Raw genomic sequence first — 55,637 nt, 5'->3', positions numbered from 1 at the left:
TCGCAGCCGTCCAGCCACGCGGCCGCCTGCTGTGCCAGCGTGCGCGACGCATCCATCGTCGTCCATGGCAGCGCGCGTGGCGCCAGTTCGGGCCGGCATTTCATGCAGGGGCGAAAGCGTTCGGCCTCGGCCTGGGCGGCCGTGTCGAAGAAGCGGCAGTTCTCGCGCCGCGGCAGGCGCACGCGGCAGATGGGCCGGCAGTAGATGCCGGTGGACGTGACGCCGACGTAGAGCCGCCCGTCGAAGCGCGCGTCGTGTGACTGCAGCACGGCGTAGGCGGCATCGGGCGGGAGCTGGGTGGACAACATGGCGCCAGTCTAGGCGTCGGACCCCTCGGCGCCTGGCCGTTTCCGGACACGCAGGCGCGGTCTGCTGCCAAGCCTTGTCAGTGCTTGTCGGGGGGGAAGTAGCGGCGCCGCAGCCGTTCGACGCTGCCGTCGTCCTCCAGTTGCTGGTAGGCCTTGCGCCAGAGCTGCGCCTCCTCGGGTGCCAGCCCGAGCGACGCCGCCACGTAGAGCTTGGCCTCGCCCAGCACGTGGTGCGTCGTGAACTGCTGGCGCGTGTAGCCGTACTCGACCATGGCGGCCTCCAGCATCGGCGCACCGGCGTAGACGGCGTCCAGGCTGCCGCCCAGCAGCATGCGCAGCAAGTCCTTGTAGTCCTTGCCTTCGATGATGGTCGTGAAGTTCTCGGCCCGCAGGTTGCGCGCGATGGGCGAGCCGCGCAGCACGCCCACGCGCACGGTCCGCAAATCGTCCATGCTCAGCCGGCGGTCGGTGGCGGCCGTGATCAGCACGTAGCGCGCCGTCGTCAGCGGCACCAGCCACTGGAAGCGTTTCTCGCGGTCCGGCGTGCGGGCCAGCGGAAAGATGCCGACGCGATCGCTGCGATCGGTCAATTGCACGGCCCGCGCCCACGGGTAGTAGCTGATCTGCGTGGAGCGGCCCATGCGCTGGGCCAGCATCAATACCAGCTCGTGTGCGTACCCGCGCCCGCCCTCAGACGAGCGCCACGCGAAGGGTGGCAGGTCGCCGGCCACCCACTCGAGCTGCGGCACGCGACCGACCGCGTCTTCCGGCAGTTGCGCCCATGCCGCGAGCGGTCCTGTTCCCAGGGCGGACAACAGCAGCAGGTCACGGCGCAGCATCGCGGGCTTTCGTTTGCCCCCCGACTCTAGCCCCGCGACAACAACTTACATCGCCTTGAACAGGTGGACGTAGGCTCGGCTGACCGGCAATTCGCGCGCCTGGCCGCGGATGCGCACGAACAAGCGGCTCTGCTCGTCGCGGCGCGTGCCGGCGAGGTGATCGAGGTTGATGATGGTGGAACGGTGCACCTGCCAGAAGTGGTCCGGGTCCAGCTGCTGCGAGAGCTCGAAGATGGGCGTGCGGATCAGGTGCTCGGCCGTGGCCGTCTGCACGACGGTGTACTTGTCGTCGGCCTGGAAGAACAGCACCTCGTCGACCGGGATCTGGTGCATCAGCTCGCCCTGCGCGGCGCGGATGTAGCGCAGCCGTGCGGGCGAGGCGCCCCCCGGGGGCAGCAGGCGCTTCAGCGTCTCGGCCAGCGCGCCGTCGCCACCGCTGCCGGCGCTGGCGGTGCTGCGCAGGCGCTCGACGCAGCCGGCCAGGCGGTCGGCCTTGATGGGCTTGAGCAGGTAGTCGACGGCGCGCGCCTCGAAGGCGTCCACGGCGTACTGGTCGTAGGCCGTGACGAAGACGACGCGCGTGTCGCCTTCTATGCCCTGGGCCACCTCCAGGCCGGTCAGCCCGGGCATCTGGATGTCCAGGAAGGCCACATCGGGCTCCAGCTCGGCAATGGCCGCGGCGGCCTCGACGCCGTTGGCGGCGGTCTTCACGATCAGCAGTTCGGGCCAGGCCTGGGCGAGCTGGGCCTTCAGGTACTGGACCAGGTGGGGTTCGTCGTCGGCGATCAGGGCAGTGGTCATGGTGGGTCAGGCAGGAAGAGGAATGCGGATGCGCGCCAGCGTGCCGCCGCCTTCACGCGGCTGCAGCGCCAGCGTGGCGCTCGGCCCCCAGCGGGCGGTCAGCCGGGCGCGGATGTTGTCCAGGGCGACGCCGTTGCCGCCGCGGCGCCTGGGCGCGGCCAGGCCCTCGCCATCGTCGGCGACGTCCAGGCACAGCATGTCGGCCTCGCGGCGGGCGCTGACGGTGATCTCGCCGCCGGCGATCTTGGGCTCAAGGCCGTGGTGGATGGCGTTCTCCACCAGCGGCTGCAACAGCAGCGGCGGCAGCTCGAGGCTGCCCAGCTCGGCGGGCAGGTCCAGGCGCACGCGCAGCCGCTCGCCCATGCGCAACTGCATCAGCGCGAGGTAGGCGTCCAGCATCGCGAACTCCTGGGCCAGCGTCGTCACGTCGCCGCGCAACTGGCCCAGGCTGGCGCGCAGGTAGTCGGTGAAGCGCTCCAGCATCTGCTTGGCCCGCTCGGGGTCGAAGTCGATGAGGCTCTGCACGTTGGCCAGCGTGTTGAACAGGAAATGCGGCTCGATCTGGCCTTGCAACAGCTTGAGCTGGGCCTCGGTGACGCGGGCCTGCAGCGCCTCCTGCCGCCAGCGGGCGCGGTAGCGAAAGCTCAGCACGACGGAGATGAACACCGACACCAGCAGGAACTGGCGCCAGAACCCGAGGCTGCCGAGCAGCGCCTGCAGGCTGCGGTTGCCCGTCCAGATCTGGTCGACGAACCACAGGCCGATGACGACCCCCAGCAGCGCACAGCCGATGGAGGTGACCGAGAAGAACAGCCCCGCCCGCCAGTCATGCCAGCCCATGATGGTGTCCAGCCAGCGCTGCGGCGCCAGCCGCTCGAACGAGCGAAAGACGCTGAAGAAAGCCACCGACACCCAGGCGCTGACGAGCAGGTTGCCCGGCACCTGGCCGCGCCACCAGGCGTCGGAACCCAGATCGCCGCGCTGCAGGCCGGCCAGGATGGCGAATGCCGTGCCGAAGCCCAGCGTCCAGAGCACGTAGATCAGCAACCGCAAGCGCAGCCGGTCGGGCCGGTGCTTCATCAGCCGCCGCTGGTGGCGCAGCGCCTGGGTGAATTCCTCGATGAATGTCATGGGGCGCGAGTGTAGGAAGACCCCGCGCCATGCCCCCTGGATGGGCGACGGATCGACAGCCGGCGCGACGGATGGCGGACATGGGGCGTGCCTACAATCCGCCGCGATTCAATCCCCCCAGCTTCAGAGGCAGTCCATGCAGGTTCACGCATCCATCTTCAAGGCCTACGACATCCGTGGCGTCGTCGGCCAGACCTTGAACGAGGAACTCGCCGAGCACCTGGGCCGGGCCTTCGGCACGGAAGCCAAGGCGCTGGGCGAGAAGGCCGTGGCCGTGGGCCGTGACGGCCGCCTGTCCGGCCCCGGCCTGGTCGCCGCACTGGTGCGCGGCCTGCAGTCGACGGGCCTTGACGTCGTCGACATCGGCGCGGTGACGACGCCCATGCTCTATTACGTCGCCGCCACGCGCAGCAAGCACGGCTGCAACTCCGGCATCATGGTCACGGGCAGTCACAACCCCAAGGACTACAACGGCTTCAAGATGGTGCTCAAGGGCGCCGCTGTTTACGGTGAGCAGATCCAGGGCCTGCGCCAGCGCATCGAAGCCGAGGACTACGCCAGCGGCATGGGTCGTGTCGGCCAGATGGACATCGTCCCCGAGTACACACACCGCGTCGTCAAGGACTGCAAGCTGGCCCGGCCGATGAAGATCGTCGTCGACAGCGGCAACGGCATCCCGGGCGCGTCCGCCCCGGCCATCCTGCGCGCGCTGGGCTGCGAGGTCATCGACATCTTCTCCAAGGTCGACGGCGACTTCCCCAACCACCACCCCGATCCGTCGCGCCCCGAGAACCTGGAAGACCTGAAACGCATCGTCCACGCGACCGGCGCCGAGCTGGGCCTGGCCTTCGACGGCGACGGCGACCGCCTGGGCATCGTCACCAAGGACGGCGAGATGATCATGCCGGACCGCCAGATCATGCTGATCGCGGCCGACATCCTCAAGCGCAAGCCCGGCGCCGAGATCATCTTCGACGTGAAGTGCACGCAGCGCCTGGCGCCGTGGATCCGCGAGCACGGCGGCAAGCCGCTGATGTGGATGACCGGCCACTCGCTGGCCAAGGCCAAGCTGAAGGAAACCGGCGCGCCGCTGGCCGGCGAACTGTCGGGCCACATCTTCTTCGCCGAGCGCTGGTACGGCTTCGACGACGCGATGTACACGGCCGGCCGCATGCTGGAGATCCTGTCCCGCAGCGCCGACCCCAGCGCCGTGCTGCAGGCCCTGCCCAACAGCTTCAACACGCCCGAGATCAACGTGCCCTGCGCCGAAGGCGAGCACCACGAGGTCGTCAAGAAGCTCAGGGAATTGACGTCGCTGAAGGACTTCCCGGGCGCCACCGAGCTGATCACCATCGACGGCCTGCGCATCGAGTACGCCGACGGCTTCGGCCTGATCCGCCCGTCCAACACGACGCCGGTGCTGGTGCTGCGCTTCGAAGGCCACACGCCCGAGGCGCTGGAGCGCATCCAGCACGATGTGCTGGAACAGCTCAAGCGCGTGAAGCCGGACGCGAAGTTTGCCGCTGGCCATTGAACCTGCCCGGTGGCTCTATGCCACCGCGCTGCGGCTGTTGACGCCGCTGTACCTGCTGCGCCTGTGGCGCCGCGGTGCCAAGGAGCCGCTCTACCGACATGCGCTCGGTGAGCGGCTCGGTTTCTTCTCAGGCTCAACCGAACCAGGCCGGCTCTGGATCCATGCCGTGTCGCTGGGCGAGACGCGGGCGGCCAGCGCGCTCATCGACGCACTGCGCGCCCGTGATCCCGGGCTGAAATTCCTGCTGACCCACTCGACGGCCACGGGCCGCGAAACGGGCCATGCGTTGCTGCGTGACGGTGACGCCCAGGCCTGGCTGCCCTACGACACACCCGGCGCCGTGCGCCGCTTCCTGCGCCATTGGCAACCGCGTCTGGGCGTGCTGATGGAGACCGAGGTCTGGCCCACGCTGCAGCACGAGGCCGAGCAGGCTGGCGTGCCCATGGTGCTGGCGAACGCGCGCCTGTCCGAGAAGAGCCTGCGCCAGGGGCAGCGGTTTGCTGCGCTGATGCGGCCGGCTGCGCAACGCATGTCGCTGGCCCTGGGGCAGACGGAAGCAGACGCTGCCCGCATTCGAGCCATGGGCATGGCCCGCGTCGAGGTGGCCGGCAACCTGAAATACGACATCGCCGTGGACGCTGCGTTGATCACGCGCGGCCGGGCCTGGGCCGACAAGCTCGGCCGGCCGGTGCTGATGCTGGCCGTCAGCCGCGAAGGCGAAGAGGCTGCGCTGCTGGCCGAGTGGGTGAAGCGGCCGGCCCCTCGCCCGCTGCTCGTCATCGTGCCGCGGCATCCGCAGCGCTTCGACGAGATCGCTGCCCTCATCGAAGGCGCCGGCCTGAAGCTCGCGCGCCGCAGTGCCTGGACAGATGCGCCGTCTACGGAAGCACTCGCGGCCGACGTCTGGCTGGGCGACTCGATGCGCGAGATGCCGCTGTACTACGGCCTGGCCAGCGTGGCCCTGCTGGGGGGCAGCTTCGAGCCGCTGGGCGGCCAGAACCTCATCGAGGCGGCGGCCTGCGGCTGCCCGATGCTGGTGGGGCCGCACACCTTCAACTTCGCTGAGGCGACGGAGCTGGCGCTGGCGGCCGGCGCGGCCGAGCGGTGCACGTCGCTCGCCGATGCTGTCACGCGCGGCTTGGCGCTGTGCGCCGACGCGGCGAGCCGCCGCGCGATGGGCGCGAGCGCCCTCGCCTTCTCCGCCGCCCACCGCGGTGCGGCGGCCCGGATGGCCGCCGCCTTGCTCTCAAAGAGACGATGAATCGAATCGCCACGACCCGCTGGACACTGCAACTGCTGTTCGTCCTGTCGGGCTGCGCGGCGCTGATCTATCAGTCCATCTGGGCGCACTACCTGGGCCTGACGCTGGGCCATGCGGCCTATGCGCAGACGCTGGTGCTGATGATGTTCATGGGCGGCATGGCGCTCGGCGCCTGGAGCATCAGCCGTGTCACGCAGTCGCTGCACAGGCCCGTGGCCATCTACGCCGGTGCCGAAGCGCTGATCGGCCTCACGGGACCGGCATTCCACGCCATCAGCAGTTGCCCACCATCTGCACCGCGGGGACGAGCGAGGTCGCCGGGGTCGGCGGTGCAGCAGCGGGCTGCGTGCTCTTCTTTGACGGGGCCAGCAAGGCCAGCGGCTGGTTGCCGCACCAAACGCCCTGGCGGCTGCCTCTCGCGGCGTAGAGACCGCGGAAGTAGTCGACCTGGTAGTTGTCGTTGACGGGCAGCTCCTGGAACTGGAAGTTGGGCGCGCCATAGAGCTGGACCGACATCGTTGCCGCGCTGTAGCGGCCGACGAAGAACTGCGGCTCGGCCAACCCGCGGCCGACGTCCGACATGCCGTCGGTCAGCAGCACCAGCCCGCCATCGCGCACGGCCACGGCCTGGGGCACGACGTCCATGCCGCAGGAAGTGACCAGTTGGACGTCGGGCGGCTGGGCATCCGGCCCGACGGACTGCTGCAGGATGTTCATCGCATTCACCAGGACCTGCCGCCAATGATCCAGGCACACCTCCAGCCCCACCGTCATGCCATCCCAGTGGATGAGGTTGTCGAGCACCTGGTCGGGGTTGAGGGTGAAGCTGAACACCGTGGTCGGGTCCAGGTTGGCGTGGTTGTCGCGCGGCGGGCCGTCGATGGGTGAGATGTAGTGCTTCTCCATCAGCACATAGGGCATGGAGGCGTCGGCCGCCGCGCGCTGCCCGCGCAGCATGAGCGCGGTATTGAGCAGGTTCATGCGGCCGTCAACCGGCGGCAGCACCGAGCACACCGTGCCCGCCACGATCAGCCAGTCCTTGAACAGGGGCGAGCTCTGGATGGCACCGTAGAGCGCCTCGGCAAGCTGGAAGCGCGCGCGCTCGGGGTAGGAGCCGAAGCTGGTGTTGCGCTTGAACTCGTGCGCATGCACCTCATCGGGCCCGGCACACCGGAAGTAGAACTCCGGCGCAATGAACACCTTCAGCGTGCCCGGGTCGTTCATGCCCGGCACGTTGGCGAAGGTCTGCGCGGCCCAGTACAGCACGTTGACCAGGCGCTGGGCGCGCGACTGCAGGTCGGCGTCTGCAAGCTGGATGGCCGGGGCGCCCGCCTGCGGCTGGGAGGCACCGGGCGGCGAAGGGTAGAAGGTGGGCACCATGTAGCTCAGCGGCAGCAGCTGGGTGTAGCGGTTGCGCTGACCAAAGATGTGCGGGTTCAAGTCCATGGTCGATCTCCGAGGGTCAAGGTCAAGGGACCGCGCGCCGAGGCTGCCGCGGGGGCGAGGTTGCCGGGCCGGTCACTGGACCTGCCGCAGCAGCCAATAGATCGCCTTCACCGTCTGCAGCGCGATCGTCTGGTCTTCGGCGGCGAAGGCCTTGAGCGGCAGCACGCCGCTCAGGCCGACGCCTGGGATGACCACGACCGGCTGGCCCAGCGTGTCGGTGGACAGCGGGTGCGGCTCGGGCACGTTGATGAAGAGGTGACGCAGCAGCGCGGTGATCAAGCCCAGCGCGATCAACGCCAGCACGGCCAGCACCGTCACCAGCAGCTGGATCGGCGGCACCTCGATGTCGTTGATGAGGCTGGCCACCCAGGTCACCAGCACCAGCATGTCGACGGTGAGCGGCGTGTTCAGCACGCGGATCTGCTCGGTCTGCACCAGCAGGCCCGGCTGCTGGGTGAACTCGACGACCCAGGGGTGGCCCTGCACCGTGAAGCTCAGGCGCGCTTGCCGCGTGGTTTGTGGGTTGTCGCCAGCAGTGCAGTCGACGCGGCACAGGCCGGGCGCGATCGCTTGCGGCGCGGCGAGCTGAAGCCAGTCCGGTAGGCTGGCTGGCAAGGTCACTGCGGCCGCATCGGCCCTGATGACGAGCGGCACCGGGGCGGGCGAGCCCGAGCCGGCAGCCGACGGGAAGGCCACGAGCACGAGGCGCTGGGGCAGCGGGCGGCGTGGTGGCGCGTTCACGTCAGGCCTCCAGCCCAAGCAACTGGCCCGCCGCCAGGCTGGCCTCGTAGGCCACCAGGCCCTCGCCGATGGCAGCGGCGCTCAGTGGCAGCGAGGCCAGGATCAGCGGCGCCTGGTTCTCGCCGAGGATCTGGCTCATCAGCTCGTAGCCCATGCGCGCGCTGGGCAGTGCCACCGCGTTGACGAGCGCGGCGGCGGCCAGCGGCCCCTCGACGATCAAACCAGTGGCCGCCATGTCAACGCCCCGGCGCCGGCGGCAGGTTGTAGATCTGGCGGATGCGGTCGAGCACCCTGTCGTTCTCGCGCTTGATGGTCGCCATCTGCTCGTCCGCGTTGCCCTCCACGCCCAGCAGTGCGATCTGCTCGGCGACGATGACCATGGACTGCGCCATCTGCTGCGCGATGTCGGTCAACTCGGCGATGGGGATCGAGGGCTGGTTCATTTCCGCTCCTTGGGTGGCGATGGCGCTGGCTTGGGATGAGGCGGCTTTGGATGCTTTGGATGCGGTGGCTTCACCAGCAGCGGCTCGCCGGCGGCCTCGCGGCCCACCATCTGTGCATTGACGTGGGCGATGCAATCGGCAAACGAACGCGGAGGGCCGATGGGTTCGTGCTCATCGCCGAGGCTGCTCACCGCGATCACCGACAGCACGCCGGTGGACTTGCTGCGGATCACGTAGTACAGCTGCGGCGGCCCTGCCGCCATGACGGCGTGCTGGATGCGTGCGTCGATCTGCGACATCAGCTGGTTGCTCAGCTGCCGCACCCAGTCCGGCGCCTGGTCGTCATTGGGGTCTGCGGGGCTGGGCATGGCGAACTCCGCGGGGTCAGCGTGCGGCGGCCAGCGCCGCGCGCAGGTCCGCCGTCGTCTGGGCGGCCTCGTCACCGCTGAGCACCTCGACAGCGGCGCGGGCGTCCAACGCTGGAGATGCCTGCACCTGACCGGCCGCTTTGGCCAGGATGGCCAGCCGCAGCTGGCTCATGCCCTGCTGCCGCGCCACCTGGGACTGACCGGCCAGCTCGGTGTTGCGGACCTGGTTGGCGAAGGCGAGGTTGGACACCATGGCGCCCTGCTGCGCGATGGCCAGCAAGCCTTCCACTGCGCCTGTGACCAGCGGTGATGGCGACGGCTGCGGGCTGCGGCGGTCGTCAATCTCGATGTGGATTTCACTCATCTCGCCTCCTTGGGATGTGAGGCCGGAGCGCCTGCGGCGCCCCGGAAATGGTGGTCAGGCGTCAATTGCTGACGTTGACCTTCAGCGTGATGCCGCTCTTATCCAACTGGATCGACAGGTCCTCCTGCTGGAAGCTGCCCGGGATGCGCACCGTCAGAAACGGTGGCACGACCAGCGTGTCGCCCTCCAGGCGCAGGCCGCGCCGGAACAGCTCGCCCAGCAACTGCCGGAGGCGGCCCGGGATGCCGTTGGGACCAGGCCCCGGCGCCGGCGGGTTGGCAAACGCCGCGAGCGTCGACTTCAGGTCGGCAATGGTCTGCGCCAGCTCGTTGTTGCTCAGCACGTCGACGGCGGAGCGGGCTTCCAGCGGGCCCAGGTTGCTCACCGCGTTGGTGCCGCTGGCCAGCACCGACAGGCCCAGCTCGCCCACCGTGCGCTGATTGCTCACCGCGTTCTGCTGGCCCAGGTTGGTGCTGGCCACGACGTTGGCAAACGCGAGGTTGGAGAGCATGGCCGGTTGCTCGGAGATCGCCTTCAGGTTGCCGATGGCGACGGCGCTGACCACTTCGGGGTGGAGTGTGGACATGATTCATCCTCCCGTTCAGGGCGGATCAGGACTGCGCAGCCGGGGCCGATGCAAAGGCTTGCACCGTGGACTTCAGGTCCGCGATCGTCTGGGCCAGTTCGTTGTTGCTGAGGATGTCCACCGCCGAGCGCGCCTCCAGCGGCTGCAGGTTGCTGATGGTGTTGGCGGCCTTGGCCAGGATGGAGATGTTCAGTTCGTTCAGCGACTGCTGGTTCGCCACCGCGTTCTGCTGCGAAAGGTTGGTGTTGGCGATCAGGTTGGCGTGCGCGAGGTTGGACAGCATCGCCGGCTGTTCCGAGATCGCCTTGAGGTTGCCGATGGCGACGGCGCTGATGACTTCTTCGTTGAGTGCGGCCATGATGAAACTCCTTGGGTGGATGGTTGGGTGGATTCGGCGGGTGCCCTACCGCCGCCCCCGGCGAGCGGGGAGGCTGCGCCCGCCGTGCGCCTCGGGGCGCACGGAAGGACACGACAGAGGCCTGATGGGCAGCGGCTTCAGCCGCCGTTCGGCGCGGGCGGTGGGTTGACGTGCAGCGTCTGGATCTGCGCCAGGATGCGGCTGACGTCCTGCGCCATCTGGTCGATGGAGCTTTGGTTCCTGCAACCGCCCCCCTGACCGGCCTGGGCCGTTTGCCCCGCGTGCTCGATCAGCGTGACCGCCCGCGCCGCCGTGGCCATGTGAACCTGGTTCATGGCCTGCTGCTGGCTCAGCGCAATCTGCTGCTGCATGTTCTGGTTGAAGATCTGCTGCGCCAACGCCAGGTTGGCCAGCACGGCGGGCTGTTCCCCAATCGACTTGGCGTTGGAGATCGCGATTGCCTGAACGACGTCGGCGGGCAGTGAGTCAGCCATGGAGGTTCTCCCAGATCCCGATGCGTCGGGCATGCGATGGATGCTAGGGAAAGCGGCTGGCTGATCGAAGTATCACTACGGTATCTGGCCGCGCTGTTACGGTAACGCCAGGTGCTGCTTCAGCGCCTGGCAGATGCTCGTGGCGAGGGCTTCCTGCTCGTCGATGGAGAAGCCCGGCGCGCGGTCGAACTGCTGGGCCCAGGTGACCCGCTGCCGGGGCGCCTCCATCAGGCACACCGACGCGCGCAGGCGGTGCGGGTCGATGCGCAGGGTGCTGACGATGACGCGCGGGCGCGGCTCGTCCATCGCGCCGCTGAGCGGCTCGCCGACGACGACCGGGCCGAAGGCCTGCACCATCTGGCTGAGCAGCTCCTCTTGCAGCCCCTGCGCAAAGGCCTGGCCGGCCAGGCTGCCGGCAATGACGTGGATGGGCCGGATCGCCAGCGCGTCGCTTCGCGTTGACGCCGCCGACTCGATGGGCAACGGTGCGGACCGTGCGGGCCGGCGTCGTTCGATGACGGGCATGTAGCTGCCCAGAGGGATGCGGATGACCGCGTCGCCGGGCTGCGCGCATTCGGCGTCGTAGGTCTCCAGCCGGCGCCGTAGCCGGCCGACCTGCACGCGCACCGAGGGGTCTTCGCCCGGGCTGTAGTCCGAGGGCTTGCGCCCCAACACCTCCAGGCCGATGGCGTACTCCGTCGTCCCGCGCACATTGCCGCCAAGCGCCTGCTCCACCAGATAGCGCAGCAGCCGCCCCATCAGCCGTGCCTTGGCGAAGACGACGCTGCTCAGGATGCGTTCACAGGCCGCACGCGCCTGCGCTTCGCTGACTTCGTCGTCCAGACCCACCACTGCACAAGCCCTCTCCGCCGGCGGCCGACTTCAGCGCGCGCACCGAGGCTGGCCCGGTACCACTCACGCGACGGCCGCCTTGGTTCCGCCAACGGCAAACCCTGGCGCAAACGACATGCGTGCAGCAGAAGAAAACGGTTTTCCGGGCTGGGAGCCGCCATGCGCCAGCCGTCATCCCCTGTTTGAGTCCTCAATGCAGGGGACGAAGCTGCGCTCAATCAGGCCGTCAGGCGCCGCTGCAGCACAAGCGCGGCTTGGCGCCGAAGCGGCGGTTTGGGTCAGTGCGGGGAAGGTGGCGCTGCCGGAAAAGGAGTGCCGCGGTGGCTGCTGCAGCGCAGGGTGACGCAGGCAGCCCCGACCATCGGGCCTCGTGCAAGGCCTCGATCTGGCTCAGCGGCCTCAGCCGCCGTTGGCCACGGGGCTCCACCCGCCGCCCAGAGCCTTCACGAGCTGCGCTGTCGCCGCCCACTGCGCGCCGCGCAACTGCGCCAGCGCGCGCTCCGTCGCCAGCGGCGTGCGCTCGGCTTCGGTCACGTCGAGGTAGCTGACGGCGCCCTTGTCGTAGCGGCTTTTCGCCACCGTCAGCGCCTGGCCGGCCGAAGCCAACGTGCGGTTCTGGGCGTCCACCACCGTGGCGCGGCCCTGCAGCTCGGCGAGCGCGTCGTCCACCTCGCGCAGCGCCTGAAGCATGCGGCCGCGGAAGGCTGCGAGCGACTCGTCGACCGACGCCTTGGCGCCGGCCAAATTGGCCTTGTTGCGGCCGCCTTCGAAGATCGGCAGCGAGATGCTGGGGCCCACGTTGTAGAGGCGTGCCGGCGCGGAAATCAGCGAGCCCAGGTCTTCACTGGAGTAGCCGAAGCTGCCGGTCAGCTTGATGGACGGGTAGAAGGCCGCCTCGGCGATGCCGACCTGGGCCGTGGCGGCGTGCAGCTGCGCGAGGCTCTGGGCCAGGTCGGGCCTGCGTTGCAGCAGCTCGGACGGCAGGCCGGCACGGATCTGCGGCGGCGCGGGCAGCGACGTGGTGGCCTGCAGCTTCAGCTCGGCGGCGGCCTGGCCGGTCAGTGCGGCGATCTGGTTCACCAGCAAAGCCTGGCGGCGCGGCAGGTCGGCGACGTCGGCATCGGCAGAAGCCAGTTCGGCGCGCACGCGCTCCAGGTCCTGCGTCGTCGATGAGCCGGCGTCGAAGCGCGTCTGCGCCACCTTGAAGGCGTTGGCGCGGCTATCACGCAGGCGTTGCAGCGCCGCGGCCTCGTCGGCCAGCGCGCGCCATTGCCAGTAGGCGGCGGCGACATCGGCGGTCAACGCGACGCGGGCGGCGGCGGCGTCCAGCGTGGACGCATCCAGTTGCGCGTGAGCGGCCTCTTCCTGGCGCTTCACGCGGCCCCACAGGTCCAGCTCCCAGCCGATGCTGGCTTGCAGGCCAAAGGTCTCGCCTTCGAACGTGACCGGGTGGCCGTTCAGCACCGGCGTGGTCGTGGCTTTGGCCGACGTGCGCAGGCCGCCGGCGTTGGCGCCGACGTCCACGCGTGGCAGCTGGTCGGCCTTGGTGGCGCCGAAGACGGCGCGGGCGCGTTCGATGCGCGCGGCAGCCGCGGCGAGCGTCGGGCTGGCTTGCAAGGCCTGCGCCTCCAGCGCGTTGAGCTGCGCGTCGCCGAACACCAGCCACCAGTCGCGTTGCAGTTCGGTGCCAGCCGCGGGGGCAGCGGCGCGATAGGCCGCGGGCGCGTTGGCTGCCGGAGCTTGGTAGTTGGGGCCCAGCGTCGTGCAGGCGGCCAGGGCGGCCACGGCAACGAGGGTGAAAACAGTCTTGAGTTGGATCATGGTGATCTCTTTCGAATTCAGTGGGCGGCTTCGGCGGCGCCTGCGCCACCGAGCACCTTCTTGCTCATCCAGACGATGGCCACGCAGGTGACGAGGGCCAGGCCCAGGATCAGGAAGGCGTCGTTGTAGGCCATGACGAAACTGTCACGGCGCACGACGTTGTCCAGCGCCTTGATGGCCATGTCTTGCGCGGTGGCGAGGTCCGCGCCCTTGGACGCAAAGTTCTGCGCCAGCGCGTCCAGGCGGGCCTGCGTGGCGGCGTCGTAGAGGCTGACGGACTCACCGACGCGGGCGCTGTGCAGGTGCTCGCGGTTGGTCAGCAGCGTCGCCAGCGTGGCGATGCCGACCGAGCCGCCCAGGTTGCGCATCATGTTGAACATGCCCGAGGCGCTGGGCAGCAGGTTCGGCGGGATGCCGTTCACCGCGAAGTTGGTCAGCGTGATCATGATCAGCGGCTGGCCCAGCGCGCGCACGATCTGGGCGGCGAACAGCTCGGGACCGGCGGTGTCGGCGCTCATGTGGGTGTTCATGAAGCAGGACAGCGCAAACAGCCCGAGGCCCACGCTCATCATCACGCGGTTGTCCAGCTTGGTGGACAGCTTGGCCGCGAACGGCATGATGAAGAGCTGCGGCAGGCCCATCCACATGATCACGAGGCCGATCTGCATGGGCGTGTAGCTGGCGATCTGGCCGAGGTACAGCGGCAGGATGAAGGCCGAACCGTAGAGGCCCATGCCGGTCGCGAAGGCGATGACGCCGGCGATCAGGAAGCTGGGGCGGCCGAGAATGTGCAGGTCGATGAAGGTGTTCTTGCGCGTCAGGCCACGCCAGGCCCAGCCGTAGATGCCGCCCACCGCCAGCACGGCGGCCGTGATGATGAAGGGGCTCTGGAACCAGTCCTTGGCATTGCCCTCTTCCAGCATCGCGGTGAGAGACCCCAGGCCCACGGCCATGAACACGACGCCCCACCAGTCCACTTCGCGCAGCAGCCGCAGGTTCATCGGCTCCTTGTCCAGGCCGATGGTGACGCCCAGCATCAGCAGGATGCCGGGCACCCAGTTGATGTAGAAGATGCTGGGCCAGCCGTACAGCTCGGTCAGGTAGCCGCCGACCGTCGGGCCCAGCGTGGGCGCCAGCGTGGCCGTCATGCCGAACAGCGCCAGGCCGATGGGCCGCTTGTTCAGCGGCAGCTTGCGCGTGACCAGCGTCATCGCCATCGGGATCATGACGCCGCCCGTAAAGCCCTGGGCCGCGCGGAAGGCGATCATGCTCTCCAGGCTCCAGGCCATGCCGCACAGCGTGCTGAAGATCAGGAACAGCGCGACGTTGATGACCAGGTAGCGGCGCGTGGAGAACACCATCGCCAGGAAGCCGGCGAGCGGGATGACGACGATCTCGGCAACCAGGTAGGCGCTGGAGATCCACGAGCCCTCTTCCTGCGTGGCCGACAGCGCGCCGAGGATGTCGCGCAGCGACGAGTTGGTGATGGCGATGTCCAGCACCGCCATGAAGGCGCCCAGCAGGCTGGCCAGCACGGCCAGCCAGGTGCGGCCGCTGACCTTCTGATCCGGCGGCGGGGGGAGGTAGTTTTCGTTGCCCATGGCAGCGTTACTCGGCGGCGATCTCGACTTCCACCTGCACCGACAGGCCCGGCACGATGCGCGTGGCCTGCTCGCCCAGCGCCTTCAGGCTCTCGGGCTCGAAGACCACCTTGACCGGCACGCGCTGCACGATCTTCGTGAAGTTGCCGGTCGCGTTGTCCGGCGGCAGCAGCGCGAAGCTGGCGCCCGAGGCGGGGGCGAAGCTGTCGACATGGCCTTCCAGCGCCTGGCCCGGGAAGGCGTCAACCTTGACGTGCACCTTCTGGCCCGGCTTCATCCTGGCAAGCTGGGTCTCCTTGAAGTTGGCGACGATCCAAGTCTCGGGCTCGACGATGGCCGCGAGCTGCTGGCCGGCCTGCACACGCTGGCCCACCTCGACGGTGCGCTTGCCGATGCGGCCGTCGCTGGACGCGCGCAGTTCCACATAGCCGAGCTGGTTCTGCGCGTCCTTCAGCTGCGCCTGCGTGGCGCCCTTCTGCGCGTTGGCGGACTGGCGGGCGCTCTCGGCGGCCACGACGGCCTCCTTGGCGGCGGACGCGCTGGCCTTGCGGGCGGCGAGGTCGGCACGGGCCACGTCACGCGCGGCCAGCGCGGCATCCAGCTCCTGCTTGCTGGTCGCACGCAGCTCGGCACCGAACAGCGCCTGGCTGCGCTTGGCCTCCAGCTCGGTGCGGGCCAGCACGCTCTCGGCCTGGGTGACCTGCGAGTTGGTGACGGCGGCCTGCGCCTTGGCCTGGGCGATCTGTGCGGCGGTCGTCGCGATGGCCGCGTCGGCCTGCGCGATCTGTGCCTTCAGGCGCTCGATCTGCACGGCCGCGTCGGCCGGGTCCAGGCGCAGCAGCACATCGCCGGCCTTCACGAGCGCGTTGTCCTGCATGCGCATCTCCGTGACGACACCGGCCACGCGCGTGGCGACCGGGTGCAGTCGACCGGCCACGAAGGCGTTCTCGGTCTCGACCAGATGCTGGCTGCGCCACCACATGCGGCCACCCAGGCCGATGCCGCCGATCAGCAGCAGCGCGCCGACGATCAGCAGCGGCACGGGCGGGCCACTCTTGGCGGGCTTGGGCGCGACGGTGTTTTCTTGCGGTGCGTTCATGACAGATTTCCTTTTTGTGTTGCTTGGGTTTGTCTGGAGACAGATCGGGGGCTCAGGCGGCCCATGCCGCCTGACTGGAATCGCTGCAGCGCCGCCACGACCTGGCCTTCGTCGCTCATGACGAAGGGGCCGTGACGCACGACGGGTTCATGAAGCGGCCGGCCGCAGAAGCAAGCCAGGCGCAGTGCCTCGCCGGCCACGACGCGGGCGCTGCCGGCGACGGGCAGGCTGAGCGCGCGACCGGTGGCCAGCGGCAGGTCGCCCGCGTGGCCGCTGCCCTGGATGGCGATGGCAAAGCCTTGCTCGCCGTCGGGCAGCGTGAAATCGAAGGCGGCGCCGGCGTCGACGTCGACCAGCACCAGCGATGTGGACCAGGGCAGATCCAGCCCCGTGTCGGGGCCGAACACCTGCACGGCCCGCCAGCCCTCGCCAGCGCGGCGCGGCATCTGCTCGGCACCCAGGCGCAGGACGGTGGGCGCGCGCAGCTTCTGGTCGGCCGGCAGGTTGACGAAGATCTGCAGGCCGTGGGCCTCGCGGCCAGACTCTGCCGGGAACTCATCGTGCATGACGCCGCGGCCGGCCAGCGTCCAGTGCAGGCCGCCGGGGGCAATGGCGTACTCGCCGCCCAGCGAGTCACGGCTGACCATGCCGGTGGCCGAGTCGTCGAAGAGATAGGTCACCGCCGAGAAACCGGCATGCGGGTGCGGCGCAAACGTCGGCTCGCTCATGCGGAAGTGGTCGACCATGATGAAAGGGTCGAGCAGCACCAGCGGTTCACGCCAGCCCTCGGCCTGGAAGCCGGCACCGATGCGGTGCCTGTGGGGCTGGAGAAGACGGGTGGTTGACATGATGGGCCGGACTGTAGAGAGTTCCATTTCCGGCGAATAGCTGCAAAACTCAAACGCACTGTTCCGGAAACGAAACGAAATAAAACGAGACGATTGCGCCATGAAGATCGACGACCTCCTGCTGCTGGCCCAGGTCCACAAGGCCGGATCGCTGTCCGAGGCGGCACGGCAGCTGGACCTGCCCAAGGCCACGCTGAGCCGGCGCCTCACGGCACTGGAGACCTCGGTGGGGGCGCGGCTGTTCGTGCCCGGCGCCAGCCGCCTGACGCTGACCGAGTTGGGCGAGCAGCTCGCCGAGCGCGCCGCACGGCATGACGACGACATCGCCGAGACCCGTCACTGGCTGGCCTCGCGCGAAGCCACGCCACAGGGCCGGCTGCGCGTGTCCGTGCCGGCGGAGTTCGCGATGCTGGTGCTGGCCGAGAGCTTCGCGCGCTTCGTGCGGCGCTACCCCAAGGTGGAGCTGGAGGTGGACACGACACCACGCCGCGTGGACCTCTTCAACGAGCCCTACGACGTGGCCGTGCGCATGGGCCCGGTGGACGAGCCCGACCTGATCGCCCGCGAGTACATGTTGCTGGAGCGCGGCCTGTACGCCAGCCCGGTCTACCTGCAGGCCCGCCCTGCCCCGCAGACGCCGGCCGACCTGGCCGAGCATGACTTCGTCGTCATGACGCAGGCCAAGGGCATGTACAAGACGCTGCTGAATGGCAAGCAGACGGCCGAGGTGCATCTGCGCGGGCCGCTGGAGGCCAATTCCATCGGCCTGGTGCTGTCACTGACGCGCGCCGGCGGCGGCATCGGCAGCTTCCCGTTCGGCATGGTGGCGTCCGACATCGCCGCCGGCACGCTGGTGCCGGTGCTGCCCGAATGGAGCTACGAACCGCTGCCCGTGCACCTGTTGACGGCCAGCCGCAGGCTGATGCCGGCCAAGACGCGGGCCTTCATCGACCACCTGTTCGAGACGGCGCCGGAATGGGCGCACGTGAAGGGCGTGCTCGGGCCGGATGCCGTGCTCGCCCGCAAGGGCTGAAGCGCAGTCAGGCGCCGGCAGCCTTCACCTGGGCGGGCGTCACGCCCAGGATGCGGCGCAGCGAATTCGTCAGGTGCGCCTGGTCGGTGTAGCCCAGCTCGGCGGCCACATCCGCCGGCCGCAGCCCCCGCTGCAGCAGTGCGGCAGCGGCGTCGGCACGCAGGATCTGCTGCAGCTTCTTCGGGCTCAGCCCGGTCACATGCGCGCTGTGGCGCTGCAGGCTGCGGTCATCCACGCGCTGCCAGCCGCCCTGCGTGGCGCGGTGCACCAGGCGGTCCACCTCGATGAGGCCGCGGCGTGCCAGCGCCATGACGAACTGCTCGGCGTTGTCGAAAGTCGGCAGGGCCAGCCGCTCGCCGTCGATGAGGCAGTCGCGCGGACCGGCCAGCGCATGCACATGGCCCTGGTTCGCCATGTGGGCGCCGGGGCGCCGCGGCATGTAGACCTCGGGCCGGAAGGCGATGTTGAAGTAGCGGTCACCGGCCGCGCCGGGCAGCTGGACAGCGCGATCTGTCTGGCCCGTCTGCAAGACCATCAGGCCCTCGCCGGTTTGGCGGAACACCAGATCCCAGGTGCCGTCCGGTCGAGCGACCTCCACCGCCGCAGCGGCGTACTCGACCTGTTCGACGCGAGCGATGAAACGCGCGGCCGATGGTGAATCGGCCTCGCGCGTCTCGCGGCGGATGTCGGCGGGCATCCGCCCATGCTAATCGTCAACCCAGGCGGGCAAAGAAGCTGCGGATGTCGCCCACCAGCAGTTCAGGCGCATCGGCCGCGGCGAAATGGCCGCCTTCGGGCATCTCGGTCCACTGCTGGATGTTGCTGTGCGAGCGCTCGGCAAAGGCGCGCACGGAACGGAAGTCGTTCGGGAAGGATGCGACCGCCGTGGGCGCCGCGCTGGGCAGTTCGCGGTAGCCGGCGCCGGTCTGCGCGTTCTCGTAATAGAACTCGGCCGCCTGGCCGCCGGTGGCCGTGAACCAGTACAGCGACACATGCGTCAGGAAGCGCTCGCGGTCCATGGTCTGGGCGGCCTCACCTTCGAAGCCGAAGAAGAGCTCGGCGTTCCACGCCAGCTGCGCGACCGGCGAATCGACGAGGCCGAAGCCCAGCGTTGCGGGCCGCTTGGACTGGATCTCGGCGTAGCCGTTGTACTTCTGGAAGCGCGACAGATTGCCCATGCCCTCCATCTCGAAAGGCGACAGCTTCTCCATCTCGCCGGGCGCGCCGCTCGGGAAGGCGAAGATCTGCTGCAGGTGCACGCCCACCAGGCCTTGGGGGTTCAGGATGCCCAGCTCGCGGGTGACCAGCGCACCGGCATCGCCGCCCTGTGCGCCGTAACGCTCATAACCGAGGCGCTTCATCAGCGTGTCCCAGGCGGCGGCGGTGCGCGCGGCATCCCAGCCCGGGCCGGCCAGCGGCGACGAGAACGCAAACCCCGGCAGGGACGGGATCACGAGGTGGAAGGCCACCGCCGGGTCGAGGCCATGAGAACGCGGATCGCTCAGCGGCCCGATGACGTCGAGGAACTCGGCCACCGTGCTGGGCCAGCCGTGGGTGAGCAGCAGCGGCAGCGCATGCGGCTCCGGGGAGCGCACGTGCAGGAAGTGGACGGCCTGGCCGTCGATCTCGGTCGTGAACTGCGGGTGGCGGTTCAGCGCGGCTTCCTGCTCACGCCAGTCGTAGTCGTTCAGCCACTGCTCGGCCAGCTCGCGGACGAAAGCCACCGGTTGGCCGCGGCTCCAGTCCTGGGCCACCGTCTGCGGCCAACGGGTCTGGCGCAGGCGCTGCTGGAGGTCGTCGATGGCGGCTTGCGGGATGTCGATGCGGAAGGGGCGGATGGCGGGGTTCATGGCAGGCTCCTGGTGGGGTGGTCGATGGAGCCAGTTTCGGCAGCGGCGGGTTTTGGGTCTTGTAAAAACCCGCCACAACTGCCGCTGCCCTACCCCGCCAGCAAGGCCCGCAACCCTTCCTCGTCCAGCACCGTGACACCCAGCGTGCGAGCCTTCTCCAGCTTGCTGCCGGCTTCCTCGCCCGCGACGACGTAGTTCGTCTTCTTGGACACCGAACCACTGACCTTGCCGCCCGCGTCCTCGATCAAGGCCTGCGCCTCGTCGCGCGACAGCGTCGGCAGCGTGCCGGTCAGCACCAGCGTCTTGCCCAGCAGCGGGCGCGGCCGGTCGTCGGCCTCGCCGGCGCTTTCCTTCGGGCTCACGCCGGCCGTCAGCAGTTGCTCGACGACCTCGACGTTGTGTGGCTGCGCAAAGAAGGTGTGGATGCTGGCCGCGACGATGGGGCCCACGTCGGGCACCTCCAGCAACTGCTCGACGCTGGCGTGCATGAGCTTGTCCAGCGTGCCGAAGTGGCGTGCCAGCTCCTTGGCCGTCGTCTCGCCCACCTGGCGGATGCCCAGCGAAAACAGAAAGCGCGCCAGCGTCGGCGTCTTGCTCTTCTCCAGCGCGTCGACGATGTTCTGCGCGCTCTTCTCGGCCATGCGGTCCAGCGCGGCCAGCTTGGCCACGCCGAGCTTGTAGAGGCCCGGCAGGCTCAGCACGATGCCAGCATCGACCAACTGCTCGACGAGCTTGTCGCCCAGGCCCTCGATGTCCATCGCACGGCGGCCGGCGAAGTGCAGCATGGCCTGCTTGCGCTGCGCGGGGCAGAACACGCCGCCGGTGCAGCGGTAGTCCATGCCGCCCTTCTCACGCGCCGCCTCGCTCTTGCAGATGGGGCAGGCGCGCGGCATGTGGAAGTTGGGCACGTAGCCGGCGCGCTTGCCGGGCACGCGGCCCACCACTTCCGGGATCACGTCGCCGGCGCGGCGGATGATGACCTGGTCGCCCAGGCGCACGCCCTTGCGGCGCATCTCGAACAGGTTGTGCAGCGTCGCGTTGCTGACCGTCGTGCCGCCGACGAACACCGGCTCCAGCCGCGCCACCGGCGTCAGTTTGCCGGTGCGGCCCACCTGGATGTCAATGGCCAGCAGCTTCGTCACCTGCTCCTGCGCCGGGTACTTGTGCGCCACGGCCCAGCGCGGCTCGCGGGTCTTGAAGCCGAGCTTGGCCTGCAGCTCGCGCGAGTTGACCTTGTAGACGATGCCGTCGATGTCGAACGGCAGCGCGTCGCGCTTGGCCGCCATGTCCTGGTGGAACTTGATCAGCCCACCCACGCCTGAAACCACCACGCGGTCGCCGTTGACCGGCAGGCCGAATGCCGCCAACGCGTCCAGCATGGCGGCATGCGTGGCCGGCTGCTCCCAGCCCTGCACCTCGCCCAGGCCGTAGGCGTAGAAGGACATCGGCCGCTGGCGCACCAGCGCCGGGTCCAGCTGGCGGATGGCGCCAGCGGCCGTGTTGCGCGGGTTCACGAAGGTCTTCTCGCCGCGCTCGCGCTGGCGCTCGTTGAGCTTCTCGAAGTCGTCGCGGCGCATGTAGACCTCGCCGCGCACCTCCAGCACGGCCGGGGCGTCACCGCGCAGGCGCAGCGGGATCTGGCCGATGGTGCGCACGTTCTGCGTGACGTCCTCGCCGGTCTCGCCGTCGCCCCGCGTGGCCGCCTGCACCAGCACGCCGGCCTCGTAGCGCAGGTTCATCGCCAGGCCGTCGAACTTCAGCTCGGCCGCGTACTCCACTGGCGGGTCGGCCTCGGTCAGCCCCAGCTCGCGGCGCACGCGGGCGTCGAAGGCGATGGCGCCGCCCTCCGTCGTGTCGGTCTCGGTCGTGATCGACAGCATGGGCACGACATGGCGTACCGGCGTGAGGCCGGCCAGCACGGCGCCGATGACGCGCTGGGTCGGCGAATCCGGCGTCTGCAACTCGGGGTGGGCGGCTTCGAGGGCTTGCAGCTCGGCGAAGAGCTTGTCGTATTCGGCGTCCGGCAGCTCCGGCGCGTCGAGCACGTAGTACTGGTGGGCGTGGTGGTTCAGCTGGGCGCGCAACTCGGCGGCGCGCTGCTGAACGTCTGAGGCGAGGGCGGCGGTCATGGGGGCATTTTGTCGCGGCCGGACAATGGCTCTCATGAGCTCCCGCGTCGACGTTTCACTGCATGCCGGCCCCAGTGCCGGCTTCGACCAACCCTTCGAGATGCTGGCGGCCTGCCACGAGCGCGTGCGCCGCAGCCTGGACCTGCTGCAGCGCCTGCACGCCCATGTGGTGCAGCACGGCGTGGACGGCCAGGCCCGGGACGCGGCGGCCGACGTGCTGCGCTATTTCGACCGCGCCGGCCCCGCTCACCACGAGGACGAGGAACGCCATGTGCTGCCACGGCTGCGCATCGCGGGCCAGGCAGCGCTGGCCGATCGCCTGCACGCAGAGCATGGCCAGATGACGCAGATGTGGGGCCGGCTGCGGGAGCCCTTGCAGCACTGGGCGCTCGGGGAACCTGCGCTGATGGATGCAGATTTGTTGCTGTGCTACACGACGCTGTACGGCGGCCACCTGGCCATCGAGGATGAGCAGGCGTTCGCGGCCGCCCGCGCCGAAACCGACAGCGAAGCGCTGCTTCTCATGGGAGAAGAGATGGCACAGCGCCGTCACGGCGCTTAGATTGGCCGCGCCTTGATGTCGCCGTTCTAGGGATAAATCGCTGGCATTGGTAGTTTTCCTACACAACGCCGCGTTGCCACTGCCTAGAGTTCGCGCACTTTCCAGAACCAGGAAGGTAGGCCAGGGCAAGTCGTCGATTGGCCGCATGCAGCCGCCCCGCGACGAGGGTGGCGGTCCTCAAACCCGGAGACAAATCCATGCAAATGCTGCCACCGAGCCGCCGGCTCGCCCACGCCCTGACGCTGGCCGCCAGCGCCGCCCTGGCCTCCTTCGCGCCACCTGCCCTGGCGCTGAACCCGAACTCGACGTCCGTGCAGATGTTCGAGTGGGCCTGGCCCGACATCGCCACCGAATGCACGCAGTGGCTGGGCCCCAAGGGCTTCGGCGGCGTGCAGATCTCGCCGCCCGGCGCGTCCAAGAACGCCAATGGCTGGTGGGGTGTCTACCAGCCCGTCAACTACGTGAACCTGACCAGCCGCATGGGCACGCCCGCGCAGCTGCAGACCATGATCAACACCTGCCACGCGGCCGGTGTGCGCGTCTACGCCGACATCGTCGTCAACCAGATGGCCGACGGCAGCGGCACGGCCACGGATGGGTCGAGCTGGAACGCCGGCACGCTGGCCTACCCGTACTTCAGCGCCAGCGACTTCCACGCGAACTGCAACATCAACGACAGCGACTACAACTCGCCGGCCGGCCGCAGCAACGTGCAGAACTGCCGCCTGGGCGGCCTGCCCGACCTGGCCACCGAGAGCAGCTATGTGCAGGGCCAGATCACCAACTACCTGAAGGCACTGCTGGCCATGGGCGTGGATGGTTTTCGCATCGATGCGGCCAAGCACATGCCGGCCGGCAGCTGGACGACCATCATGAACGCGGTCAAGGCGGCCTACCCGACGACGCTGCAGGGCGAGCCCATCTGGGTCACGCAGGAGATCATCAACGACGGCGAGGTGGACCGGCCCAGCTACTTCCCGGTCGGCACGCTCAACGAGTTTCAGTTCACGTCGGCGATGCGCGACGTCTTCCGCAACAACAACGGCCTGAACCTCGCCAGCATCCCCGGCGTGATGGGCACCTGGGGCAACTGGGGCGGCAGCTGGGGCTTCATCCAGCCGCAGAACGCGACCGTATTCATCGCCAACTGGGACACCGAACGCAACGGCGGCTCGCTGAACATCAACAACAACGGCGGCGCCGATGCGGCCGGCCAGCGCTACACGCTGGCGCATGTCTTCATGCTGGCGCAAGGCTACGGCGAGGCGCAGCTCTACTCGGGCTTCAAGTTCACGGACACCGGCGCCGACCGCCCAAGCACCAGCCCCTACAGCGGCGGCAGCCCGCAGATCAACGTGGTGTGGGACTTCGCCCACCGCTGGACGCCGCTGGCCAACATGGTGGCCTTTCGCAACGCGAGCATCGGCCAGGCGCAGCAGAATTGGATCGTCGGCAACAACGGCAACCAGGTCGCCTTCAGCCGCGGCAACGTCGGCTTCGTCGCGCTGAACAACAGCGGCAGCGCCTGGACGCGCACGTTCGCCACCGGCCTGGCCGCAGGCACTTACTGCAACGTCATCAACGGCACCAAGAACGCCGCCGGCACGGGCTGCACGGCCGATTCGGTCACCGTGGACGCCAGCGGCAACGCCAGCTTCACGGTGCCGGCCAACAGCGGCGGCAGCACGCCGGCCGTGGCCATCTACACGGGCCAGAAGACCAACGGTGGCGGCGGCAGCAGCTGCTCGGTGAGCTTCACGATCGCGAACGCCAACACCGTCGTGGGTCAGAACCTGCGCGTGGTCGGCAACGTCAGCGGCCTGGGTGCCTGGGCACCCGGCTCAGGCTTTGCGCTGACCATCCAAGGCTCGGGCGCCAACGTGCCGTGGACGGGGACCGTCAGCCTGCCCGCTGGCACGGCCATTCAGTACAAGTACGTGAAGTGGAACGGGTCGTCGGCGGTCTGGGAAAGCAACCAGGCCACCGGCAGCGGCAACCGCGAGTTCACGAGCTGCGCCAGCGGTTCGCAGTCGCGCAGCGACGGCAACTTCAAGTTTTGAAGAAATGCGGCCCCTCGTCCAAGGGGCACCTTGGACGGTCCCCCGAGGGGACGGCGATGCTTGCCGGATTGACCGGCAAGCACATCGCCATGGCGGGCCGGCTTGGGAGCGGCCCGGCGCTCGGCCCGCAATACGCCGGGTTGATCAGGTGCGTGCGGCCGACGCCACGGCAGTGATCATCACCTGGTCGACCCGGTAGCTGTCGACGTCGACCACCTCGAAGCGCCAGCCTTCCCACTCGACGACATCGGTGCGCCGCGGGATGCGGCGCAGCATGACCATCAGGAAGCCGGCCAGCGTGTCGTAGGTGCCGGCATGCGGCCAGCCCTCGATGCCCAGCGAGCGCTCCACGTCCGGGATGGGCGTGATGCCGTCGGCGAGGAAGGAGCCGTCCTCGCGCCGCACGATCTGTTCCTCGTCGTGCGGTGCGACCAGGCTGCCCATCACGGTGTTCATCACGTCGTTCAGCGTGATGACGCCCACGACGCGGCTGTACTCGTTGACGACGACGGCGAAGTCCTCGTGCGCCTCGCGGAACTGGGTCAGCATCTCCGACAGCGTCAGCCGGTCGGGCACGATCAGCACCTTCTTCACCAGCACGCCGCCGTTCTCACGCAGCGACAGCCGCTCGTCGCGCAGCACGCGCTGGAACAGGTCCGTGGCGTCCACGTAGCCGACGACCTGGTCGACGTCGCCGTCGCAGACGAGGTAAGTGGAATGTGGCGTGTCGGCGATGCGGTTGCGGATCAGCGCATCGTCGTCGTCGCGCGAGAAGAACACGATGCGCTCGCGCTCCGTCATCACGGTCTCGACGGTGCGTGTGTCCAGCTCGAACACGTTGGCGATGACCTGCTGCTCTTCGTCCGCAACGACGCCGGCCTGGTAGCCGGCCTCGGTCAGCGCCAGGATGTCGCGGTAGCTGATGGTGTCGTCGCGCTTGGCCGGCAGCCCCAGCACGCGGATCAGGCCCTCGGTGATGCCGCTGAACGCCCAGGCCAGCGGCTTGAGCACGCGGCACAGCATCAGCATGGGCCCGACCAGCGCCATCGCGACGCGCTCGGGCTCGTTCATCGACAGGCGCTTGGGCACCAGGTCGGCCAACACGATGAACAGCGACGTGATGCTGATGAAGGACGCGGCAAAGGCCAAGGTCGCCGCCGGCTCGGGCGCCATCACGAGCCGCAGCGCCGCCTCGAAATGAGGCGTGAACGCGCCCTCACCGACGATACCGGCCAGGATGGCGACCGTGTTGACGCCGATCTGCACGACGGTGAAGTAGTCGCCCGGGTGCTGCTGCACGGCCAGCACCTTGGCCGCGCGGGCGTCGCCGGAATCGGCGCGCTGCTGCAGGTTGAGTCGGCGCGACGCGGCCAGCGACAGCTCGGCCATCGAGAAGAAGGCGCTGCCGAGGATCAGCAGGCTGATCAGCAGCAGCGATGTCGCCATGGTCGTGGGGGCTGCGTCATCAGCTGAACAGCCTTCGCGCCGCAGGCGAGCCTGCGGCCAGGTCGCGCTCCGCCAAAGCTTCGTAGAGTTTCTTCAACTCCACGTCGATGGCCGCAAACGCGTGCAGGCCCAGCACCTGGCCGCGGTCGTCGCAGACCTCGGCTTCCAGGTCACGCGCCAGCGCGCGGGCCGCCTCCTGCCAGGCCGCGAACGGTTCCTGCTCGGACGAGGTCTGCGGCACGTCCAGCGCCAGCGTCAGCTCGCGCAGCGACAGCGCCTCGGGGTCCTCGGCCAGCGCGGCCTGCGCGTCGTACTGCAGCGTCAGCACCGGCGGCGCGCCTTCTTCCGCCGATGGCATGACCAGGCGGCCCGGCAGCGCGCCGGCGACGAAGCCGTGGCGGCCAGCGGCCTGCTGCACGAAGCCCGGCGTCCAGGCCGCGGCCTTGGCGCGCAGCAGCAGCGCGAGCTGCGCGTCGTGGCTGGCGGCGAACTGGTCCAGCTCGCGGGCGCGGGCGACGACGTCCAGCATGTCGGGGAACTGCACGAAGCCGCCGATGCCATCGGCAAAACCCTGGATCTTCTGCACGAACTCCGAGTACTCGATCTCGTTGAGCGCGCCGCTGCGGTTGGCCATCTTCACGCCGACCTGGAACTCGCTGTAGCGCTCACCCGGCGCCGGCAGCTCCCAGTCGCCGGTCTCGGCGTTCAGGCCTTCGACCTGGAAGGGCTTGGTGCCGGCACGGCGGCTGCCGGGCTGGTGCTGCAACGCCAGCTCACCGGACACCGGCGTCTCGACGGTGACCGCCGCGATGGCGTCGATCAGCGCGTCGACGCGCGACGACGGCCGGCGCGGTGGACGCGCCACGGCAGGCATGGTCACTTCCAGCGCGTCGGCTGCCGCTTCACCGCCTTCGGCCGTGACGGCCGGCGGGCCGTCGAAGTGCGGCTCCTCCATTGCCGGCACGGCGCGCTTGGGACCGGCCTTGCGCGCCGTCCAGGCGCCATGGGCGATGACGGCGATCAGCACCAGGCCGCCGAGGATGGCGAGCAGCGTCGTGAGGCTCATGTTCATGCCAGCTCCGCCATGGCCAGCGCCTTGTCCATGTCCACCGCCACGATGCGCGAAACACCCTGCTCCTGCATCGTCACCCCAATCAGTTGTTCAGCCATTTCCATCGCAATCTTGTTGTGCGAGATGAAGAGGAACTGCGTGCTGCGGCTCATCTGCGTGACGAGCTTGGCGTAGCGCTCGGTGTTGGCGTCGTCCAGCGGCGCGTCGACCTCGTCCAGCAGGCAGAACGGCGCCGGGTTCAGCTGGAAGATCGCGAACACCAGCGCGATCGCCGTCAGCGCCTTCTCGCCGCCGGACAGCAGGTGGATGGTGCTGTTCTTCTTGCCCGGTGGTTGCGCCATGACCTGCACGCCGGCGTCCAGGATCTCGTCGCCCGTCATGACCAGCCTGGCCTGCCCGCCGCCGAACAGCTCGGGGAACATGCGGCCGAAGTGGTCGTTGACCTGGTTGAAGGTCGCGCCCAGCAGGTCGCGCGTCTCCAGGTCGATCTTGTGGATCGCGTCTTCCAGCGTGCCGATGGCCGAGTTCAGGTCGGCGCACTGCGAGTCGAGGAAGGTCTTGCGCTCGCGCGCCACGGTCAGTTCGTCCAGTGCGGCGAGGTTGACGGCACCCAGCGCGGCGATCTCGCGGTTGATGCGGTCGATCTCGCCCTGCAGGCCGTAGAGCTTCACGCCGCCGTCTTCGATGGTCTTGGCCAGCGCATCCAGGTCGACCGCGGCGGCTTCGAGCTGCTCGCGGTACTGCGCGCCGCCCAGCTGCGCGGCCTGCTCTTCCAGCTGCAGCTTGGTGATGGCCTCGCGCAGCGGGTCCAGGCTGCGCTCGAAGGTCATGCGCTGCTCGTCGGCCTTGCGCAGACGCAAGCTGAGGTCGTCGTAGTTCGCCCGCACGGCCGCGAGCGCCTGCTCGCGTTCGACCTTGAGCGCCAGCGCGTCCTGCAGACCGGCCTGCGCGGCGGCGTCGTTCAGCGTGTCCAGCTCGGTCTGCAGGCTGGCGGCGGAGGTCGCGACGGTGGCGATCTGCGCCTCGGCCGTCTCGATGCCGCGCTGCAGCTCGCCGCGGCGCGCGGCCAGCGTCTGCGTGGCAAAGCGCGCTTCCTGGGCCCGGCGCTCCAGCGCGCGCAGCTGCTCGCGGGCATCGGCCAGCTTGCGCTCGGCGGCGATGGTGCCGTCTTCCAGCTCCGCATGGCGTTGCTGCGCGTCGCCGAGCTGCATGTCCAGCTCCTCGAAACGCGCTTCACCGACCGCGCGGCGCTCCTGCAAGCCTTCCTGCTGCGCGGCGATCTCGGCCAGCTCCGCGTCCAGCGCGCTGCGGCGCTGCTGGCTGGCTTCGGCCTGTTGTGACAGGCGCAGCAGCTCGACGTGCAGCTGGTGGGCGCGCGTCTGCGCCTCGCTGGCCTCGCGGCGCAGCGTCGTCAGGCGGCCGTTGGCGTCGTTGAACTGGTGCTCGATGCGGCTCAGCGACAGGCGGGCTTCATCGGCGATCAGGTTCTGCGCGCGCTGGGCCGTCGTCAGCTGCTCGATCTCCTGGGCGCGCGCCAGCAGGCCGGCCTGCTCGGAATCCGGCGCATAGAAGGTCACCGAGAACTGGCCGACTGCGTGGCCGGCCGGCGTCAGGATCAGCTCGCCGTGCGTCAACTTGTCCCGTGCCGCCAGCGCCTCGTCCAGCGTGGGCGCCGTGTAGACGCCCTCCAGCCAGTCGTTCAGCAGCGCGGACAGGCCCGCGTCTTCCAGGCGCAGCAGCTCGGTCAGCTTGGGCAGCGTCTCGTGCGTGTTGGCGATCGCGGCGGCCGGCGTCGAATAAAAGGCCAGTCGGGCGGGCGGTGAATCGGCTTCAAACGCGCGCACCGTGTCCAGCCGGCCCACGCTGAGCGCGCCCATGCGCTCACGCAGCGCCGCTTCGAGGGCGTTCTCCCACCCTCGCGCGATGTGCAGCTGCGTCCACAGGCCTTGCAGCCCGTCCAGACCGTGCTTGGCCAGCCAGGGCTTGAGCTTGCCCTCGGTCTGCACCTTTTCCTGCAGCGCCTTCAAGGCCTCCAGGCGGGCCGTCAGCTCGGACTGCTTCGCGAGCTGCGCGTTCGCGTCCCGCTGCAGCGTGCGGCGTTGCTCTTCGAGCTGCGGCACCTGCTCGGCCAGCTCCTGCAGGCGCGCATCGGACAGGTCGCGCGCCTCGTCGGCCGCGATGCTGCGTTCGCGCAGCGCTTCAAGTGCCTCGTGATCCGGCGCACCCAGCGCGCGCGACTCGGCCGTCAGCCGGTCCTCGCGTTGGCGCAAGGCACGGGCCTGCTCGTCCACGCTGCGGCTCTCGGCGGCCAGCACCTGGATCTGCTGCTGCACCTGCGTGACCTGGGTGCGCTGCTCGTTCGCGCGCACCTGCGCGGCGCGCAAGGCGTCTTCGGCCTGAGGCAGCTGGGCCTGCTGTTCCTCGGCCTGAGCGGCCAGGATCTCGCTCTGCTCGTCGGCGCCGGCGATCTGCTCGGCGATGCCTTCCAGCTCCGCCTTGGCCTGCTCGACGCGCTCACGCCACTGGCCGTCCTGCGCATGCAGCTCGGCCAGGCGGGACTGGGCGCGCGTGCGGCTTTCGACGACGAAGCGGATGCGCTCCTCCAGCCGGCTCACTTCGAGCTGGGCTTCGGCGTAGCGGCCTTGAGATGCGTGCAGTTCGTCGCCGGCCGCGTAGTGTTGCTGGCGAACTTCTTCCAGCGTCGCCTCCACGGCGCGCAGCTCGGCGGTGCGCGATTCCAGCGCGTTGACCGCCTCGGCATGCGCCGTCTTCACGCGTGCCGCCTCGCTGCCGGCGTCGCGCAGTTTCAGGAACCACAACTGGTGCAGCTTCAGCGTGCCGCTGTCCTGCAGGCTGCGGTAGCTCGCCGCCACCTCGGCCTGCTTCTCGAGCTTGTCGAGGTTGGCGTTGAGCTCGCGCAGGATGTCATCGACGCGCGTCAGGTTCTCGCGCGTGTCCTTGAGGCGGTTCTCGGTCTCGCGGCGGCGTTCCTTGTACTTGGACACGCCGGCTGCTTCTTCGAGGAACAGGCGCAGCTCTTCGGGCTTGCTCTCGATGATGCGCGAGATCGTGCCCTGGCCGATGATGGCGTAGGCCCGCGGCCCCAGGCCCGTGCCCAGGAACACGTCCTGCACATCGCGGCGGCGCACCGGCTGGTTGTTGATGAAGTAGCTGCTGGTGCCGTCGCGCGTCAGCACGCGCTTCACCGCAATCTCGGTGAACTGGTTCCACGGGCCGCCGGCGCGCGCCGATTGGTTGTCGAACACCAGCTCCACGCTGGAGCGCCCCGCCGGCTTGCGGTTGCCACTGCCGTTGAAGATGACGTCCTGCATGGACTCGCCACGCAGCTCGCTGGCCTTGCTCTCGCCCAGCACCCAGCGCACGGCGTCCATGATGTTGGACTTGCCGCAGCCGTTCGGCCCCACGACGCCGACCAGCTGCCCCGGCAGCTGGAAGGTCGTGGGTTCAGCGAAGGATTTGAAGCCGGCGAGCTTGATCGAGTTCAGCCGCATGTAGCTTGGACGTAAGCCCTTGATTTGGCTAAAGAAAAGCGCCTTTGAGGGGCGCTTCAGTGGGGTCGGATGATAGCATTCGCCCCCTCACAGATTGCCCCTGCACCATGGCCACGAAGAAGTCCGCCGCCCCCGCCCTCAAGAAGAAGCCCAAGATGCGCGAGGTGCCCAAGAACCCGCCGACCAAGCCGAGCAAGGACATCCTGGTCTTTCCGAACCCCAACCCGGAACGCGACTACGTCATCCAGTTCCAGGTGCCCGAGTTCACCTGCCACTGCCCGCTGACCGGCCAGCCGGACTTCGCGCACTTCACCATCGACATGATTGCGGACGAGCTCTGCGTGGAGCTCAAGAGCCTGAAGATGTACTTCTGGAGCTACCGCAACGAGGGCGCCTTCCACGAGAAGGTCACCAACACCATCCTCGACGACATCATCAAGGTGACCGACCCGCGCTTCATCCGCATCACGGCCAAGTGGTATGTGCGCGGCGGCATCTATACCAACATCGTCGCCGAGCACCGCAAGGCCGGCTGGGCGCCGGCACCGCGCGTGGACCTGCCAGCGCATGGCTTCGAGTCGGGGATGCTGGGCCAATGAATCCCTTGCTGGACAGGCTTCAGCCCTACCCCTTCGAGCGACTGCGCGAGCTGACGGCCGGCATCACGCCCAGCGCCGACTTCGCGCCCATCTCGCTGGGCATCGGCGAACCCCGCCATGCCGCACCGGCCCTCATCGAGGAGGCCATCAAGGGCGCGATGAAGGGCTTGTCCGGCTATCCGGCCACGGCCGGCACGCCGGCGCTGCGTGAAGCCATCGCGGCCTGGATCTCCCGCCGCTACGACCTGACGCTGGACCCGCTGACGCAGGTGCTGCCCGTCAACGGTTCGCGCGAGGCGCTGTTCGCCATCGCGCAGACCGTCGTCGACGGCAGCCGCCCCGGCTCAGTCGTCGTCTGTCCCAACCCCTTCTATCAAATCTACGAAGGCGCGGCGCTGCTGGCCGGTGCCGACGTGGCCTTCGCCAACTCGGACCCGGCGCGCAACTTCGCCGTCGACTGGGGCCAGATCGATGCCGCGACCTGGGCGCGCACGCAGTTGCTGTACGTCTGCTCGCCGGGCAACCCCAGCGGCGCGGTGATGCCGCTGGACGAATGGAAGAACCTTTTCGAGCTGAGCGACCGCCACGGCTTCGTGATCGCGTCTGACGAGTGCTACTCGGAGATCTACTTCCGCGACGAAGCCCCGCTGGGCGGCCTGGAAGCCGCGGCCAAGCTCGGCCGGCATGACTTCAAGAACCTGATCGCGTTCACGTCGCTGTCCAAGCGCTCCAACGTGCCGGGCCTGCGCTCGGGCTTCGTGGCGGGCGACGCGGCGCTGCTGAAGAAGTTCCTGCTCTACCGCACCTACCACGGCAGCGCGATGAGCCCCATCGTGCAGGCGGCCAGCATCGCGGCCTGGGGCGACGAGGCTCATGTCATCGAGAACCGCGCCCGCTACCGCAGGAAGTTCGCCGAGGTCACGCCGCTGCTGGCCGGCGCGCTGGACGTGGCCCTGCCCGATGCAGGCTTCTACCTGTGGGCCGCTGTACCCGACGGTAACGACATCGCCTTCGCCCAAGCGCTGCTCGCTCAATACAATCTCGTGGTCCTGCCGGGCAGCCTGCTGGCCCGCAACGCCCACGGCAGCAACCCCGGCGCCGGGCGCATCCGCCTGGCCCTCGTGGCCGACGAGGCCGAATGCCTCGAAGCCGCCCGCCGCATCGTCTCTTTCACGAAATCCCGCTGATGAACACCACTGACCTGCAAAGCCTGATCGACCTCGCCTGGGACAACCGCGCGTCTCTGGATCCCGTCAACGCGCCCGAGGTGCGTCAGGCCGTCGACCACGTCATCGCCGAGTTGGACGCGGGCCGCCTGCGCGTGGCCACCCGCGAGAGCGTGGGCCAGTGGACGGTGCACCAGTGGGTCAAGAAGGCCGTGCTGCTGTCGTTCCGCCTGAACGACAACCGCATCATGGGCGACAAGGAACTGACCTTCTTCGACAAGGTGCCCACCAAGTACGCCGGCTGGAGCGATGAGCAGCTGCGCGCCAGCGGTGTGCGCGTCGTGCCACCGGCCGTCGCGCGCCGCGGCAGCTTCCAGGCCAAGAACGTCGTGCTGATGCCTTCGTACGTGAACATCGGCGCCTACGTCGACGAAGGCGCCATGGTCGACACCTGGGCCACCGTCGGCTCCTGCGCGCAGATCGGCAAGAACGTGCACCTCAGCGGCGGCGTCGGCATCGGCGGCGTGCTGGAGCCGCTGCAGGCCAACCCCACCATCATCGAAGACAACTGCTTCATCGGCGCCCGCTCCGAGGTCGTCGAAGGCGTCATCGTCGAGGAGAACTCGGTCATCTCGATGGGCGTCTACATCGGCCAGAGCACGCCGATCTACGACCGCGCGACCGACACCGTCAGCTACGGCCGCATCCCGGCCGGCTCGGTCGTCATCTCGGGCTCGCTGCCCAAGGATGGCGGCCGCTACTCGCTGTACGCGGCCATCATCGTGAAGCGTGTCGACGCCCAGACGCGCTCCAAGACCAGCATCAACGAACTGCTGCGCGCCTGATCATGAGCAGCCCCAGCGCCGGCAACATGGAGCGCATCCTGCGGCTGATGGCCGACAAGGGTGCATCGGACTGCTATCTGTCGGCCAACATGCCGGTGCTGATCCGCATCAACGGCCAGACCGTGCAGCTGTCGGACCAGTTGCTGACGCCGCCACAGCCGCGCCAGCTGATCGCCGAGGTCATCGACCCCGGCAGCCTGCAGGAACTGGACAGCACGGGGGAGCTGAACATGGCCGTGGGCGTGTCCGGCGTGGGCAGCTTCCGCCTGTCGGGCTTCCGCCAGCGCGGCTCCATCGCCGGCGTGTTCCGCCACATCCCGCACGACATCCCGACGCTGGAGAGCCTGGCGCTGCCGCCGGTGCTGGGCCAGATGATCAAGGAAAAACGCGGCCTGATTCTGATGGTGGGCGCCACCGGCACCGGCAAGAGCACGACGCTCGCGTCCATGCTGGAGATGCGCAACCAGACGATGACCGGGCACATCCTCACCATCGAGGACCCGATCGAATACCTGTTCAGCAACAAGCGCTCGGTCGTCAACCAGCGCGAGATCGGCCGCGACACCGCATCGCTGCAGATCGCGCTGAAGAACGCGCTGCGCCAGGCGCCGGACTGCATCCTCATCGGCGAAATCCGTGACCGCGACACGATGACGGCGGCCATCAGCTACGCGCTGTCGGGCCACCTGGTGCTGGCCACGCTGCACGGCAACAACACCTACCACGCGCTGAACCGCATCCTGTCCTTCTACACACCCGAGTCACGGCCGGCGCTGCTGAACGACCTGGCGGCCGGCCTGAAGGCCGTCGTGTCGCAGCGCCTTGTGCGCGCCACGGCCGGCGGCCGCGTGCCGGTGGTGGAGATCCTGCTGAACTCCAAGCTGGTGTCCGAGTTGATCGAGAACGGCGACTTCGCCGGCGTGAAGGAGGCGATGGAGAAGTCCATCGCCGAGGGCTCGCAGACCTACGAAGAGCATTTCGCCAAGCTCATCACCGACGGCACCATCACCCGCGAGGAAGGCCTGGCCTTCGCCGACTCGCCGACCAATCTGCTGTGGCGTCTGCAGAACGAGGCGCCCGGCCAGCGCCTGATGAGCACGCCACGCAAGGAAGAAAAGGCTGGCGACGAAGCCAGCTTCACCGAAATCACGCTCGACGTGCGCACCTCTTGAAACTGATTGACTGCATCACCACCCAAGCCGCCCGCCTTGACCAGGCGGGCTTGTTTTTTGGCCACGGCACGACGAACGCCTTCGACGAGGCCGCGTGGCTGGTGCTGTGGCGCGTGGGCCTGCCGATGGACGCGTTGGACGAGCATGCCGACCACGAGCTGACAGCGACCGAGCAGGCTGCCGTCGCCGCGCTGGTGGATGAGCGCATCACCACCCGCAAGCCCGCTGCCTACCTGACCGGCGAGGCCTGGCTGCAAGGCGTGCCCTTCACCATCGACGAGCGCGCCATCGTGCCGCGCAGCTTCATCGCCGAGCTGATCGCCGACGCCAGCATCGACCCCTGGCTGCACCCGGACAGCCGCCGCGTGCTCGACCTGTGCACCGGCAACGGCAGCCTCGCCGTGCTGGCCGCGATGGCCTGGCCCGACGTTGAAGTCGACGCGCTGGACCTGAGCACCGACGCGCTCGCCGTGGCGAAGCTGAACGTCGAGCGCCACAACCTGGCCTTGCGCATCCGCCTGCTGCAAGGCGACGGCCTGGCCGGTTCGCAAGGCCCCTATGACCTCATCCTCTGCAACCCGCCCTACGTGAACAGCACCAGCATGGCCGCCCTGCCCGCCGAGTACCGCGCCGAGCCCGAACTGGCGCTGGCCGGCGGCAGCGACGGCATGGACTTCATCCGTGAGCTGCTGAAAGCCGCGCCCGCAGCGCTGACCGACGACGGCGTGCTGGTGCTGGAGATCGGCAACGAGCGCGAGAACTTCGAGGCCGCATTCCCGACGCTTGAAACCGTCTGGCTGGAGACCTCCGCCGGTGCCGACCAAGTTCTCCTGCTGACGAAGGAGGCCCTGCAATGATCACGCTGCGCGACATCACGCTGCGCCGCGGCGTCAAGGTGGTGCTGGACAACGCGTCCGCCACGCTGCAGCCCGGCGAGAAGATCGGCCTCGTGGGCCGCAACGGCGCCGGCAAGTCCAGCCTGTTTGCGCTGCTGACGCACCGCCTGGGCAACGACAAGGGCGAGGTCGAGGTGCCGAAGCACTGGCGCCGTTCCGAGGTCGCCCAGAACATGCCCGAGACCGACGACGGCGCCACCGACTACGTGCTCGAAGGCGACCTGCCGCTGGTGGCCGCCCGTGCCGCACTGGACGCCGCCGAGGCCGCCAACGACGGCCACGCGATGGCCGATGCGCATGCGCTGCTGGCCGACGTCGGCGCCTTCGACGCCCGCTCGCGCGCCCAGGCGCTGCTGATGGGCCTGGGCTTCAAGACCGAGCAGCTCGACGCGCCGGTCAACAGCTTCTCCGGCGGCTGGCGCATGCGCCTGCAACTGGCCCGCGCGCTGATGTGCCCGGCCGAGCTGATGCTGCTGGACGAGCCCACCAACCACTTGGACCTGGACGCCCTCGTCTGGCTGGAAGCCTGGCTGCAGCGCTACGACGGCACGCTGATCATCATCAGCCATGACCGCGAATTCCTCGACGCGATCACCAAGGTCACGCTGCACCTGGACGAAGGCAAGCTGGTGCGCTACGGCGGCAACTACACCAGCTTCGAGACCCAGCGCGCGGAGCGCATGGTCCTGCAGCAGGCCGCCTTCGCCAAGCAGCAGGACCGCGTCGCCCACCTGCAGAAGTTCATCGACCGCTTCAAGGCCAAGGCCAGCAAGGCCAAGCAGGCGCAGAGCCGCGTGAAGGCGCTGGAGCGCATGGAGCGGCTGGCGCCGGTGCTCGCCTCCGCCGACTTCAACTTCGAGTTCCGCGAACCGCTGAACCTGCCCAACCCGATGCTGATGTTCGATGAGATGTCGGCGGGTTACGGCACGACCACCATCGTGCGCAACGTCGACCGCTCCGTGCTGGCCGGCCAGCGCATCGGCATCCTGGGCGCCAACGGCCAGGGCAAGTCCACGTTGGTCAAGACGATTGCCGGCACCCAGCCCGCATTGGCCGGCCGGCTGACGCAGGGCAAGGGCCTGTCCATCGGCTACTTCGCCCAGCAGGAGCTGGACGTGCTGCGTCTGGACGAAGGCCCGCTGGAGCACATGGTGCGCCTGGCGCGCGAGGTCGGCCCGGCCGGCCGCGAGCAGGAGCTGCGCGACTTCCTGGGCCAGTTCCGCTTCACCGGCGACATGGTCAACCAGCAGGTGGGCAGCCTGTCCGGCGGCGAGAAGGCGCGCCTCGTACTCGCGATGCTGGTGTGGCAACGCCCCAACCTGCTGCTGCTGGACGAGCCGACCAACCACCTGGACCTGAACACCCGCGAGGCGCTGTCGATGGCGCTCAACGAGTTCGAGGGCACGGTCATGCTGGTCAGCCACGACCGTGCGCTGCTGCGCGAGGTCTGCGACGAGTTCTGGCTGGTGGCCGACGGCGTCGTCAAGCCGTTCGACGGCGACCTGGACGACTACCAGCGCTGGCTGCTGGACCAGAGCAAGGAGGCGGCACGCGCCGCCAAGAAGCAGTCGGCGCCGGCACCTGCACCGGTGGTGGCTGCCGCCCCCGCACCGGCACCCGCGGTGCGCGAGGATCGCAAGGCCTCAGGCCAGGCCCGCGCCAAGCTGGCCGATCAGACGCGTCCGCTGCGCAAGGAGATGGAAGCCATCGACAAGCGCCTGCATGCACTGGCCGAGGAACGCGCCAGCATCGAGGCGCAGCTGGCGGAAGGCGCGGCCGCCTCGGCCATTGCCGAGATGGGCAAGCGGCTGAAGGCGATCTCCGACCAGTTGGAGGCCGACGAGGCGCGCTGGCTGGAACTGGGCGAGGAGATCGAGGCGCTCAGCTGAAGGTCAGCTGAGCAGCACTGCTGCCAGCGCCAACGCGCCTGGCAGCGCCTGCACGAACAGGATCTTGCGCGAGGCCGTGGCCGCGCCGAACAAACCGGCCACGACGACACAGCCCAGGAAGAACACCAGCCAGGGCTTGCCCGCTCCCGCGGCGCCCTGCATCAGGCCCCACGCCAGGCCGGCCACGAGAAAGCCGTTGTACAGCCCCTGGTTGGCCGCCAGCGCCTTGCTCTTCTCGGCGAAGTCCTTGTCCAGGCCAAAGGCTTTGCGGCCCAGCGGCTTGGTCCAGAAGAACATTTCCAGCACCAGGAAATACAGGTGCAGCAGCGCCACCAGCGCGGCCAGAGCTATCGCCACCATCTGCATCGTCTCTCTCCTCGTCATTGTTGGGGGGTGGCGCATCCTCGCAGATCGCTCTAGCGTCGCGTGTCTCCCAAAAGACCATTTAACTTGTGTGCAATTGAATTGCTGGCTACATTAATGCCCATGCCCCGCACCAACGCCGCCACCGTCACCGCCGATCCCCGCGATCAGTGGCTGCGGCTGGACCGCCAGCTGTGCTTCGCGCTGTATTCGAGCTCGCTGGCCATGACCAAGATCTACAAGCCGCTGCTCGCGCCGCTGGGCCTGACCTACCCGCAGTACCTCGTCATGCTGGTGCTGTGGGAGGGCGACGGCGTCAGCGTCTCGCAGCTCGGTCAGCGCCTGTCGCTGGACTCCGGCACGCTGACCCCGCTGCTCAAGCGGCTGGAGCTGCTGGGCCACATCGAACGCCGCCGCGCCACGGACGACGAGCGCCGTGTCGACATCTTCCTGACGCCCGTGGGCCGCCAGCTGCGCACGCAGGCCCTGGACATCCCCAACCAGCTCGCCTGCGCCAGCGCTTGCGAACTGGACGAACTCGTCGCGCTGACGCAGCGTCTGCACACGCTGCGCCAGCAACTGAGCCAGGCCGGCGACGCGGCCGACTGATTTCTTCCCGTCCCACCACATCACCCCAAAGGAGCCCACCATGGCCATCGAAAAAGCCCTCTACACCGCCACCGCCACTGCCACCGGCGGCCGCGCCGGCACCGCCAAGTCGTCCGACGGCGTGCTGGACCTCGCGCTGACGACGCCCAAGGAACTGGGCGGCAACGGCGCCACCGGCACCAACCCCGAGCAGCTGTTCGCGGCGGGCTACTCGGCCTGTTTCATCGGTGCGATGAAGGCCGTCGCCGGCAAGCAGAAGATCAGCCTGCCAGCCGAGGTGTCCATCACCAGCGATGTCGCCATCGGCCCGCACGCCAACAAGCCGGGCGCCTTTGGCATCCAGGTCGACATGAAGATCTCCGTGCCGGGCATGGAGCGCGCCGCGCTGGAAGCCCTGGTGGCCACCGCCCACGAGGTCTGCCCGTACTCGAACGCGACCCGCGGCAACGTCGACGTCACGCTGACCATCGTCTGATCCCTGCCGCAGGTGCCGGTTCGTGACATCCGTCACGACGGCGTCACAGCGGCCGGCCAGCATCGCGGGTTTTCCAATCCTTACGGAGACTCGCGATGCGCCCCAGCTTCCTTCCCACCGTGCTTGCCAGCGCCCTGCTGGCCCTTGCCGCCCCGTCCCATGCGGCGGAGCCGGTGTTGATCGGCGTGGGCAGCCTCAGCAGCGCGCTGAGCGACCTGTCGGGCCTGAACTACTCGCTGGAAAGCGGCATCGCGGCCAACCAACTCGGCGGCGTCGGCTCCGGCCTGGCCTGGGCGGGCGGCAACACCTTCCTGGCCCTCCCCGACCGCGGCCCCAATGCCGAGCCCTGGGCCGGCGGCTCGTCGCTGGACAACACCACCTCCTTCATCAGCCGCTTCCACACGCTGCAGCTGAGCCTCGTCGCCACGCCCGGCGGCGCGCTGCCCTACACGCTGCAGACGACGTTGCAGGCCACGACGCTGCTGTCCAGCACGACCGCGCTGACCTACGGTGCCAAGGCGCCGACGCTCGCCGGCATCGTCAACAGCAACCTGCTGCCCGCCGGCAGCAAGCAATACTTCTCCGGCCGCTCGGACAACTTCGCTGCGGGCCTGTCCACCAACCCCAACAACGCCCGCCTCGACCCCGAAGGCCTGCGCGTCTCCAACGACGGCAAGAGCGTCTTCGTCTCGGACGAGTACGGTCCCTACGTCTACCAGTTCGACCGCGCGACCGGCGAGCGCATCCGCAGCTTCGCGTTGCCCAGCAGCTTCGCGGCGACCAACCTCAGCAGCGCCGGTGCGACCGAGATCTCCGGCAACACCACGGGCCGCGTCGCCAACAAGGGCATGGAAGGCCTGGCCATCTCGCCCGATGGCAAGACGCTGTTCGGCTTCATGCAAAGCCCGCTGGCCCAGGACGGCGGCGATGGCGGCCGCTACAACCGCATCGTCAAGATCGACATCGCCACCGGCATCGTCAGCCAGTTCGCCTTCGACAACCAGATCAACGGCAAGGCCTACAACAGCAGCGAACTGCTGGCGCTGAACGACCACGAACTCGTCGTGCTGGAGCGTGACGGCAAGGGCCTGGGCGACGGCTCCCCGGGCTCCAAGGCCGCCGTCAAGCAGCTCGTCAAGATCGACCTGACCGGCGCCGCCGACGTCAGCGCCATCACCGACCTGCGCACGCAGCCTGCGGCCGCCATCGTCGGCACGCGCTTCCTTGACATCAGGGCCGCGCTGAACGCCGCCGGCATCCCCGACGCGCAGATCCCGTCCAAGCTCGAGGGCATTGCCTTCGGCGAGGACGTGGTCGTCAACGGCAAGTCGATGCACACGCTCTACCTGTCCAACGACAACGACTTCCTGAGCAGCGCCGTTCCCAACGGCGGCTCGACGGCCCTGACGTATGGCAACCAGTTCTACGTCTTCGCCTTCGAGGGCAACCTCGTGCAGCAAGGCATCACGGCCGCGGTGCCGGAGCCGAGCAGCTATGCGATGCTGGCCGCCGGCCTGGGCGCCATCGGCTGGATGGCACGCCGTCGCCGCAAGGCCTAAGCCGCCAGCAGCGCCAGGATCAGCTCGATCCTGGCCTTCACGGGGCTCAAGGGCCCGGCGCTGGGCAGCAGGCCGGGCAGGTCCATCACCGGTCCGGCGTCGCAGCGGGTGCTGCGCAGCAGCTTCACGCCGCGGGCTTCGGCCTCCCGCAAGGCGGCATCCAGCGCCTCGCTCAACGTGCCGTTGCCAGTGCCGGCCGCGACGATGCCGTCCACCCCGGCGTCCACCAGCGCCCGCACGACCCGACCGTCCGCACCCGCGTGGTTCAGCACGATGTCGACACGTGGCCATTGCGGCGCAGGCCTGGCGATGCGGGACAGGCCCAGCGCCTCAGCCGTCGGCCAGCGGCCCACGCGCCTGACGACGCCCTCCTCCACACGCGCCACCAACGCGCCGTCCGTCGATTCGAAGGCGTCGACGCGGTAGCTGTGCGTCTTGCGCACCTGCACGGCGTCATGCACGCGGCCCGCAAACGCCACCACGACGCCCGCTGCGCCCGGCGCCGCCGCGACCTGCACCGCGTCGAACAGGTTCTGCGGCCCGTCCGGTGCCAGTGCCGTCGCCGGCCGCATCGCCGCGGTCAGTACGACGGGCTTGGCCGGCGCCAGCACGCGGTGCAGGAAATAAGCCGTTTCCTCCAGCGTGTCCGTGCCATGCGTGATGACGATGCCGTTCACTTCGGCGCGGTCGAGCTGCGCTTGCACCTCGGCGGCCAGCCGCTGCCAGCTGGAGAAATCCATGTCCTTGCTGTCGAGTTGGGCGACCTGGCGGGCCTCCAACCGGCATGATTTCAAGGCTGGCACGGCCGCCAGCAAGTCCTCCACGCGCAGTTGCGCCGCGGTGTAGCCGACGCCATCGCTCGCGTCACGCGCCGTGCCGGCGATCGTGCCGCCGGTGCCCAGAATGACGATCAGATCGCTCGGGGTTTGCAATTTCGAATTCCTGGATGAAAATACAGATACTGGATAGATTTCCAGCCTGTTTGAACCCCGCACCCGACGACAAAGGCCGCCCGTGCAAGACCGACCCAAGCTTACCGCCCGCCAGCAGCAGATCTTCGACCTGGTCCGCCATGCGATCGAAAGCACCGGCTCGCCGCCGACGCGCGCCGAAATCGCCGCCGAACTGGGTTTCAAGTCCGCCAACGCGGCCGAGGAGCACCTGCAGGCGCTGGCCCGCAAAGGCATGCTGGAGCTGGTAGGTGGCACCTCGCGCGGCATCCGGCTCAAGTCCGACGCGCTGAATGCCGTCAACCGCGCCCGTCAGGTTATGCTGCCGCTGGCCGGCCTGGCCCAGCTGACGCTGCCGCTGATCGGCCGCGTCGCCGCTGGCGCACCCATCCTGGCGCAAGAGCATGTCGAGCAGACCTACACGGTCGAGCCCAGCCTGTTCGCCAGAAAGCCCGATTACCTGCTCAAGGTCAAGGGCATGAGCATGAAGGACATCGGCATCATGGACGGCGATTTTCTGGCCGTTCAGTCGGCCAAAGAAGCTCGCAACGGCCAGATCGTCGTCGCCCGCGTGGGTGATGAAGTGACCGTGAAGCGGTTCAAACGCGGTGCTGACGGTATCCAGTTGCTGCCGGAAAACCCGGATTTCGAGCCCATTCTCGTGAACGAGAGCAGCGAGCATTTCAGTATCGAAGGCCTGGCCGTCGGACTGATTCGGGGGCAAGGTTTCATCTGACCCACACCGAAAATGAAAAAGCCCGGTCCGTTTGGACCGGGCTTTTGTTTTGGTTGGTGGAGCCGGGGGGAATTGAACCCCCGTCCGTCAGCCATCACCGGGCAGATCTACATGCTTAGCCGGCTGATTTGAATCTCACGGTCAACTCGCGCAGTGGCACGCTAGCTTTCCCGCCAGTCACTTAATCTCACAACACGCTGAGTGACCCAGCGCATCGCCAGCCGATGTGAGTGACTTCTCAGCCTTGTCCCTTGCGGAACTCAGCCCGGCCCATCGGCCTGCCGTTGAGAAGCTCAACCGCAATTAAGCGGCGAGTGCGAACGTAGAGTCGTTTGCAGTTACTTTGTTTCCAGTGGTTTTACGAGCGAACTGGTGCTCGGCATGCCCTACTCCGGATCCGCACCCACGTCGAAACCAGGTCGGCCCCAGGAGGCGTAGTTTAGGCCAGTCCCAGCGCTTTCAAGAGCTCACCCGGTGCAGCCAGCTCAAGATCGGCACCCCAGCGTGCGTGTTGAGCCTCTGGACCCATGTAGCCCCAGGCCGCGACAGCGGTCGCCATGCCGGCCGCGCGGCCGGCCAGGATGTCGCGCTCGTCGTCGCCGACATACAGGCAGGCTTGCGGCGCCACACCCAGCCGGCGCGCAGCCTCCAGCAATGGCGCGGGATGCGGTTTGGTGTGGCCCGTCGTGTCGCCGCCGACGATGGTCGCGGCCCCCAGCCGCAATGCGGCCGCCAGCGGCAGCGCAAATCGTTCGGCCTTGTTCGTGACGATGCCCCAGGTAAGGCCGCCCGCGGCCAGACCTGCCAGCTCGCCCTCCACACCGGCGAAGGGCCGCGTGCAGTCGTACATCAGGCCTTCGTAGCGGTCCAGAAATTCGTGTTTGAGTTCGTCATAGCCCGCCTGCCCCGGCGCTACGCCGAAGGCTTGGCCCAGCATGCCGCGTGCACCCGAGCCGCCATGCGGCCGGTACTGCGCCAACGGCAGCGGTTTCAGCCCACGTTCACCACGCATGGCATTGGCGGCGCGCGCCAGGTCCTCGGCGCTGTCGATCAATGTGCCGTCGAGGTCAAACAGGACCGCACGCAAGTGCGACCAACGCGCGTCCAGCGGCTTCACAGCGGGCGGCGATAGGCCATCAGGTAGTTGACGTCGGTGTCGCTTCCCAGGCTGTAGCGCTGTGTCAGCGGGTTGTAGCTGAGGCCCCGGCTCGCCTGCGTCTCCAGCCCGGCGTCGCGGCAGAACTGCGCCAGCTCCGATGGCCGCAGGAAACGCGCGTACTCGTGCGTGCCCTTGGGCAGCATGTTCAGCACGTATTCGGCGCCGACGATGGCCAGCAGGAAGGCCTTGGCATTGCGGTTCAGCGTCGACAGGAAGACCCAGCCACCGGGCTTCACGAGCGTGGCGCAGGCGCGCACGACGGATGCCGGATCGGGCACGTGCTCGAGCATTTCCATGCAGGTCACGACGTCGAAGCCGGCCGGCTGCTCCTCGGCCAGCGCCTCCACAGCGATCTCGCGATACTCGACGCCCTCGGTGCCGGCCTCCATCGCATGCAACTCGGCCACGCGCAGCGGCTTGGTCGACAGATCAATGCCCAGCACCTGTGCGCCGGCCCGCGCCATCGAATCACTCAGGATGCCGCCGCCGCAACCCACGTCCAGTACGCGCTGACCGGCCAGTGGACACAGCTGCTGAATCCAGCCCAGGCGCAGCGGGTTGATCTGGTGCAAGGGCTTGAAGTCGCTCTCGGGGTCCCACCAACGGTGGGCGAGCTCGCCGAATTTGGCGAGCTCTTGCGGGTCGGCATTGATCGTCATGGTGTGCTGGAAATAAAAAAGCCCCGACGGCGAGCCGGCGGGGCTTTGCGCTAAGCGCCCGAAGGCGCCTGAGCTTACTTGTTGCGCGTACCGACGACTTCGATTTCCGTGCGACGGTTCTTCGCGCGGCCTTCGGCAGTCTTGTTGTCGGCAACAGGCTGCTTCTCGCCCTTGCCTTCGGTGTAAACGCGATTCGGCTCGACGCCCTTGTTCACCAGGTAAGCCTTGACGGCTTCCGAGCGACGGATCGACAGCTTCTGGTTGTACTCATCGCTGCCCACCGAGTCTGTGTGACCGACGGCAATGATGACTTCCAGATTGATGCCCTTGGTCTTGCTGACCAGGTCATCCAGCTTGGCCTGAGCTTCGGGCTTCAGCGTCGACTTGTCGAAGTCGAAGAAGGCGTCAGCAGCGAACGTGACCTTTTCGCTGACCGGAGCCGGCGGCGGAGTCACAGGCTTCGGAGCCACGGGAGCCGGAGCCGGAGGCGGGGGAGCGACCGGAGCGGGCGCCTCAACCTTCGGTGCCGGCTTGATTTCGCCATCGCAACCCTTGGCAGCCGTAGCCGGCGTCCAGAAGTTGTCGCGCCAGCAATATTCGTTGGTGCCGTTCTTCCAAACGGTGCCGTCCGTAGCGCGCCAGTTGTCAACAGTCTGGGCCATTGCGGCCGACGAAGCCACAGCGGCGACCGCAGCCACCGCAAACAGCGACGCCACGCGATTCAGTTTCTTCATGATTCTCCTCTCAAGGAATGCCGCAGTTGCCCTGCGAGAGTCAGTACTCAAACCTCTAACCTCAGGAGAGACTTTAGGGTTTCTCCTAGGGACTCGACGATTGTGCCATGGGGGCACCGAGACGGACGCATTGTGGCGGCCTACGTTCATGGGCACGGTGACGATGTTGCGCTGCTGCTACAGGGTAGCGGGCCGCATAGAATTAGCGCCTTTCGCCACCCCACACGTCGCGCCACCACGCGCGCACGCGAGATCGAGCCCGCATGACCCAGTTCGCCAAGGAAACCCTGCCGATCAGCCTCGAGGAGGAGATGCGCCGCTCCTACCTCGACTACGCCATGAGCGTGATCGTGGGGCGCGCCCTGCCCGATGCCCGAGATGGCCTCAAGCCGGTGCATCGCCGCGTGCTCTTCGCGATGCACGAATTGAACAACGACTGGAACCGCCCGTACAAGAAGTCCGCGCGTATCGTTGGCGACGTCATCGGTAAATACCACCCGCACGGGGATACCGCGGTCTACGACACCATCGTGCGCATGGCGCAGGATTTCTCGCTGCGCCACATGCTGGTGGATGGCCAGGGCAATTTCGGTTCGGTCGACGGCGACAACGCTGCGGCGATGCGATACACCGAAATCCGTCTGGACAAGATCGCCCATGAAATGCTGGCCGATATCGACAAGGAAACCGTCGACTTCGGGCCGAATTACGACGGCAGCGAAAAAGAGCCGCTGGTTTTGCCGACCCGGCTGCCGAATCTGCTCGTCAACGGCGCGTCCGGCATTGCGGTGGGCATGGCCACCAATATCCCGCCGCACAACCTCAATGAAGTCGTCGACGCCTGCCTGTTCGCGCTGAAGAACCCGGAGTGCACGGTCGACGAACTGATGGAGATCATCCCGGCGCCCGACTTCCCCACCGCCGGCATCATCTACGGCCTGGCCGGCGTGCGCGACGGCTACCGCACCGGACGTGGCCGCGTCGTCATGCGCGCCAAGGTGCATTTCGAGGACATCGACAAGGGCTCGCGCCAGTCGATCATCGTTGACGAGATCCCCTACCAGGTCAACAAGAAGACGCTGCTCGAGCGCATCGCCGAACTGGTGCACGAGAAGAAGATCGAGGGCATCAGCCACATCCAGGACGAGTCCGACAAGTCGGGCATGCGCGTCGTCATCGAGCTCAAGCGCGGTGAAGTGCCCGAGGTGGTGCTGAACAACCTGTACAAGCAGACGCAGCTGCAGGACAGCTTCGGCATGAACATGGTCGCCCTGATCGACGGTCAGCCCAAGCTCTGCAATCTGCGCGACATGGTGGTCGTGTTCCTGGAGCACCGCCGCGAGGTCGTCACACGCCGCACGATCTTCGAACTGCGCAAGGCCCGCGAGCGCGGCCACGTGCTGGAAGGCCTGGCCGTCGCGCTGGCCAACATCGACGAGTTCATCGAGACCATCAAGACCTCGCCGACGCCGCCGGTCGCCAAGGCCGCACTGATGGCCAAGAGCTGGGATTCGTCGCTGGTGCGCGAGATGCTGACCCGCGCCGAAGGCCAGACGCCGGGCGGCCGCGCCGCCTTCCGGCCGGACGGCCTGGAGCCGGAGTACGGCATGCAGACCGACGGCCTGTACCGGCTGTCGGACTCGCAGGCCAGCGAAATCCTGCAGATGCGCCTGCAACGCCTGACCGGCCTGGAGCAGGACAAGATCGTCGGCGAGTACAAGGATGTGATGTCGCAGATCGCCGATCTGCTGGACATCCTGGCCACGCCTGCCCGCGTGACGACCATCATCAGCGACGAGCTGATCCAGCTGAAGACCGAGTTCGGCCAGACCAAAATCGGCGCGCGCCGCAGCGTCATCGAGCACAACGCGCAGGAACTGGGCACCGAGGACCTGATCACGCCGACCGACATGGTCGTGACACTCTCGCACACCGGCTACATCAAGAGCCAGGCGCTCAGCGAATACCGCGCCCAGCGTCGCGGTGGCCGCGGCAAGCAGGCCACGGCGACCAAGGACGACGATTGGATCGACCAGCTTTTCATCGCCAACACGCACGACTGGATCCTGTGCTTCTCCAACCGCGGCCGCGTCTACTGGATCAAGGTCTGGGAAGTGCCGCAGGGCTCGCGCAACTCGCGCGGCAAGCCTATCGTCAACATGTTCCCGCTGCAGGCCGAAGAGAAGATCACCGTCGTGCTGCCGCTGACCGGTGAGTTCCGCACCTTCCCTGAAGACCACTTCATCTTCATGGCCACGGCCATGGGCACGGTCAAGAAGACTTCGCTGAAGGACTTCAGCAACCCGCGCAAGGCCGGCATCATTTCGGTCGACCTGGACGAGGGCGACCATCTGATCGGCGCGGCGCTGACCGATGGTCACCATGACGTGATGCTGTTCAGCGACGGCGGCAAGGCCGTGCGCTTCGACGAGGACGACGTGCGCCCCATGGGCCGCACGGCCCGGGGCGTGCGCGGCATGATGTTGGAGCCCGACCAGCGCCTGATCGCCATGCTGGTGGCCGAGGACGAGACGCAGAGCGTGCTGACCGCCACCGAGAACGGATACGGCAAGCGCACCAGCATCGTCGAGTACACCCGCCACGGCCGCGGCACCAAGGGCATGATTGCCATCCAGCAGAGCGAGCGCAACGGCCGCGTCGTCGCCGCGACGCTGGTGCGCCCCGAGGACGAGATCATGCTGATCACCGACAAGGGCGTGCTGGTGCGCACCCGCGTCAGCGAGATCCGCGAGCTGGGCCGTGCCACGCAAGGCGTCACGCTGATCGCCCTGGACGACGGCAGCAAGCTGTCGGGCCTGCAACGCATCGTCGAGAACGACGCCAATGAGGCAGACGCCTCCGCCGAGCCCGATGAGGCCGGTGACAACCCCGAAGCTCCCAAGGACTGACATGACTTCTCGCAAGCTGGGCCTGGCCCTCGCAATCGCGCTGGCCGCCGGCACCGCCCTGGCCGACCCCTCGCCGGCCAAAAAGGCGCTGATCGACAAGATCGTGGCGCTCCAACAGCAAGGCCTGGCGGACGGCCTGTCCGCCAACATCGTCCAGGGGCCGCTGCCCCAGCTGATGCAAGCCGGCCGCGCCGCGCTGCAGCAGGTGCCGGCGGAGAAGCGCGAAGCCACGGCCAAGGCCATGGACGCCGAGCTGAAGAAGTTCGTCGACGAGAACGTGCCCTACCTGAAGGACAAGATCTCCAAGGCCGTTCCCAGCACGGCTTCGGCGCTGCTGGACGAACGCTTCAACGAGGACGAACTGAAGCAGATCGTGGTCTGGGCAGAATCGCCGGTCAGCCAGAAATTCGGCTTGGCCAGCGTCGAACTGCAGAAGGCCGTCGCGCAGAAGGTCATGGCCGAAGCCGGCCCGACGCTGGAAGGCCGCCTCAAGACGCTGCAGGCCACGCTGGCCAAGCAACTGGGCATCCAGCCCCCGCCCGCGGCACCGAAACCCGCGGCGTCCACGCCGAAGAAGTAGCCTCCACCTCGATGACCTCTGCCCGCCCGTTCAATTTCTCCCCCGGCCCCGCCACCCTGCCCGAACCCGTGCTGCGGCAGGTGGCCGCCGAGATGCTGGACTGGCAGGGCAGCGGCATGAGCGTCATGGAGATGAGCCACCGCGGCAAGGAGTTCATCTCGATCTATGAGCGCGCGGAGGCCGACCTGCGCGAGCTGCTCGCCGTGCCGGCCAACTATCGCGTCCTGTTCATGCAGGGCGGCGGCCTGGGTGAGAACGCCATCGTGCCGATGAACCTGAGCCGCGGCGGCAAGGTGGACATGGTGGTGACCGGCTCCTGGTCGCGCAAGAGCGCCGCCGAGGCGCGCCGCTACGCCGATGTGCAGATCGCGGCCGACATCGGCGGCGGCCACGCCATCCCGCGCGACTGGACGTTGCGTGACGACGCGAGCTACGTGCACGTCTGCACCAACGAGACCATTGACGGCGTCGAGTTCCACGAACTGCCACGCGTGACCAACGGCGTGCCGCTGGTCATCGACTGCTCGTCGCACCTGCTGTCTCGCCCCATCGATTGGCGCCGTGTCGGCCTGGCCTTTGGCGGCGCGCAGAAGAACATCGGCCCGGCCGGTCTGACGCTGGTGTTCGTGCGCGAGGACCTGCTGGGCCACGCGCTGGACATCTGCCCCACGGCCTTCAACTACGAAACCGTGGCCGCTGCCCAGTCCATGTACAACACGCCGCCCACGTTTGCGATCTACGTCGCCGGCCTGGTGTTCCAGTGGGTCAAGGACATGGCGTACGCCGGCGAGCGCGGCCTTGCCGCCATCGAGCAGCGCAACATCGACAAGGCCGCCCTGCTCTACGCGGCACTGGACGCCTCCGATTTCTACGAGAACCGCGTCGACGCCAGCTGCCGCTCGCGCATGAACGTGCCCTTCTTCCTGCGCAACGAGAAGCTCAACGACAGCTTCCTGGCCGAAGCCAAGGCTGCCGGCCTGCTGCAGCTCAAGGGCCACAAGTCGGTGGGCGGCATGCGCGCATCCATCTACAACGCGATGCCGCTGGAAGGCGTCCAATCGCTGGTGGCCTTCCTGAAGGATTTCGAGGCCCGCCATGGTTGAACCCGTCGCATCCCAGGCCCTGCTCGCGCTGCGCGACCAGATCGACGGCCTGGACAAGCAACTGCTGGAGCTGCTGAACCAGCGCGCCCGCGTGGCCGAACAGGTCGGCGAGATCAAGCGCGCGGAAGGCACGCCCTTCTTCCGCCCGGACCGCGTCGCCCAGGTGATCGACAAGATCCGCGCCGCCAACCCCGGCCCGCTGAAGAGCGAGCATGTGGCCGCCATCTGGCGCGAGATCATGTCCGCCTGCCTGGCGCTGGAGTCGCCTCAGCGCGTCGCCGTGCTGGGCCCCGTCGGCACGTTCTGCGAGCAGGCCGCCATCGAGTACTTCGGTGGCGCGGCCGACCTGGTCTACTGCGCCAACTTCGACGAGGTCTTCCACGCAACCGCCAGCGGCAGCGCGCAGTTCGGCGTTGTCGGCGTCGAGAACATGACCGAGGGCGTCGTCACCCGCTCGCTGGATCTGTTCCTGCACACGCCCTGCCACGTGGTCGGTGAGGTGTCGCTGCTGATCCGCCACAACCTGATGCGCAAGGAGCCGTCCATGAACGGCATCGAGGCCGTGCTGGCGCATCCGCAGGCGCTGGCGCAATGCCAGAACTGGCTGAACAAGCACCTGCCCGACGTCGAGCGCCGCGCGGTGTCCAGCAATGCCGAAGGCTCGCGGCTGGCCGCGACCAACCCGGCCTGGGCTGCGCTGGGCAGCGAGCGCGCGTCGACGCTGTTCGGCCTGCACATCACCGCCCACGCCATCCAGGACGAGGCCTACAACCGCACGCGCTTCGCCGTCATCTGCCTGCCGCAGACCATGGCCACGCCGCCGGCCACGGGCCGCGACTGCACCAGCCTGGTCGTGTCGGTGCCCAACCGCCCGGGTGCGATGCACGACCTGCTGGTGCCGCTGAAGACCCACGGCGTGTCCATGACGCGCCTGGAATCCCGCCCCGCCCGCACCGGTCAGTGGGACTATTACTTCTACATCGACCTCGACGGCCACCCCAGCCAGACCAACGTCGCGGCGGCGCTCGCTGAACTGCGCGAGTCCTGCGCCTTCTTCAAGATGCTCGGGGCCTACCCCGTCAAGGCCTAAGCCCATGTTCCAGCAGCTCGGCGTGATCGGATGCGGCCTGATGGGCGGCAGCTTCGCGCTGGCGATGAAGCGCGCGGGCCTGGTCAAACGCGTCATCGGCTACAGCAAGTCGCCGTCGACGACCAAGCAGGCCAAGAAACTGGGCGTCATCGATGTGGCGGCCGAGTCGGCGCTTCTCGCCGTCTCGGGCTCGGACATTGTGCTGATTGCCGTGCCCGTGTCCGCCACCGAAAGCACGCTCAAGGCGATCCGCCACCTCGTCAACCCGGGCGTGCTGTTCATGGACGTCGGCTCGACCAAGTGCGACGTCATCGAAGCCGCGCGCCGCGCGCTGGGCGAGCGGGCCGCCAGCTTCGTGCCCTGCCACCCCATCGCCGGCAAGGAGTCGGGCGGTGTGCAGCACGCCGAAGCGACGCTGTACGAAGGCCGCCAGGTCATCCTGACGCCCCAGCCCTTCACCAACCCGATGCTGGTTCAGCGTGCCACCGACGTCTGGTCGGCGCTGGGCGCCACGGTGCTGAAGATGCGCCCGCACAACCATGACGCCGCCTTTGCCGCCGTCAGCCATCTGCCGCACCTGCTGGCCTTTGCCTACTTTCAGGCCATTGCCGAGCAGCCCGCCGCGCGTGACTACCTCAGCCTCGCCGGCCCGGGCTTTCGCGACTTCACCCGCATCGCCGCGGGCGACCCCTCTGTCTGGCGCGACATCCTGCTGGCCAACAAGCACGAGGTGCTGGCGCAGTCCAAGCGCTTTCGCACGATGCTGGACCAGCTCGAAGCCCTGATCGAAACCGGCGACGCCGCGGCGCTGGAAGCCGCGCTGCGGCCCATTGCCGAAGGCCGCTCGGCCTGGAGCCTCCCCTCACCTGCTGTCCCTCCCGGCCGCCCGGCCGGCAAGTGATGTTCAAGATCCCCTTTCTCGACCTGCCGCCGCTGCGCGGTGCCGCCGGTGCCGTGCGCCTGCCCGGCTCCAAGAGCATTTCCAACCGCGTGCTGCTGCTCGCCGCGCTCAGCGAAGGCCGCACCGTCGTGCGTGACCTGCTGGCGTCGGACGACACGGCCGTCATGCTGGACGCGCTGCGCGCGCTGGGCTGCGGCGTGGCGCAGGATGGCGACACGGTCAGCATCGTGGGCCTGGGCGGCAAGCTGCTGGCCAAGCAGGCCAAGCTCTTCCTGGGCAATGCCGGCACGGCGATGCGCCCGCTGACCGCCGCGCTGGCGCTGCTGGCGGCCACGCAGGGGGGTGACTTCGAGGTCTCGGGCGTTGCCCGCATGCACGAGCGGCCCATCGGCGACCTCGTCGACGCGCTGCGCGGCCTGGGCTGTGCCATCGATGACCTCGGCAATGCCGGCTACCCGCCGCTGCGTCTGCGCGGCCCGTCCACGCTGGCGCTGGACACGCCGGTGCGCGTGCGCGGCGACGTGTCCAGCCAGTTCCTGACGGCGTTGCTGCTGGCGCTGCCGCTGGTCGCCGAGCGCGACATCCGCATCGAGGTCGTTGGCGAGCTGATCTCCAAGCCCTACATCGAGATCACGCTGGCATTGCTGGCGCGGTTTGGTATTGCCGTGCAGCGCGATGGCTGGGAAGCCTTCACCATTCCTGCCGGCAGCCGCTACCGTTCGCCGGGCGAGGTCTTCGTCGAGGGCGACGCGTCGTCGGCGTCCTACTTTGTCGCGCTGGGCGCCATCGCGGCGACGGACGCGCCGCTGCGGATCGAAGGCGTCGGCAGTGAATCCCTGCAGGGCGACGTGCGCTTCATCGAGGCCGCCGCGGCCATGGGCGCCCAGGTGCAGACCGGCCCGAACTGGCTGGAGGTGCGCCGCGGCGCATGGCCGCTCAAGGGCCTCACGCTCGACTGCAACCACATCCCCGACGCGGCGATGACGCTGGCCGTCATGGCGCTGTACGCCGACGGCCCGACGACGCTGACCAACATCGCCAGCTGGCGCGTCAAGGAGACCGACCGCATCGCCGCGATGGCGACCGAGCTGAAGAAGCTCGGCGCGAGCGTCGACGAAGGCCCGGACTGGATCCGCGTGCAGCCGTTGCGTGACTGGAAAGCCGCGGCCATCCACACCTACGACGACCACCGCGTCGCGATGTGCTTCTCGCTGGCAGCCTTCAACGGCCTCGTCACCGACGCTGCCGTGCCGGTGCGCATCCTCGAGCCGCAGTGCGTCGCGAAGACCTTCCCGGACTACTTCGAGACCTTGTTCGGCGTCGTCAGCGTCAATGCGGCGGACGTGCCGGTCATCACCATCGACGGCCCGACCGCCTCGGGCAAGGGCACGCTGGCCGATGAAGTCGGCAAGGCGCTGGGCTTTGGCGTGCTCGATTCAGGTGCGCTCTACCGCGTCACCGGCCTGGCCGCTCGCCGCGCCGGGCTGGACCTGGACGACGGCGCGGCCGTGGCCGCCATCGTGCCCACGCTGGACTTGAGCTTCCGCGACGGCCAGGTCTTCCTCGGCGACGAGGACGTCAGCGCGCGACTGCGCGCCGAGGCCACCGGGCTGCTGGCCTCCCAGGTGGCCGTCCACCCGGGCGTGCGCAAGGCCTTGCATCAGCTGCAACTGGATTTCCGCCGGCTGCCCGGCCTGGTGGCCGACGGCCGCGACATGGGGACGGCCATCTTCCCGGACGCGCCGCTCAAGGTCTTCCTCACGGCCAGTGCCGCCACGCGCGCCGAGCGGCGGTATAAGCAATTGATTTCCAAAGGGATTTCGGCTAATATCAAAGGCTTGCGCGAAGATTTGGAGGCGCGGGACGAACGGGACAAGAACCGCTCGGCCTCGCCCCTGGAACCCGCGCAGGACGCGCAGCTGCTCGACAACTCGGCGCTGTCCATCGAAGCCTCGGTGGATCAGGTGCTGGATTGGTGGCAACAGCGCCGACCCTTTTGACGCCTCGTTACCGACGAGTTTTCAAAAGGGTCCAGGCTTGAGAAGCCACGGCCCGCCGCCCTTCCCTCCGAACGTCTGTTCACTGAGGGCAGCGATGTCAACAACTTAACCCGCAGCTCGTCTGCACGCCGCGTCGGGGCTCCCCGCCGCATCAGGATCCATCACATGTCCCAAACCCAAACCGCCCAAGCCTCCGGCATGGAATCCTTTGCCGCCATGTTCGAGGAGTCGCTGCAGCGCTCCGACATGCGCGCTGGCGAAGTGATCTCGGCCGAAGTCGTTCGTGTCGAACACAACTTCGTCGTCGTCAACGCAGGCCTCAAGTCCGAAGCCTACGTGCCCATCGAAGAGTTCAAGAACGACCAGGGCGAACTGGAAGTCCAGGTCGGCGACTTCGTCTCCGTCGCCATCGACGCCATCGAAAACGGCTACGGCGACACCATCCTGTCGCGCGACAAGGCCAAGCGCCTGGCCTCGTGGCTGAGTCTGGAAACGGCCCTGGAGTCCGGCGACTTCGTGACCGGCACCGTCTCCGGCAAGGTCAAGGGCGGCCTGACCGTCCTGGTCAACGGCATCCGCGCCTTCCTGCCCGGCTCGCTGCTGGACACGCGCCCGGTGAAGGACATGAGCCCGTTCGAGGGCAAGACCATGGAGTTCAAGGTCATCAAGCTCGACCGCAAGCGCAACAACGTTGTGCTGTCGCGTCGTGCCGTGGTCGAAGCCTCCATGGGTGAAGAGCGCGCCAAGCTGCTCGAGACGCTGTCTGAAGGCGCCATCGTCAACGGCGTGGTCAAGAACATCACCGAATACGGTGCGTTCGTGGATCTGGGCGGCATCGACGGCCTGCTGCACATCACCGACATGGCATGGCGCCGTGTCCGTCACCCGTCCGAAGTCGTGACGGTTGGCCAGGAACTGACCGCCAAGGTCCTGAAGTTCGACGCCGAGAAGAACCGCGTCTCGCTAGGCATCAAGCAGCTGGGCGACGACCCGTGGTTCGGCGTTGCCCGCCGCTACCCGACGGGCACGCGCCTGTTCGGCAAGGTCACGAACATCGCCGACTACGGCGCGTTCGTCGAGATCGAGCCGGGCATCGAAGGCCTGGTGCACGTCTCCGAAATGGACTGGACCAACAAGAACATCGCCCCCAGCAAGCTGGTCTCGCTGGGCGACGAAGTCGAAGTCATGGTCCTGGAAATCGACGAAGACAAGCGCCGCATCAGCCTGGGCATGAAGCAGTGCAAGGCAAACCCGTGGGAAGAGTTCGCCGAGAACGTCAAGCGCGGCGACAAGGTCAAGGGCCCGGTCAAGTCGATCACCGACTTCGGCGTGTTCGTGGGTCTGGCCCAGGGCATCGACGGTCTGGTGCACCTGTCCGACCTGTCTTGGGACGAGACCGGCGAAACCGCCGTTCGCAACTTCAAGAAGGGCCAGGAAGTCGAAGCCGTCGTGCTGGCCGTGGACGTCGAGCGCGAGCGCATCTCGCTGGGCATCAAGCAGCTGGACAGCGACCCGTTCACCGCCTACACCACGATCAATGACCGTGGCGCCTCGGTGACCGGCAAGGTCAAGACCGTCGACCCGCGCGGCGCCGAGATCGAGCTGGCTGACGGCGTGATGGCCTACCTGCGCGCTTCGGAAATCTCCCGCGACCGCGTGGAAGACGCCCGCAACGTGCTGAAGGAAGGCGACGAAGTCACCGCGATCGTCGTCAACATCGACCGCAAGACCCGCAACATCCAGCTGTCCATCAAGGCCAAGGACAACGCCGACAACCAGGAAGCCATGCAGCGCCTGAGCCAGTCGAGCGAGCGTGAGAACGCCGGCACCACCAGCCTGGGCGCCCTGCTGCGCGCCAAGCTGGACAACCAGGGCAACTAAGCTCTGTTTGACCTGCCCGGTCTCTGTGGAGGCCGGGTATGCTCCCCACAGGCTCGCCGGCCTCGCCAGCGGGCCTGTTTCAATTCCGAACGACAAAGCCGCTTTGCCATGACCCGCTCCGACCTCGTTGCCGTGCTCGCCGAACGATTTGGTCAACTGACCCAGCGCGACACCGAGTTCGCCGTCAAGACCATCCTCGACGCGATGAGCGATGCGCTCGCGCGCGGCCACCGCATCGAGATCCGCGGCTTCGGCAGCTTCTCCATCAGCCGCCGCCCGCCCCGCGTGGGCCGCAACCCGCGCAGCGGCGAGCAGGTCATGATCCCCGAGAAGCTGGCCCCTCATTTCAAGCCCGGCAAGGCGCTGCGCGAGGCCGTCGACATGCACCTGCCGGTGACCGACGCCTGAGGCGGCCTGAGTCAGAATCCGGGGCCATGCGCACCCTCGTCTGGCTCCTGCGGGCCCTGCTCTTCTTCACGCTGTTCGCGTTCGCGCTGAACAACAGCCACGACGCCGTCGTGCGCTGGTTCTTTGGCCATGAATGGCGCGCGCCGCAGGTCATCATCGTGCTGCTGGCCTTCGGCCTGGGCGCCGCGTTTGGCGTGCTGGCGATGGTGCCCGCGTGGTGGCGCCACCGCCGTGCGGCCCAGCGCATCGAGCCGTTGCCCGGCACCCCCATCCCGGCGCCCGAGGCGCCTGCTGCACCCTACGCTGCCCACCAAGATGGAGTTTGATCCGCGCTGGCTGCTGTTCGTCCTGCCCGTCGTCTTCGTTCTGGGCTGGCTCGCCTCCAAGCTCGACTC

Annotated in this window: 53 protein-coding genes, 1 other RNA gene and 2 pseudogenes (2 of these 56 running past the window's edge); 26 read left to right on the top strand and 30 right to left on the bottom strand. The window is 68.2% G+C overall.

Annotated elements, in window-relative coordinates:
* From AC1D29_RS20705 to AC1D29_RS20690, 4 genes are all read right to left on the bottom strand, one after another.
* Positions 1–308, bottom strand: the 5' end (the start) of a protein-coding gene (locus AC1D29_RS20705) for a DNA-3-methyladenine glycosylase 2 family protein (RefSeq protein WP_477900910.1). It extends 1,147 nt beyond the left edge of the window; the window shows 308 of its 1,455 coding nt (coding positions 1–308); it begins with the start codon at positions 306–308; its stop codon lies off the left edge, out of view.
* Between the two features lie 77 nt (positions 309–385).
* A complete protein-coding gene (locus AC1D29_RS20700) occupies positions 386–1,147 on the bottom strand; it encodes a substrate-binding periplasmic protein (protein WP_477900909.1) in 762 nt (253 codons plus the stop codon).
* Positions 1,148–1,192: 45 nt separating this feature from the next.
* Entirely contained in the window at positions 1,193–1,948 is a 756-nt protein-coding gene (locus tag AC1D29_RS20695) for a LytR/AlgR family response regulator transcription factor (RefSeq protein ID WP_477900908.1), read from the bottom strand.
* Positions 1,949–1,954: 6 nt separating this feature from the next.
* Entirely contained in the window at positions 1,955–3,079 is a 1,125-nt protein-coding gene (locus AC1D29_RS20690) for a sensor histidine kinase (RefSeq protein ID WP_477900907.1), read from the bottom strand.
* Positions 3,080–3,215: 136 nt separating this feature from the next.
* Between AC1D29_RS20690 and AC1D29_RS20685 the strand changes: the two genes are divergently transcribed.
* Both AC1D29_RS20685 and AC1D29_RS20680 read left to right on the top strand, forming a co-directional pair.
* Positions 3,216–4,613 carry a phosphomannomutase/phosphoglucomutase gene (locus AC1D29_RS20685; RefSeq protein ID WP_477900906.1) on the top strand — a complete coding sequence of 466 codons (1,398 nt, stop codon included), beginning with the start codon at positions 3,216–3,218 and terminating at the stop codon, positions 4,611–4,613.
* The gene (locus tag AC1D29_RS20680) at positions 4,597–5,874 is read left to right on the top strand and encodes a 3-deoxy-D-manno-octulosonic acid transferase (RefSeq protein WP_477900905.1); all 1,278 of its coding nucleotides are present in this window, start codon (positions 4,597–4,599) and stop codon (positions 5,872–5,874) included. The genes AC1D29_RS20685 and AC1D29_RS20680 overlap by 17 nt, the downstream gene beginning before the upstream one ends.
* A gap of 273 nt (positions 5,875–6,147) precedes the next feature.
* Here AC1D29_RS20680 and AC1D29_RS20675 read toward each other — a convergent pair whose 3' ends face one another.
* The 14 genes from AC1D29_RS20675 to AC1D29_RS20610 form a co-directional block, all read right to left on the bottom strand.
* Complete coding sequence (locus tag AC1D29_RS20675) at positions 6,148–7,320, bottom strand: hypothetical protein (protein ID WP_477900904.1); 1,173 nt, start codon at positions 7,318–7,320, stop codon at positions 6,148–6,150.
* A 72-nt stretch (positions 7,321–7,392) separates the two neighbouring features.
* Positions 7,393–8,061, bottom strand: coding sequence for a hypothetical protein (locus tag AC1D29_RS20670; RefSeq protein ID WP_477900903.1), 669 nt, complete (start codon positions 8,059–8,061; stop codon positions 7,393–7,395).
* Position 8,062: 1 nt separating this feature from the next.
* Positions 8,063–8,296: a hypothetical protein gene (locus tag AC1D29_RS20665; RefSeq protein ID WP_477900902.1), complete on the bottom strand. Its 234-nt coding sequence runs from the start codon at positions 8,294–8,296 to the stop codon at positions 8,063–8,065.
* A 1-nt stretch (position 8,297) separates the two neighbouring features.
* Positions 8,298–8,504, bottom strand: a complete 207-nt coding sequence (locus AC1D29_RS20660; protein ID WP_477900900.1) for a Ras family protein — start codon at positions 8,502–8,504, stop codon at positions 8,298–8,300.
* On the bottom strand, positions 8,501–8,872 hold the full coding sequence (locus AC1D29_RS20655; RefSeq protein ID WP_477900898.1) for a hypothetical protein: 372 nt from the start codon (positions 8,870–8,872) through the stop codon (positions 8,501–8,503). Before AC1D29_RS20655 ends, AC1D29_RS20660 begins: the two co-directional genes overlap by 4 nt.
* A 16-nt stretch (positions 8,873–8,888) precedes the next feature.
* Complete coding sequence (locus AC1D29_RS20650; protein ID WP_477900896.1) at positions 8,889–9,236, bottom strand: hypothetical protein; 348 nt, start codon at positions 9,234–9,236, stop codon at positions 8,889–8,891.
* Between the two features lie 61 nt (positions 9,237–9,297).
* The gene (locus AC1D29_RS20645) at positions 9,298–9,822 is read right to left on the bottom strand and encodes a hypothetical protein (protein WP_477900894.1); all 525 of its coding nucleotides are present in this window, start codon (positions 9,820–9,822) and stop codon (positions 9,298–9,300) included.
* Positions 9,823–9,847: 25 nt separating this feature from the next.
* A complete protein-coding gene (locus AC1D29_RS20640) occupies positions 9,848–10,180 on the bottom strand; it encodes a R body protein (protein WP_477900892.1) in 333 nt (110 codons plus the stop codon).
* A gap of 137 nt (positions 10,181–10,317) precedes the next feature.
* A complete protein-coding gene (locus AC1D29_RS20635; protein WP_477900890.1) occupies positions 10,318–10,674 on the bottom strand; it encodes an FAD-binding monooxygenase in 357 nt (118 codons plus the stop codon).
* Positions 10,675–10,770: 96 nt separating this feature from the next.
* Positions 10,771–11,523, bottom strand: coding sequence for a hypothetical protein (locus AC1D29_RS20630; protein ID WP_477900888.1), 753 nt, complete (start codon positions 11,521–11,523; stop codon positions 10,771–10,773).
* A 402-nt stretch (positions 11,524–11,925) separates the two neighbouring features.
* Entirely contained in the window at positions 11,926–13,347 is a 1,422-nt protein-coding gene (locus AC1D29_RS20625; RefSeq protein ID WP_477900886.1) for an efflux transporter outer membrane subunit, read from the bottom strand.
* 17 nt (positions 13,348–13,364) lie between these two features.
* A complete protein-coding gene (locus tag AC1D29_RS20620; RefSeq protein WP_477900884.1) occupies positions 13,365–14,948 on the bottom strand; it encodes a DHA2 family efflux MFS transporter permease subunit in 1,584 nt (527 codons plus the stop codon).
* A 7-nt stretch (positions 14,949–14,955) separates the two neighbouring features.
* The gene (locus AC1D29_RS20615) at positions 14,956–16,047 is read right to left on the bottom strand and encodes an HlyD family secretion protein (RefSeq protein WP_477900882.1); all 1,092 of its coding nucleotides are present in this window, start codon (positions 16,045–16,047) and stop codon (positions 14,956–14,958) included.
* Positions 16,044–16,895: a pirin family protein gene (locus tag AC1D29_RS20610; RefSeq protein WP_477900880.1), complete on the bottom strand. Its 852-nt coding sequence runs from the start codon at positions 16,893–16,895 to the stop codon at positions 16,044–16,046. The genes AC1D29_RS20615 and AC1D29_RS20610 overlap by 4 nt, the downstream gene beginning before the upstream one ends.
* A gap of 100 nt (positions 16,896–16,995) precedes the next feature.
* Between AC1D29_RS20610 and AC1D29_RS20605 the strand changes: the two genes are divergently transcribed.
* A complete protein-coding gene (locus AC1D29_RS20605) occupies positions 16,996–17,928 on the top strand; it encodes a LysR family transcriptional regulator (RefSeq protein ID WP_477900878.1) in 933 nt (310 codons plus the stop codon).
* Positions 17,929–17,935: 7 nt separating this feature from the next.
* On the opposite strand, the gene AC1D29_RS20600 is transcribed toward AC1D29_RS20605, so the two are convergent.
* The 3 genes from AC1D29_RS20600 to ligA all read right to left on the bottom strand — a co-directional run bounded on the left by AC1D29_RS20600 (position 17,936) and on the right by ligA (position 21,907).
* The gene (locus tag AC1D29_RS20600) at positions 17,936–18,625 is read right to left on the bottom strand and encodes a helix-turn-helix domain-containing protein (protein WP_477900876.1); all 690 of its coding nucleotides are present in this window, start codon (positions 18,623–18,625) and stop codon (positions 17,936–17,938) included.
* 16 nt (positions 18,626–18,641) lie between these two features.
* Complete coding sequence (locus AC1D29_RS20595) at positions 18,642–19,778, bottom strand: epoxide hydrolase family protein (protein WP_477900874.1); 1,137 nt, start codon at positions 19,776–19,778, stop codon at positions 18,642–18,644.
* Positions 19,779–19,867: 89 nt separating this feature from the next.
* Entirely contained in the window at positions 19,868–21,907 is a 2,040-nt protein-coding gene (ligA, locus tag AC1D29_RS20590; protein WP_477900872.1) for an NAD-dependent DNA ligase LigA, read from the bottom strand.
* 34 nt (positions 21,908–21,941) lie between these two features.
* Here ligA and AC1D29_RS20585 point away from each other — a divergent pair, with 34 nt between their 5' ends.
* Positions 21,942–22,469: a hemerythrin domain-containing protein gene (locus tag AC1D29_RS20585; protein WP_477900870.1), complete on the top strand. Its 528-nt coding sequence runs from the start codon at positions 21,942–21,944 to the stop codon at positions 22,467–22,469.
* Positions 22,470–22,666: 197 nt separating this feature from the next.
* Positions 22,667–24,529 carry a carbohydrate-binding module family 20 domain-containing protein gene (locus tag AC1D29_RS20580; protein ID WP_477900868.1) on the top strand — a complete coding sequence of 621 codons (1,863 nt, stop codon included), beginning with the start codon at positions 22,667–22,669 and terminating at the stop codon, positions 24,527–24,529.
* A 144-nt stretch (positions 24,530–24,673) separates the two neighbouring features.
* Here the strand turns inward: AC1D29_RS20580 and paeA are convergent, their stop codons facing one another.
* The 3 genes from paeA to smc are packed head-to-tail and all read right to left on the bottom strand — an operon-like array spanning position 24,674 to position 30,559.
* Entirely contained in the window at positions 24,674–25,975 is a 1,302-nt protein-coding gene (gene paeA / locus AC1D29_RS20575; RefSeq protein WP_477900866.1) for a polyamine export protein PaeA, read from the bottom strand.
* 19 nt (positions 25,976–25,994) lie between these two features.
* A complete protein-coding gene (locus AC1D29_RS20570; protein ID WP_477901106.1) occupies positions 25,995–27,041 on the bottom strand; it encodes a cell division protein ZipA C-terminal FtsZ-binding domain-containing protein in 1,047 nt (348 codons plus the stop codon).
* Positions 27,042–27,043: 2 nt separating this feature from the next.
* Positions 27,044–30,559, bottom strand: coding sequence for a chromosome segregation protein SMC (gene smc / locus AC1D29_RS20565; protein WP_477900864.1), 3,516 nt, complete (start codon positions 30,557–30,559; stop codon positions 27,044–27,046).
* Positions 30,560–30,666: 107 nt separating this feature from the next.
* Between smc and queF the strand changes: the two genes are divergently transcribed.
* From queF to AC1D29_RS20535, 6 genes are read left to right on the top strand one after another with little or no spacing between them, the layout of a single operon-like run.
* Positions 30,667–31,158 (top strand): preQ(1) synthase, encoded by a 492-nt coding sequence (gene queF, locus AC1D29_RS20560; protein ID WP_477900862.1) that lies wholly within the window; start codon positions 30,667–30,669, stop codon positions 31,156–31,158.
* Positions 31,155–32,345 (top strand): succinyldiaminopimelate transaminase, encoded by a 1,191-nt coding sequence (dapC, locus tag AC1D29_RS20555; protein ID WP_477900860.1) that lies wholly within the window; start codon positions 31,155–31,157, stop codon positions 32,343–32,345. Before queF ends, dapC begins: the two co-directional genes overlap by 4 nt.
* A complete protein-coding gene (gene dapD / locus AC1D29_RS20550) occupies positions 32,345–33,169 on the top strand; it encodes a 2,3,4,5-tetrahydropyridine-2,6-dicarboxylate N-succinyltransferase (RefSeq protein WP_477900859.1) in 825 nt (274 codons plus the stop codon). The genes dapC and dapD overlap by 1 nt, the downstream gene beginning before the upstream one ends.
* 2 nt (positions 33,170–33,171) lie before the next feature.
* Positions 33,172–34,341: a PilT/PilU family type 4a pilus ATPase gene (locus AC1D29_RS20545; protein WP_477900858.1), complete on the top strand. Its 1,170-nt coding sequence runs from the start codon at positions 33,172–33,174 to the stop codon at positions 34,339–34,341.
* Positions 34,338–35,198 carry a 50S ribosomal protein L3 N(5)-glutamine methyltransferase gene (gene prmB, locus AC1D29_RS20540; RefSeq protein WP_477900857.1) on the top strand — a complete coding sequence of 287 codons (861 nt, stop codon included), beginning with the start codon at positions 34,338–34,340 and terminating at the stop codon, positions 35,196–35,198. Before AC1D29_RS20545 ends, prmB begins: the two co-directional genes overlap by 4 nt.
* Positions 35,195–37,126, top strand: a complete 1,932-nt coding sequence (locus tag AC1D29_RS20535; RefSeq protein WP_477900856.1) for an ABC-F family ATP-binding cassette domain-containing protein — start codon at positions 35,195–35,197, stop codon at positions 37,124–37,126. The genes prmB and AC1D29_RS20535 overlap by 4 nt, the downstream gene beginning before the upstream one ends.
* Before the next feature lie 3 nt (positions 37,127–37,129).
* On the opposite strand, the gene AC1D29_RS20530 is transcribed toward AC1D29_RS20535, so the two are convergent.
* Positions 37,130–37,492: a DUF1304 domain-containing protein gene (locus tag AC1D29_RS20530; protein WP_477900853.1), complete on the bottom strand. Its 363-nt coding sequence runs from the start codon at positions 37,490–37,492 to the stop codon at positions 37,130–37,132.
* Positions 37,493–37,606: 114 nt separating this feature from the next.
* On the opposite strand from AC1D29_RS20530, the gene AC1D29_RS20525 reads away from it, so the two are divergent.
* From AC1D29_RS20525 to AC1D29_RS20510, 4 genes and pseudogenes are all read left to right on the top strand, one after another.
* The gene (locus AC1D29_RS20525) at positions 37,607–38,098 is read left to right on the top strand and encodes a MarR family winged helix-turn-helix transcriptional regulator (protein WP_477900851.1); all 492 of its coding nucleotides are present in this window, start codon (positions 37,607–37,609) and stop codon (positions 38,096–38,098) included.
* A gap of 40 nt (positions 38,099–38,138) precedes the next feature.
* Positions 38,139–38,573 carry an organic hydroperoxide resistance protein gene (locus AC1D29_RS20520; protein WP_477900849.1) on the top strand — a complete coding sequence of 145 codons (435 nt, stop codon included), beginning with the start codon at positions 38,139–38,141 and terminating at the stop codon, positions 38,571–38,573.
* A 95-nt stretch (positions 38,574–38,668) separates the two neighbouring features.
* A pseudogene (locus AC1D29_RS20515) lies at positions 38,669–39,928 on the top strand (esterase-like activity of phytase family protein); the annotation flags it as partial.
* A 108-nt stretch (positions 39,929–40,036) separates the two neighbouring features.
* Positions 40,037–40,132, top strand: a pseudogene (locus AC1D29_RS20510) (PEP-CTERM sorting domain-containing protein); the annotation flags it as partial.
* Here AC1D29_RS20510 and AC1D29_RS20505 read toward each other — a convergent pair.
* On the bottom strand, positions 40,129–41,064 hold the full coding sequence (locus tag AC1D29_RS20505; protein WP_477900847.1) for an asparaginase: 936 nt from the start codon (positions 41,062–41,064) through the stop codon (positions 40,129–40,131). The pseudogene AC1D29_RS20510 and the gene AC1D29_RS20505 sit on opposite strands and share 4 nt — an antisense overlap.
* A gap of 82 nt (positions 41,065–41,146) precedes the next feature.
* Between AC1D29_RS20505 and lexA the strand changes: the two genes are divergently transcribed.
* Positions 41,147–41,818 (top strand): transcriptional repressor LexA, encoded by a 672-nt coding sequence (gene lexA, locus AC1D29_RS20500; RefSeq protein ID WP_477900845.1) that lies wholly within the window; start codon positions 41,147–41,149, stop codon positions 41,816–41,818.
* Positions 41,819–41,872: 54 nt separating this feature from the next.
* On the opposite strand, the gene ssrA is transcribed toward lexA, so the two are convergent.
* The 4 genes from ssrA to ompA all read right to left on the bottom strand — a co-directional run bounded on the left by ssrA (position 41,873) and on the right by ompA (position 44,370).
* Positions 41,873–42,245: a transfer-messenger RNA gene (gene ssrA, locus AC1D29_RS20495) on the bottom strand.
* Between the two features lie 12 nt (positions 42,246–42,257).
* On the bottom strand, positions 42,258–42,926 hold the full coding sequence (locus tag AC1D29_RS20490; RefSeq protein WP_477901104.1) for an HAD-IA family hydrolase: 669 nt from the start codon (positions 42,924–42,926) through the stop codon (positions 42,258–42,260).
* A gap of 5 nt (positions 42,927–42,931) precedes the next feature.
* Positions 42,932–43,636 carry a bifunctional 2-polyprenyl-6-hydroxyphenol methylase/3-demethylubiquinol 3-O-methyltransferase UbiG gene (gene ubiG / locus AC1D29_RS20485; RefSeq protein WP_477900843.1) on the bottom strand — a complete coding sequence of 235 codons (705 nt, stop codon included), beginning with the start codon at positions 43,634–43,636 and terminating at the stop codon, positions 42,932–42,934.
* A gap of 74 nt (positions 43,637–43,710) precedes the next feature.
* Complete coding sequence (ompA, locus tag AC1D29_RS20480; RefSeq protein WP_477900841.1) at positions 43,711–44,370, bottom strand: outer membrane protein OmpA; 660 nt, start codon at positions 44,368–44,370, stop codon at positions 43,711–43,713.
* A 263-nt stretch (positions 44,371–44,633) separates the two neighbouring features.
* Between ompA and gyrA the strand changes: the two genes are divergently transcribed.
* The 10 genes from gyrA to lapB all read left to right on the top strand — a co-directional run.
* On the top strand, positions 44,634–47,279 hold the full coding sequence (gyrA, locus tag AC1D29_RS20475) for a DNA gyrase subunit A (RefSeq protein WP_477900839.1): 2,646 nt from the start codon (positions 44,634–44,636) through the stop codon (positions 47,277–47,279).
* A gap of 1 nt (position 47,280) precedes the next feature.
* On the top strand, positions 47,281–47,859 hold the full coding sequence (locus tag AC1D29_RS20470) for a DUF2059 domain-containing protein (RefSeq protein WP_477900837.1): 579 nt from the start codon (positions 47,281–47,283) through the stop codon (positions 47,857–47,859).
* Between the two features lie 11 nt (positions 47,860–47,870).
* A complete protein-coding gene (gene serC, locus AC1D29_RS20465; RefSeq protein ID WP_477900835.1) occupies positions 47,871–48,962 on the top strand; it encodes a 3-phosphoserine/phosphohydroxythreonine transaminase in 1,092 nt (363 codons plus the stop codon).
* Positions 48,955–50,052: a prephenate dehydratase gene (gene pheA, locus AC1D29_RS20460; RefSeq protein ID WP_477900833.1), complete on the top strand. Its 1,098-nt coding sequence runs from the start codon at positions 48,955–48,957 to the stop codon at positions 50,050–50,052. Before serC ends, pheA begins: the two co-directional genes overlap by 8 nt.
* A 4-nt stretch (positions 50,053–50,056) precedes the next feature.
* Positions 50,057–50,953: a prephenate dehydrogenase gene (locus tag AC1D29_RS20455; RefSeq protein WP_477900831.1), complete on the top strand. Its 897-nt coding sequence runs from the start codon at positions 50,057–50,059 to the stop codon at positions 50,951–50,953.
* Positions 50,953–52,953 (top strand): bifunctional 3-phosphoshikimate 1-carboxyvinyltransferase/cytidylate kinase, encoded by a 2,001-nt coding sequence (locus AC1D29_RS20450; RefSeq protein WP_477900829.1) that lies wholly within the window; start codon positions 50,953–50,955, stop codon positions 52,951–52,953. Before AC1D29_RS20455 ends, AC1D29_RS20450 begins: the two co-directional genes overlap by 1 nt.
* A 165-nt stretch (positions 52,954–53,118) precedes the next feature.
* Positions 53,119–54,834, top strand: coding sequence for a 30S ribosomal protein S1 (gene rpsA, locus AC1D29_RS20445; RefSeq protein WP_477900827.1), 1,716 nt, complete (start codon positions 53,119–53,121; stop codon positions 54,832–54,834).
* 108 nt (positions 54,835–54,942) lie between these two features.
* Positions 54,943–55,242: an integration host factor subunit beta gene (locus AC1D29_RS20440; RefSeq protein ID WP_422014555.1), complete on the top strand. Its 300-nt coding sequence runs from the start codon at positions 54,943–54,945 to the stop codon at positions 55,240–55,242.
* 26 nt (positions 55,243–55,268) lie between these two features.
* Entirely contained in the window at positions 55,269–55,568 is a 300-nt protein-coding gene (locus AC1D29_RS20435) for a LapA family protein (protein ID WP_477900824.1), read from the top strand.
* Positions 55,558–55,637: the start of a lipopolysaccharide assembly protein LapB gene (gene lapB / locus AC1D29_RS20430; RefSeq protein WP_477900822.1), read on the top strand. The gene runs 1,063 nt beyond the window's last position; the window shows 80 of its 1,143 coding nt (coding positions 1–80); its start codon is at positions 55,558–55,560; the stop codon falls past the right edge of the window. The genes AC1D29_RS20435 and lapB overlap by 11 nt, the downstream gene beginning before the upstream one ends.

It is taken from the genome of Roseateles sp. P1_C6 (assembly GCF_056406315.1).
This window is presented reverse-complemented; position numbering and strand designations above follow the sequence as displayed.

Bases quoted from the DNA above. Each gene is read 5' to 3' on its own strand.
- AC1D29_RS20700 (WP_477900909.1), bottom strand. From the start codon at position 1,147: ATGCTGCGCCGTGACCTGCTGCTGTTGTCCGCCCTGGGAACAGGACCG.
- AC1D29_RS20695 (WP_477900908.1), bottom strand. From the start codon at position 1,948: ATGACCACTGCCCTGATCGCCGACGACGAACCCCACCTGGTCCAGTAC.
- AC1D29_RS20690 (WP_477900907.1), bottom strand. From the start codon at position 3,079: ATGACATTCATCGAGGAATTCACCCAGGCGCTGCGCCACCAGCGGCGG.
- AC1D29_RS20685 (WP_477900906.1), top strand. From the start codon at position 3,216: ATGCAGGTTCACGCATCCATCTTCAAGGCCTACGACATCCGTGGCGTC.
- AC1D29_RS20675 (WP_477900904.1), bottom strand. From the start codon at position 7,320: ATGGACTTGAACCCGCACATCTTTGGTCAGCGCAACCGCTACACCCAG.
- AC1D29_RS20665 (WP_477900902.1), bottom strand. From the start codon at position 8,296: ATGGCGGCCACTGGTTTGATCGTCGAGGGGCCGCTGGCCGCCGCCGCG.
- AC1D29_RS20660 (WP_477900900.1), bottom strand. From the start codon at position 8,504: ATGAACCAGCCCTCGATCCCCATCGCCGAGTTGACCGACATCGCGCAG.
- AC1D29_RS20655 (WP_477900898.1), bottom strand. From the start codon at position 8,872: ATGCCCAGCCCCGCAGACCCCAATGACGACCAGGCGCCGGACTGGGTG.
- AC1D29_RS20650 (WP_477900896.1), bottom strand. From the start codon at position 9,236: ATGAGTGAAATCCACATCGAGATTGACGACCGCCGCAGCCCGCAGCCG.
- AC1D29_RS20645 (WP_477900894.1), bottom strand. From the start codon at position 9,822: ATGTCCACACTCCACCCCGAAGTGGTCAGCGCCGTCGCCATCGGCAAC.
- AC1D29_RS20640 (WP_477900892.1), bottom strand. From the start codon at position 10,180: ATGGCCGCACTCAACGAAGAAGTCATCAGCGCCGTCGCCATCGGCAAC.
- AC1D29_RS20635 (WP_477900890.1), bottom strand. From the start codon at position 10,674: ATGGCTGACTCACTGCCCGCCGACGTCGTTCAGGCAATCGCGATCTCC.
- AC1D29_RS20625 (WP_477900886.1), bottom strand. From the start codon at position 13,347: ATGATCCAACTCAAGACTGTTTTCACCCTCGTTGCCGTGGCCGCCCTG.
- AC1D29_RS20620 (WP_477900884.1), bottom strand. From the start codon at position 14,948: ATGGGCAACGAAAACTACCTCCCCCCGCCGCCGGATCAGAAGGTCAGC.
- AC1D29_RS20615 (WP_477900882.1), bottom strand. From the start codon at position 16,047: ATGAACGCACCGCAAGAAAACACCGTCGCGCCCAAGCCCGCCAAGAGT.
- AC1D29_RS20610 (WP_477900880.1), bottom strand. From the start codon at position 16,895: ATGTCAACCACCCGTCTTCTCCAGCCCCACAGGCACCGCATCGGTGCC.
- AC1D29_RS20605 (WP_477900878.1), top strand. From the start codon at position 16,996: ATGAAGATCGACGACCTCCTGCTGCTGGCCCAGGTCCACAAGGCCGGA.
- AC1D29_RS20600 (WP_477900876.1), bottom strand. From the start codon at position 18,625: ATGCCCGCCGACATCCGCCGCGAGACGCGCGAGGCCGATTCACCATCG.
- AC1D29_RS20595 (WP_477900874.1), bottom strand. From the start codon at position 19,778: ATGAACCCCGCCATCCGCCCCTTCCGCATCGACATCCCGCAAGCCGCC.
- ligA (WP_477900872.1), bottom strand. From the start codon at position 21,907: ATGACCGCCGCCCTCGCCTCAGACGTTCAGCAGCGCGCCGCCGAGTTG.
- AC1D29_RS20585 (WP_477900870.1), top strand. From the start codon at position 21,942: ATGAGCTCCCGCGTCGACGTTTCACTGCATGCCGGCCCCAGTGCCGGC.
- AC1D29_RS20580 (WP_477900868.1), top strand. From the start codon at position 22,667: ATGCAAATGCTGCCACCGAGCCGCCGGCTCGCCCACGCCCTGACGCTG.
- paeA (WP_477900866.1), bottom strand. From the start codon at position 25,975: ATGGCGACATCGCTGCTGCTGATCAGCCTGCTGATCCTCGGCAGCGCC.
- AC1D29_RS20570 (WP_477901106.1), bottom strand. From the start codon at position 27,041: ATGAGCCTCACGACGCTGCTCGCCATCCTCGGCGGCCTGGTGCTGATC.
- smc (WP_477900864.1), bottom strand. From the start codon at position 30,559: ATGCGGCTGAACTCGATCAAGCTCGCCGGCTTCAAATCCTTCGCTGAA.
- queF (WP_477900862.1), top strand. From the start codon at position 30,667: ATGGCCACGAAGAAGTCCGCCGCCCCCGCCCTCAAGAAGAAGCCCAAG.
- dapC (WP_477900860.1), top strand. From the start codon at position 31,155: ATGAATCCCTTGCTGGACAGGCTTCAGCCCTACCCCTTCGAGCGACTG.
- dapD (WP_477900859.1), top strand. From the start codon at position 32,345: ATGAACACCACTGACCTGCAAAGCCTGATCGACCTCGCCTGGGACAAC.
- AC1D29_RS20545 (WP_477900858.1), top strand. From the start codon at position 33,172: ATGAGCAGCCCCAGCGCCGGCAACATGGAGCGCATCCTGCGGCTGATG.
- AC1D29_RS20535 (WP_477900856.1), top strand. From the start codon at position 35,195: ATGATCACGCTGCGCGACATCACGCTGCGCCGCGGCGTCAAGGTGGTG.
- AC1D29_RS20530 (WP_477900853.1), bottom strand. From the start codon at position 37,492: ATGCAGATGGTGGCGATAGCTCTGGCCGCGCTGGTGGCGCTGCTGCAC.
- AC1D29_RS20525 (WP_477900851.1), top strand. From the start codon at position 37,607: ATGCCCATGCCCCGCACCAACGCCGCCACCGTCACCGCCGATCCCCGC.
- AC1D29_RS20520 (WP_477900849.1), top strand. From the start codon at position 38,139: ATGGCCATCGAAAAAGCCCTCTACACCGCCACCGCCACTGCCACCGGC.
- ubiG (WP_477900843.1), bottom strand. From the start codon at position 43,636: ATGACGATCAATGCCGACCCGCAAGAGCTCGCCAAATTCGGCGAGCTC.
- ompA (WP_477900841.1), bottom strand. From the start codon at position 44,370: ATGAAGAAACTGAATCGCGTGGCGTCGCTGTTTGCGGTGGCTGCGGTC.
- gyrA (WP_477900839.1), top strand. From the start codon at position 44,634: ATGACCCAGTTCGCCAAGGAAACCCTGCCGATCAGCCTCGAGGAGGAG.
- AC1D29_RS20470 (WP_477900837.1), top strand. From the start codon at position 47,281: ATGACTTCTCGCAAGCTGGGCCTGGCCCTCGCAATCGCGCTGGCCGCC.
- serC (WP_477900835.1), top strand. From the start codon at position 47,871: ATGACCTCTGCCCGCCCGTTCAATTTCTCCCCCGGCCCCGCCACCCTG.
- pheA (WP_477900833.1), top strand. From the start codon at position 48,955: ATGGTTGAACCCGTCGCATCCCAGGCCCTGCTCGCGCTGCGCGACCAG.
- AC1D29_RS20455 (WP_477900831.1), top strand. From the start codon at position 50,057: ATGTTCCAGCAGCTCGGCGTGATCGGATGCGGCCTGATGGGCGGCAGC.
- AC1D29_RS20450 (WP_477900829.1), top strand. From the start codon at position 50,953: ATGTTCAAGATCCCCTTTCTCGACCTGCCGCCGCTGCGCGGTGCCGCC.
- rpsA (WP_477900827.1), top strand. From the start codon at position 53,119: ATGTCCCAAACCCAAACCGCCCAAGCCTCCGGCATGGAATCCTTTGCC.
- AC1D29_RS20440 (WP_422014555.1), top strand. From the start codon at position 54,943: ATGACCCGCTCCGACCTCGTTGCCGTGCTCGCCGAACGATTTGGTCAA.
- AC1D29_RS20435 (WP_477900824.1), top strand. From the start codon at position 55,269: ATGCGCACCCTCGTCTGGCTCCTGCGGGCCCTGCTCTTCTTCACGCTG.